The sequence below is a fragment of the Massilia sp. Root133 genome, from assembly GCF_001426525.1.
Lineage (GTDB): Bacteria > Pseudomonadota > Gammaproteobacteria > Burkholderiales > Burkholderiaceae_D > Telluria > Telluria orientalis.
In genome coordinates, this window is record NZ_LMEW01000031.1 from 1 (window position 1) to 55,273 (window position 55,273).

A 55,273-nucleotide genomic window follows, 5' to 3' on the forward strand; every position below is an offset into this window, starting at 1 on the left:
AGAGAGGGCTAACACAGCTATGCATGCACCAGCTTTTTTCACCGGAAGCTAACAGCAACCCCGTCCACCTACAAGAAAAATATGTGGGGAAGGGTCAGGCTCTGACCCCGGTTTTACGCTGCGAAGCCGCCGTCGACCGCCAGGTCCGATCCCGTGACGAAGCTCGCTTCCGGGCTCGCCAGCCAGGCGACCATCGCCGCGACTTCTTCCGGCCGGCCGTGGCGCGGCAGGGCCATGAAGCCGTGCAGCGATTTGCCGAAATCCGTGTCGGCCGGATTCATGTCCGTGTCGACCGGCCCCGGCAGCACGTTGTTGACGGTGATGCCGCGCGGCCCCAGGTCGCGCGCCAGCCCTTTTACGAGGCCGGTGAGGGCCGACTTGCTCATCGCGTAGACCGCGCCGCCGGCGAACGGCATCCGCAGCGCGTTCGTGCTGCCGATGTTGATGATGCGGCCGCCGTCCGGCAGGTGGCGCGCGGCCGCTTGCGCCGCGGCGAACACGGCGCGCACGTTCACGGCGACCGTCTTGTCGAAGTCGGCGAGCGAGAATTCCGTCACGTGGCCGCCGAGGAAGACGCCCGCGTTGTTGACGACGATGTCCAGTCGGCCGAATTTGCGCGCGGCCGTGTCGATGGCGGCGGCGAGCGCCTGCGCATCGGCCACGTCGGCGCGCAGCGCGAGGGCCCGGCCGCCGGCCGCTTCGATGCGGCCGGCCAGCGCCTGCGCGGCGGCGTCCGATGACTGGTAGGTGAAGGCGACCGCCGCGCCGTCGCGCGCAAGACGCTCCACGATGGCGGCGCCGATGCCGCGCGATCCGCCGGTGACGAAGGCGACTTTGTCGTTCAGGTTCGTGTTTGCCATGATGCTCTCCATTCGGTTGGGGTGGTTGATGTCTGCAGTATCATTCCAACTCCCGGTTCAAACTAGCCGGTCAATAAGCACAAGACTTTCAACCCTCAGTTAAAGGTCGACCATGGAGCATCTGGATTCCTTCATCTACAGCGCCGAGGACGGCGGCTTTTCGGCGGCTGCGCGCCGCCTCGGCCTGACGCCGGCCGGTGTCAGCAAGAACGTGGCCCGGCTCGAGGCGAACCTGGGCGTGCGCCTGTTCCGGCGCAGCACGCGCAAGCTGAACCTGACGGAGGAGGGCGAGCAGTTGCTGCGCGAGGTGGCCGAGCCCTGGCACCGCATCCAGGACGCGATGGCCGTCGTGCGCCAGGGCGCCAACCGCGCCGCGGGGCCGCTGAAGGTGGCGATGGCGCCGGCCGTCGGGCGCATGCATTTCGTGCCGATGCTGGCGGAATTCCGCCGCCGCTATCCCGAGGTGCTGCCCGACCTGCACTTCGATAACCGCCAGGTCGACCTGATCGCGGAAGGGTTCGACGTCGCGATCGGTGGCGGCGTCGAGCTGCCGCAGGGTGTCGTCGCGCGCGAGCTGGCGCGGGTGCGCATCGTGCTCGCGGCGTCGCCCGACTACCTGGCCCGACGCGGCACGCCCATGCATCCGGACGACCTGGCCGCGCACGACGGCATCGCGCGCCGCTCGATCCGCACGGGCCGGCTGCAGGTACTCACGCTGCGCGATGACGCGGGCCGCGTGGCGCCTTACGATCCGCGGCCCGTGGCCGTGCTGGACGATCCGGAAGCGATGGCGCATGCGGCCGCCGCCGGTCTCGGCATCGCGCTGCTGCCCGCGCCGCACGCTGGGCCGCTGCTGGCGGACGGGCGCCTCGTGCGCATCCTGCCGGACTGGTATGCGGAGACGGGGCCGTTGTTCCTCTACTATTCGAACCGGCGGCTGCTGCCCGCCAAGACGCGGGTGTTCGTCGATTTCGTCCTCGAGCGTTTTCGGGCGCTGGGGTTGGCGGCGCACTTCGCCGGGTGACCTGCCTGTCACGGAACTGACATCTGGCCTTAATACAATGTACGATTGCCAACACCAGCAACCCGACAGAAAGACCGACCGCATGAGACCGTCCTGGCTGAAGACTTCGCTCACCCTGATCACCTGTTCCGCGCTGTGGCTGCCCGCATTGGCCCCCGCCGCGGGCGCCGACAGGCCGGCGGCGTCCGGCCAGGCCGCCGCGCAGGTGAAGCCGCCGAAGCTCGTGGTCGTGATGGTCATCGACGGCCTGCCGGCCGAGCAGGTCCAGCGCTACCGCGACCAGTTCGGCCCCGGCGGCCTGCGCCGGCTGCTGGAGCAGGGCGCGTCGTTCACGGATGCGCACCAGGCGCACGGCATCACCGTGACGGCCATCGGCCACTCGGCCGTGCTGACCGGCGCGTATCCTTACCGGCACGGCATCATCGGCAACAACTGGATCGCTGCGGACGGCAAGCAGGTCTATTGCACCGAGGACACCCGTTACCACTACATCGACGAAGAGACGGACCCGCACGACGGCACGTCGCCCGCGAACCTGCGCGTGGACACGCTCGGCGACCAGCTGCGCTACGCCACCGGCAACCGCAGCAAGGTCGTGACCGTGTCCGGCAAGGACCGCGGCGCGATCCTGCTCGCGGGCAAGACGGGCACCGCGTACATGTTCATGGACAAGACGGGTGACTTTGCCAGCAGCACCTATTACATGGACAAGCATCCGGCCTGGGTCGAACGCTTCCGCGCTTCGAAACCGCAGGACCGCTACTATGCGAAGTCGTGGAAGCCGCTGCTGGACGACAAGGCCTACGCGGACGACGCCCCGTACCCGGAAGCGACGACGTCCAGGCCGGGCCGTTTTCCTTTCATGTTCTACAGCGAGAGCGGCAAGCCGGCCGCCGACTATTATGGCCGCTTGAAGGTGAGCCCGGCCGTGGATGAACTGACCCTCGAGTTCGCGGAGGCCGCCGTCGACGGCGAGCAGCTGGGCCGCAATCCGACCGGCGCGCCGGACCTGCTGGGCGTGAGCCTCTCCGGCCACGATTATGTGAACCACGCGTACGGCCCGGAAAGCCGCATGTCGCACGACCACCTGCAGCAGATCGACCGCAAGATCGGCGAATTCTTCGCGTTCCTCGACAAGCGCGTGGGCCTGGACAACGTGCTCGTCGTGCTGACGGCCGACCACGGCTTCGCCAACACGGCCGAGTTCGCGCGCGCGCAGCATGCGGACGCGCTGCGCGTGAATCCGAAGACGCTGCTCGAGAACCTGAACGCCGCGCTGGCCGAACGCTTCGGCGGCGCGAAACTGGTCAAGACGTCGCTGCTGCCCGACATCCACCTGGACGACGACGCCATCGTCAGTAGGGGCCTCGTCCGCGCCGACGTGGAAAACGCCGCCGCCAGGTTCCTGCTGACGCAGCCGGGCATCTCGGAAGTCTTCACGCGCACGCAGCTGGAGCAGGGCGTCGCCGCGACATCGCGCCTCGGCACGCTGATGCAGCGGGCGTGGAACAGCCAGCTGTCCGGCGACCTGCTGGTGGTCACGACGCCGTACACGATCTTCAGCAGCGGATCGTCGGGCGCGAGCCATGGCACGCCGTGGCAGTACGACACCTCGGTGCCGTTATTGATCATGGGCAGGCGCTGGATCCGCCCGGGCGAGCAGGCCGGCTATGCGGAAGTCGTCGACATCGCCCCGACGCTGGCGCAGATCCTGCACGTACGCCGTCCGGCGGGCGCGGAAGGCCGTGTGCTGAAGGAGGCGCTGCGTTGATGGCGTTCCCTGAAGACGTAACGGGAGACGCGGGAGCGCCGGGGGCCGCTATACTGCCGTCAACGCCACTCAACGCGAGCCCATCCATGTACGCAGCAGTCGACCTCGGCTCCAACTCCTTCCGCCTGCACATCGGTGAGCCGATCGCGGGCCAGATCCACATCGTGCGCACGGCGCGCGACCCGATCCGCCTCGCGGCCGGCCTCGGCCCGGACAATGCGCTGTCCGAAGCAGCGGTCGAGACGGCGCTGCGCACCCTGCGCGACTTCAGCGGCATCCTGCGCCAGTTCCGGCTGGACGCGGTGCGCGTCGTCGCGACCAACACGATGCGCGTGGCCACCAATGCACAGGCCGTGCTGCCGCGCATGGAAGAGGCGATCGGCCATCCGATCGAGATCATCTCCGGCGAGGAAGAAGGGCGCCTGATCTACATGGGCGTCGCACGCGCACTGGGCCGGCGCACCGGGCGGCGGCTCGTGATCGACATCGGCGGCGGCTCGACGGAAGTGATCGCGGCGCACGGCGACGACATCCATATCGTCGAATCGTTCAGCACCGGCACGCATCCGCAGAGCGCCACGTATTTCCGCGGTGGCCACATCAGCGCGGACGCGTTCGAGACGGCCGTCAACGCGGCGCGCGCCCAGTTCGAGGACCTGGCCGACCAGTACCGCCAGCATGGCTGGGATGCGGTCTACGGCTCGTCGGGCACGATGCGCGCGATTAACGAGGTCATCTCGCGCAACCGGATCGGCGACGGCACGATGTCGCTGGCGAGCCTGCTCGCGCTGCGCGACAAGCTGGTCGAACTCGGTCACGTCGACGCGTTCGACCTGTCGGGCGTGAAACGCGAGCGCGTGATCGTGATGACGGGCGGCCTGTCGATCCTGATCGGCGTGATGCAGGAGCTGGGGGTTGCCGCCATGACAGCGATTAACGCCGGCCTGCGCCTCGGGGTGCTGTCCGACCTGGAACTGCGCGCCAACCGCCACGACCGCCGCGACCTGGCCATCCAGGACTGCATGCGCCGCTTCGGCGTCGACGCGCAGCGCGCCGCGCGCACGGCGGCTATCGCGAAGACCCTGTTCGACAAGCTGGCGCCGCAGGACGAAGCCGTCGTCCACCACCTGCTGCGCAGCGCCATGCTGCACGAGGTGGGGCAGGCAGTCTCGCACACGGGCGCGCACAAGCACGCGGCCTACATCGTCGAACACGCCGACCTGCCCGGATTCACGGCGCGCGAGCAGCGGCTGATGAGCCTCATCGTGCTGGGCCAGAAGGGCAACCTGCGCAAGGTGCGGGAGGTATTGGGCGTGCCCGACCTGGCCAAGGCGGTGCTCGCATTGCGCCTTGCCGCCGTGTTCATGCACGCGCGCGTGGATGGCGACGTGGACGCCGTCCGCCTGCGCATGAAGGGCCGGATCGACATCGAGACGCCGCGCGGCTGGCTGCGCCAGCACCCGACGGTCGCCGCCTGGTTCGAAAAAGAGGCGGAGGCGTGGAACGACGTGGGCGTGCCGTTCAGCGTGACCACCTGATCACCCTTGAAATCCCCGGCGCGGAAGCGATACTGGAAGTCCGATCATCGACTTTCAGGAAGAGGATCATGAACGAGCAAGCCAACATCAGCCTGATCAAGCAGGCGTACGACGCGTACGGCAGGGGCGACATTCCAACGCTGCTTGGCCTGGCCGCGCAGGACATCGACTGGGAACTGCCCGAGGTGGAAGGCATTCCGTTCAGCGGCAAACGCCATGGCGTGAGCGAGATGGCCGATTTCTTCCGCATCCTGGCCGAGTGCCAGGAACCGCGCGAATTCCAGCCGGACCGCTTCATCGCCCAGGATGACCAGGTGGTCGTGCAGGGCCACGGCACGTTCGCCGTCAAGGCCACCGGCGCCGAGTTCAGCGGCGACTGGTGCCATGTCTTCCGCGTCGCCGGCGGCAAGATCGCCAGCTTCAAGGAATACGACGATACCCACCAGGCCGCGCAGGCCTACCGGCCGCGGGGTGCCGGCGCGGGCATCACCACGCCGCAGCCGTCTGTTCATTAACGCTCTGCTATCATGGGGGGACATGAACCCCGTCCCCCTCGCAGGCCGCCACGTGCGGCTCGAACCTTTTGACGAGACGCTCCGTGCACCCGTGCGCAGCGCGCTCGATTGCGACCCCGACGCGTGGCGGCTGTTCGCGATCAACGGGCAGGGCGACGGCTTCGACGGCTTCTGGGACAGTCTCAACGCGCAGGTGGCGCAAGGCGGCTGGATCGCCTACGCCATCCGCGCCGTCGCGACCGGCGCCGTCGTCGGCACCACCAGCTTCCTGAACATCAAGCCCACGCGCCAGACCGTGGAAATCGGCGGCACGTTCATCCATCCGGACGTGCGCTCCACGTCCGTCAACGCGGAAGCGAAATACCTGATGCTGGCGCACGCGTTCGGGAGCGGCATGCGCCGCGTCGAGCTGCTGACGGATGCGCGCAACGTGCGCAGCCAGGCCGCCATCGCGAAACTGGGCGCCGCGCGCGAAGGCGTGCTGCGGCGCGAAAGAGTCACCTGGACCGGGCACGTGCGCGACAGCGTGCTGTTCGCGATCACCGACCTCGACTGGCCGGACGTCCGGACGGGTCTGGCGCGCCGGCTCGGCGTCACCGCTCCGGCAGGCCCATGCGGGTTCCGTGACGCCGGAACGCCCCGGGCGTGCAGCCATATTCTTCCTTGAACAGCTTGTTGAAGTACGAGACGTTCGCATAACCGACCGCGAACGCGATGTCCGCGATGGGCATGCCGGCCTGGTCGGTCAGCAGCCGCGCCGCTGCCGTCAGCCGCAATTGATTGACGTAGGCCGTGAAGGTCATGCCGAGCTCCTGCTTCAGGATCTCGTTGATCTTGTCGCGGTCCGCGCCGATCCGCGCCGTCACCGTGCCCATGTCCAGGTCGGGGTTCATGTAATGGGTGCCGATGTAGTGCAGGATGGCGGCCTTTTCCTTGTCCCTGAACGGTTCCAGGGTCAGCTGCCGGTAGGCGACGAACTGCCTGTCGTTGTTCAGTTGCGACTGCAGGCTGGCGACGAGCGCCCGCGCGTGTCCGTGCAGGAACCAGGCGGCGAACGCGCCCCAGCCGATCACCGAGATGACCGCCAGCGCGACGGCGTAGCGCTCGTCGTGGCCGTGCAGCGTGAATTCGCTGATCTCGACCCTGGAATCGGTGTCGCGCGGACTCTTCTGGGTGACGCCGAACACGAATCTGCCGACCTGCCCCAGATCGTAGGACTGGCGCGCCGGGTCGACCTTCGCCGTCTGGAACCACCATGGAGGAATCGTCAGGCGGGTCAGGTCCAGCGATACCGGCGTTCCCTGCTCGCTGCAGGAGAAGTAGGTGAGCGGCGACGGGTAGGTATGAAACAGGCCCGGCGTCGAGATGCCCGGGGCGAACGTGGACAGGCTGAACAGCAGTGAATTGGCGGGCGCGCATCGGGCGACGAACGTGACGGTGGTGTACGTCGACAGGTCCGCCGGTCCCGCCTTGGCCTGGCCATCTTCCAGCAGCATTTCGGCCGCCACGTAGGGATAACTGGCGGCGGGCGTGACCCGGAAGTCGAAGCGAAGCGCAGCGCGGCCCGGTTCCAGGATGCGAATGGTCGACGTGCCACCCAGGATGGCGTCCGTGATGACGTCCGGGCGCCAGTGCACGCCGCCTCGTTCCCTGGGAATGAGCGAGGCGGACGGGTGGCTTTGGCGGATGCAGAACCAGGCGACCAGCGCATCGGCCACCAGGACGAGGATGAGCGCAACCAGCGCTTTCTTGTAGAACTCTTGCATGGGCCTATGTAGTGATTCCCCGCGCGGGGGAATCATTTTATACGCGTCACTGCGTCCAGCTCAGCGACTGCGTATCCAGCGACACCTCGTAGTAGCCGCGGCGATCCCAGGCCAGGGGCTTGCCGTTCTGCGACAGCGTGCCGCCGTTCACCACGACGCGCAGCTTGCGGCCCGACGGGAAGTTGGCCGGCAGCGTCCAGCGCCAGGTCGTCACGCCGGCACTCGCCGTGGGCGTGGCCGCCTGCAGCAACTGCTGGCCGCGCCAGTAGGCGCCGACGTTGACCACGCTGTCGATCCATACCGTGCCCAGCGCCTTCGCATGGGCCATGTTGCCGGTGACCGCGCCGATGTCCACGCCGCCGCCCCAGTCCTGCGTGGTGGGCAGCAGCGTGTGGAACAGATAGATCATCCAGCGGCCCTGGTTCGCGGCGCTGTCGAATTTGGACGGGTCGCCCGGGAACTCGGCGAGCGGCAGGTTCTGCGCGTCGCTGCCCGTGCCGGGCGCCACCATGCCCGGCCACACGCCGCGCGAGACGAGGAAGCGCGATGCGGCCGCGGCCTTGTAGTCCGTGTCGCCGAACGGGTAGGCGGACGTCCAGACGGCGGACTGTCCGAGCTTCGTGCGGATGTAGACGCCGGTGTCGTCGAACTCGGCCCCGGCGCTGCCCAGGCTTGCCGGGCAGGTATTGGGATCGTTGTCGGTCAGTTCCGCGGCCCGGCAGTGGTGCGTCGTGTGGTTGCCGATTTCCGAACCCTGCGCGACCGCGTCCTTCCACGTGGCGTCGTAGTTGGGATACCAGTTGGCGACCGGATTGACGTAATAGGTGACGCGGACGCGCTGCGCCTTCAGGTCCGGATAGTGATCGATCTGCGACGGCTGCGAGTCGTCGAAGGTATAGGACAGGGCGGCCTTGAAGCCGGCCCAGTCGAGCACGCGCAGCCCGGGCTGCCCCGTGGTGCCGCCGGGGCGGACCACGTCGCTCGCCGCCAGCGGCAGCGGCAGGCCGGCCGCGCCGCCGTCGTTCCACGGAAGCACTTGTATCTTCAGCGGGGCCTGGCTGGTGCGCTGGCCGTCGCTGACCTGTACGCTGAGGTCGTAGTCGTTGTGGCCATCGGCATCGCCGGGGTGCGCGGTGTCCGGCGCCTGGCGGAACGAGAGGGCGCCGGTCGCGGGATCGATCTTGAAGCGCGCCGCATCGCTGCCGGCGATGGACCACGTGGCGGTGCGCCCGCCGGCCAGGGTCGCCGTCGGGATCAGGAAGGTCGCGGTCAGGCCTTCGTGGACGCTCAAGCTGGCCGGCATCGACAGGACGGGTGCCGCTGCGGCCGCGCCGCCGGCGCCCGCCTGGACGTCGGGCGCGTTGATGACACCGCTGCCCCCGCTGCAACCGGACAGACATGCCGCGAGCAGGGCAGGGATGGCGGCTCGGATGTGGTATTTCCTGTTCAAGATGGGCTCCTCCAATCGTTGTTCTTGGCCCTCGATCGTAGGCATCCGCCCGGCGGCTCTCTAACGCTTATTGCGGAAATTCCCGGTGTGTGCAGAAATTTGCATGAATTTCCTCAGATTGTTTTAATGGCCTGAAGGCATTTCCAGCCGGCGCGCCAGGCTCTTGAATTCCCTGGGAGAACAACCGTATTCTTCCTTGAACACCTTGTTGAAATACGAACCATTGGCATAGCCGACCGAATACGCGATTTCCGCCACGGTTGCACCGGCCTGGTCGGTCAGTAATCTGGCGGCCTCGGTCAGCCTCAGCTTCTTCAGATAGCCGGCGAACGACATGCCGAGTTCCGTCTTGAGCACGTCATTGACCTTGCCGCGGGTCGCGCCCGTGCCGGCGGCGACAGCGTCCAGGTCCAGTCCGGCCTGCGCGTAATGGGTGGCGATGAAGCGCAGGATGTCGGCCTTTGCCTTGTCCTCGAACCGTTCGACGGTCAACTGGCGGTATGCCACGAACGACAGATCCTTCCTGAGCCGGGCTGCCACCGTCGCCCCGAGGGCGCGCGACTGCGCCCGGAAGAACCCGATGCCGAAGGCGGTCCAGCCGGCCACCAGGACCGTCGCCAGCGCGACGAGGTAGCGGTCGTCGCGGCCATGCAGCGTGAGATCGCTGATCTCGACCTGCGCATCGAGCCCGTGCGGGCTGTACCGGCTGGCGCCGAATTCCAGCTTGATGACACGGTCCAGCGCATACGACCGGCGTGCGATGTCGACGTGTTCGGCGTCGTACCACCAGTCCGGAATGGACAAACGGGTGAGATCCAGCGAGACCGGCATGCCTTTCTCGTTATAGGAAAAGAAAGTCATGGCGGGCTTGGCGACACCTTCGTCGACCACGGTGATATTGAGGATCAGCGAATTGGCGGGCGTGCATTTCGCGAGGAAAGAAACGGTCGAGTACCTCGACAGATCCGCCGTCCCGTCGAACTGCAACGCCGCCCACGCCCAGGGATGCGGGATGGCGTCCGCTACCCGGAAGTCGAAGCGGAGCGATTGCCGCGTGGCGTCCTGGATGCGTACCGTCGACGCGCCGCCGAACGGGGCGTCCGTGATGGCGGCGGCGTGCCAGTGCGGCGCCGTGCGATCCCGCGGCAGGAGCGACGCGGATGGCGCGCTGCGATGGATGCAGAAACCCGCGATCAGCGCGTCGGCGGCCAGCAGCAGCACGAACGCGCCGAGGGCCTTCCTGTAGAAGTGCTGCATGTCAGCGCTGCGCGAAAAACGCCGACGGCGAACAGCCGAACGTCTTCCTGAACATGTGCGAAAACGCGGATTGGCTCGTATAGCCCAGTTCTTCCGCCACGCGCGCCAACGGCATCCCGCGCGCGATCAGCGGCGCCGCGTGCGCGAGGCGCACCTGCTGGCGCCATTCGGTGAAACTCATGCCCAGTTCCCGTTCGAACAACCGCGCCAGCGTGCGTTCGGACGCGCCCACCTGGCGCGCCCAGTCGGCCAGCGTGTGCGTGGCGCCGGGTTCATCGAGCAGGCGTTCGCACAGGCTTTGCAGCCGCTTGTCGCGCGGCAGCGGCACGCGGATCGGCAGCGCGGGCGAGAGCGCCAGTTCGTCCAGCATCAGTTCGGACAGGAGCGTCGCGCGCGGCGACGGTTCCAGCTGCGGCAGTTGTTCCAGTGCGAGGATCAGTTCGCGCAGCAAGGTCGACACTTCCAGCACGCGGCATTCCTCACCGGGGAAGGGCGAGCGTGCGGCGTGGATGCGCACGGGACGCAGGCGCACGGGTTCGAGCACGGTGACCTCATGCACGACGCCGGGCGCCGTCCAGATCGCGCGCGACGGCGGCACGATCCAGCTGCTGCCGGCGGCCGTCAGGCGGATCACGCCTTCGCGCGCATAGGTCAGCTGGCCGAACGTGTGCGTGTGCGGCGCAACATTATCCAGCGCCACCAGGTCGCGCGCCGTCAAGGTGACGGGCCGCGCCGGCGTGGGATCGAAGCAGTCGGGCAACGGCTGCGTATGGTGGACGACGGGGATGCTCACGGATGTCCGATTCTCGATAGAAGTTGTCCTGCTATCGTAATTCAGCCGTGGTCCATTTGCCTACACTGGCGTTTTCCCCTGGAGTAAATATGTCACAAGACAGCACCCTGCGCGCCGACGCGCGCGTGATCGCCCTGGTGGGCCTCGCCCACGGCACGTCGCACTTCTACCACCTGATCCTGGCCGCACTGTTCCCCTGGCTGAAGCCCGCGTTCGGCCTCAGTTACGCGGAACTGGGCCTGCTGCTGACGGCGTTCTTCGTCGTGTCGGGCGTCGGCCAGGCGCTGGCCGGCTTCGTCGTCGACAAGGTCGGCGCGCGCAGCGTCCTGTTCTTCGGCATGACGATGCTGGGCGTCTCGGTCCTCGTGCTGTCGGTGGCGGGCAGCTATGCGGCGCTGATGGGGGGCGCGCTGCTGGCCGGCGTCGGCAACAGCATTTTTCATCCTGCCGACTACACGCTGCTGAACCAGCGCGTCTCGCGCGCCCGGCTCGCGCACGGCTTTTCCGTGCACGGCATCAGCGGTAACATCGGCTGGGCCGCGGCGCCGCTGTTCATGACGACGGTCGCCGCGTTCTCCAGCTGGCGCATGGCGCTCGCCAGCGCGGCGATCCTGCCGTTCGCGGTGCTGGCCATCCTGGTCCTGAACCGGGCGCGCCTGGCCCCCGAACGCAAGCCGACCGTTGCCGCGGCACCTGTGACCGGCGAGGGCACCTTGTCGTTCCTGCGCCTGCGTGCCGTGTGGATGTGCTTCGCGTTCTTCTTTCTGACGGCCGTGGCGCTGGGCGGCATCCAGGCCTTTGCCTCGATCGGCCTGATGCAGCTGTACGGCATCTCGCGCGAGCTGGCGACGGGATCGTACACGGCCTACATGCTGGCGTCGGCGGGCGGGATGCTGCTCGGCGGCTTCATCGGTGCGGGCCGGCAGGACCACGACCGCACGGTCGCCATCGCGTTCGCCGTGGCCGCCGCGCTGGCGCTGCTGCTGGGCGTCGCCGTCGTGCCGGGCTGGCTCGCGTTGCCGCTGATGGCGCTCGTCGGCTTCTTCTCGGGCATCGCGGGACCGTCGCGCGACCTGATGATCCGCGCGGCGGCGCCGAAGAATGCGACGGGGCGGGTGTACGGGATCGTCTATTCCGGGCTGGATGCGGGGCTGTCCGTGGGGCCGGCGCTGTTCGGGTTCGTCATGGATGCGGGGCATCCGGGGTGGCTGTTTGCGGGGATCGCGCTGTTCCAGGCGCTGGCCATTGTCACGGCGGTGGGTGTCGGCGGCGGGACGAGGGGGGCGCGGCTGCAGAATGCGTGAGGCGTTCACGCGCCATCGAGCCCTTCGATCCGGATGGTGGCGCGCCGTCGCCGCGATCTATAAATCCATGCCGAGAAACCGGGTTCCGGCAACGGGATTGAAGGTCACGGGCGGGGCCGGCACGAAGCCCAGCGACGCGTACAGCCGCCGGGCGGCTTCGAACTCCGGCAGGACATCGAGGCAGATACGGCGGTAGCCGGCCGCGCGGCCTTCGTCCAGGATGCGCTCGACCAGCCGGCGCCCCAGGTCCTGCCCCCGCGCGACGGGGCGGACATACACGCGTTTCATCTCGCAAGTCTCGTCGTCCACTGCGCGGAAGCCGGCGCAACCAACGACGGCACCGGCGTGAACGGCGAGGAACAGTCCGCCTGTCGGCGCATCGTATTTGCCGGGCAGGTCGGCCAGTTCCGCTTCGTAGTCCTGGAAATCGAGGCTGACGCTGGTGCTGCCGATGTATTCGCGAAAAATGGCGACGACGGCATCGAGATCGTCGGGAAAACGGGCGCGTCGGATATCGGTCATGTGTGCCATGGGAATGGGATCGGGCGTCTGGTTTTTGCTTTCAGCAATATTATGCCCGAAACGACCGCGTCGTCAGCGTAGCTTCCCGACGATATCCGGCCCCACCGCCAGCCTGACGAACGGCGCCGGCTCCTCCTCGCCCTTGCTGGCGATCCAGAACACGCTGGCCTTGCGGATCTTCCAGTCCTGTGCGGTCCCGGCAAAGATCAGCGACGCGACCTGGCCGAGCAGCGGCTGGTGTCCGACCACGACGACCGGATTCTTGTTGTCCGGCCAGCCGGCCGCTTCCAGGATGCGCTCCGCCGACGAATCCGTGTTCAGTGCTTCCACGGTGATGAACTTGCGGCCCAGCGCCTGCGCCGTCTGGACGCAGCGCGCGGCGGGGCTGGAGAGGATGCGGCAGTGCGACGGCAACTGGCGGTCGAGCCACGCGCCCACGCGCGACGCGTGGCGCGCACCCTTGGCCGTCAGCTCGCGCAACTGATCGCCCTGGCGGTCGGGCACGTGCGGCTCAGCCTCGGCGTGGCGCCACAGGATCAGTTCCATGGTCGTTCTCCTTGTTATGTCCGTGGGCGGTGCTTTGCGCGCCCAGCGTCTCCATCAGGAATTGCTGGGCGCTGAAGGCCGCCTGGCTGCCGCGTGCCTTGCGGCGCTTGTAGCGGCCGTCGCTGCCCAGTTCCCAGGCATTGACGTTGTCCTTCAAATAGACTTGCAGGCCCTCGCGCAGCACGCGCTTCTTGAGCGCCGGCGAGCGGACGGGGAAAGCCACTTCGACCCGGCGGAACAGGTTGCGGTTCATCCAGTCCGCGCTGCCCAGGTAGATGTCGTTCTTGAGATTGTTGCGGAAGTAGTAGACGCGCGTGTGTTCGAGGAAGCGGCCGACGATCGAGCGCACGCGGATGTTCTCCGACAGCCCCGGCACGCCAGGCCGCAGCGAGCACGCGCCGCGCACGATCAGGTCGATGCGCACGCCGTCCGCGGACGCTTCGTACAGCGCGCGGATGACGGATTCGTCGGTCAGCGAATTCATCTTGGCGATGATGCGCGCCGGCTTGCCTTCGCGCGCGATCGCCGCTTCCTGGCGGATCGCCTTGACGATTTCCTTCTGCAGCGTGAACGGCGCCAGCCACATCGCCGACAGCTGCGTGGGCCGCGTCATGCTCGTGAGGTGGATGAACACTTCGTTGACGTCGGCCGTGAGCTCGTCGTCCGACGTGAGGAGGCCGAAGTCCGTGTAGAAGCGCGCCGTCGTCGGGTTGTAGTTGCCCGTGCCGAGGTGGGCGTAGCGGCGCAGGCCGTCCGGTTCGCGGCGCAGCACGAGCGCCATCTTCGCGTGCGTCTTGAGGCCGACGACGCCGTACACGACCTGCGCGCCGGCTTCTTCCAGCCGCTCGGCCCAGTTGATGTTCGCCTCTTCGTCGAAGCGCGCCATCAGTTCGACGATGACGGTGACTTCCTTGCCGCGCAACGCCGCGTTGATCAGCGAATCCATCAACTCGGAGTTCGAGCCGGCGCGGTAGATCGTCTGCTTGATCGCGACGACGTTCGGATCGGCCGCGGCGCAGCGCACGAATTCGATCACGGGCTGGAACGACTGGTACGGATGGTGCAGCAGGATGTCCTGCTTGCGCAGCACGGAGAACGTGTCGTGCGCGTTCACGAGCTTGGCCGGGAAGCCCGGCGAATAGGGCGTGAACTTCAGGTCCGGCCGGGCATTGCTGTTGGCGATTTCCAGCAGGCGCCCCATATTGACCGGGCCATCCACCGTGAACAGGCGCGAGCGGTCGATCGAGAACTGGTCGAGCAGGAAGTCGGCCAGGTGCTTCGGGCAGCCGCGCGCGACTTCCAGGCGCACGGCGAAACCGTAGTTGCGGCTATGGAGTTCGCTCTGCAGCGCCTGGCGCAGGTTTTTCACTTCTTCCTCGTCCACCCACAGATCGCTGTTGCGCGTGACGCGGAACTGCGAGTACGACACCACCTCGCGCCCCGTGAACAGGTCCGCCATGTGGGCCTGGATCACGGAGGTGAGCAGGCAGTAGGACGCGCCCGGCTTGTCCGACAGTTCGTCCGGCAGGCGGATCAGGCGCGGCAGCACGCGCGGCGCCTTCATGATCGCGATGCCGGTGCCGCGCCCGAACGCATCCTTGCCGGCCAGTTCGATGATGAAGTTCAGGCTCTTGTTGATCACGCGCGGGAACGGGTGCGCGGGGTCGAGGCCGACCGGCGTGAGCAGCGGGCGCACCTCCTTGTCGAAGTACTGCTTGACCCACGCCTTCTGCGCCGGGTTGCGGTCCGAGCGGCGCAGCAGGTGGATGCCGTTCGCGGACAGCTGCGGCAGGATCTGGTCGTTCAGGAGGGCGTACTGGCGCGCGATGATCTGGCGGCATTCGTCGGCGGCGCCGTCCAGGTCGGCCTGGCCGGGCTCCGGGCCGCCGTGCGCCTGGTGCTGGGCGAGCAGGCTGGCGACGCGGACCTCGAAGAATTCGTCCAGGTTGCTGGACACGATCGTCAGGAAGCGCAGGCGTTCGAGCAGCGGGACGGATGGATCTTCCGCGTTTTCGAGCACGCGCCGATTGAATTCGAGCAGCGACAGTTCGCGGTTGAGGAACAGGTGTGGGCTATCGGGCGGAAGCGCGGCAGGTGCCTCGTCCGTTTTTAACTTCATATCCATTTTTCGGGAATATTTCACTCGTGACAACGGAGTGTAGAAGCCGATTATGACAACATTGTGACAGAGAACGCTCGACAGCGTCGCCCTGTCACAACCATTAGATCGAACGCATTCTCGCAGAGAAGATGATTGGCGTTTCCGTCCTCTCATAAAAATTTCTTGGCGGGAATTTTAGTTCCATTAAGTTGTGCATTGCAAGCCCGCGTCGGTGTAGGTCTTCTTCGCATGTTTTTTTAAGTGCGTAAATCCAGGTAGGCGCATGGTGTCTGTTATTTCTCAATGGGCGCCGTACTGTTTATGCCACGATAGCAAGCCGTCTCGACTGTATCTCCACGTTGCAAAAAGCGTCTTTGCTTTCGCTTTTGTCTCTCATTGCCTGTATTACTTCCCGGACAAATAAATAGAGATGAGGTAGCCCTTCCAATGGCCGATCTGCAAACTGCTCAAACCCGTCATCAGGCTCTCATCGGACAGCAAGACAGACTCTTAAAGCTCACTGTCGGTCTTGGTAAAGACATCCTTCTCCCGCAACGTGTCGTTGCCCATGAACGGTTAGGCAGAAGTTACGAGTATGCGATTGATGTTATATCCATACGTGATGATATCGACCTGAAAAATCTTATTGCTCATCCTGTTACTCTTTGGGTAAAGCAGGTCAATAGGAGCTATTTGCCGATCAGCGGCTATGTGCATACAGCGATGCGCCTTGGAAGCGACGGTGAGTTAACGTTTTACCAAATAAAGTTCGCACCTTGGCTTCATTTTCTTAAATTCCGCAAGGATACGCGAATTTGGCAAGACAAGAAAGCAACCGACATTCTCGCCGAGGTGTTCTCTGTACACCCACAAGCGCGTGGGAATTTTCGCTTTGATCTGACCGAGCCGATCTCACCGCGTTCCTATTGCACTCAATACGAAACTGACTGGAATTTTGCACATCGTTTAATGGAAGAGGAAGGCTGGTACAGTTATCACGAGCAAAAAGCCGATGGTACCGGTCACGTGCTCGTTGTTACGGACACGACACATTGCCTCAAGCCCGTCGAGCCAAAGCAGGTTTACTTCCATCGAGGAAGCACCGTGGACGAATTGCATAAAATTGTCCATTGGAGCACAAACCTTAGTTTGAAGTCGACTCAGGTGACTACCAGAACTAGCGACTACAAAGCTCCAGGCTACCAAAAGCAGAGCAACATGGCTGTACTTCCAGAGCACGGTAGACTCCCCAGTCAACTGGAGATCTACGAATATACCGGTGCTTATACCTATTCGAAGCAAGAACAGGGGGACAAACAGTCACGTATTCGCGTCGAAGAATGGGAGTCCAGCATAAACCGGTTCTAAGGGGTCTCTGGGATACGTTCTCTGCCGGTGGGTAGCTGGTTTACGCTGGAAGGTCATCCCGCACATCGGGACAGTAGAGAGGAAGACCGTCAGTTTCTTGTCGTCGCGGTCGAGTGGAGTATTGAAAACAACCTTCCGCTAGCAAGTAATGGCAGAGAGTTTCCAGGCAGCCTTTTCGAACAAACTGAGGCGTTTAAATCTGCAATCGGGCTTGACATCCGGCGAACTCAGTCAAGCAGAGAGGAACTGATAAGAGACGGATACACTGGCCATTGTTTTAATCGGTTTGAAGTCCAGCGTCGCATCGTTCCTTTTCGCAGTCCGGGAGAACATTCTAAGCCAGGACTACATCCGCAGACTGCCATCGTCGTTGGACCCTCGGGAGAAGAAGTCCATACTGATTATCTCAACCGGGTAAAGGTTCGGTTCCATCGGGATCGGCTAAACCCAAGTGATGAGAGGGCTTCCTGCTGGGTGCGTGTCAGTTACTCCAACGCCGGTCAAGGATGGGGCGGTCTCAACGTGCCCCGCATTGGTCAGGAGGTCATTGTTACGTTCTTGGGCGGTGATGCCGACCGTCCCGTTATTACCGGTAGGCTATATAACCAGGAGCAGATCCCGCAATGGCATACCAATGGCAGGCTTTCAGGCTACAAAACTAAGGAATTTAATGGCAATGGGTTCAACCAACTTGTTCTAGACGACACGACCAGTCAAAACAGAATTCAGCTCTATAGTACGAATAGCCATGCGCAACTAAACCTAGGTTATCTGATCACTCAACGCGGCAATGAGCGAACCCGGTTTTTCGGATCAGGGTTTGCGCTGAGTACTGACGATTTCGGCGCTATCGTAACGTACAAGGGCTTATATATCAGCACCTTTGGCCGTCCCGGAGCGCAAGGCACACAACTCGATGCAACGGAAGCCTCCAGCCAGCTGAAGAACGGTGCATCGCTAGCTAAAAATCTATCCGAGAGCGCATCGAAGGCCGGAGCCGAGCCTCTTGCCGGGCAGGAGGCACTTGGGAATTTCATTGACGCGACACATGACCGTTACGAAGGTCCGGGACAGAGCGATGCAAATCGTTTCAAAGAACCGATCCTGCTGGCAGCATCCCCTTCCGGAATCGGGCTCGCGAGCGCCAAGGGAGCACATGTTCATGCCAGTGATCAGGTGACTCTGTCGTCTGGTAAGGACACTAATATCGCTGCGGGGAAAAGCCTCCTTGTTAGCGTCGCAGAAAAGATTAGTTTGTTTGCTTCGAATGCCGGTATCAAATTGTTTGCGGCGAAGGGTAAAGTCGAAGTGCAAGCGCAAGCGAACGACCTCGACCTTATCGCAGAAAAAGTCGTGCGTTTGTTATCGACGACATCCCGCATCGAAGTTCACGCAAAAGAAGAGGTGGTCATATCGGCGGGTGACTCCTTCATAAAAATCAACGCCTCGGGCATCACCAATGGAACGTCTGGCAAGTGGATTTCACATGCGTCAACGCACAGCTTCCAACGACCCGCGACGAATTCTTATGTCATGCCGCATTTGCTGAAGGCCGATCTTCAAAAAACGGACCTTGAGTTTCGCCATTTGACTGATTGGGGTGCGCCCCTAGCCGGGGCCGCTTATAAAGCGACGTTGAGCGATGGCAGCGTTCGCAAAGGGACACTCGATGCCTTGGGTATCGCACGCATAAGCGACGTACCTGCGGGTACTACTGCGAAGGTCGAATACGACTACAAGCCGTTGCAGGTCAGCGCATTTGTAGCAACGGAATTACACGAGGATATCCGTCAATTGCTGAACTGGGCTACAGGCAGCAAAACCCATCAAGGTGGTGCATGAGCCAAGATCGTTCGTCACCGGAGCAACATACCGTCCTCGCGGATGCTTGGGGACATGTCGTCGGGGGCATGGAATGGCTTCAATCAGTGCTCTTTGGCGAATTCGCCGACCATCGACCACTGTCTGCCGTCGTCGCCGATATGCTGGTCAGCTTTATTCCAGGTGTAGTCATCGTCACAAGCGCGCGGGACGCGGTCGCCGTGATTTTGCGCTTGGCGACCCATCCAGAAAGGCGCGAAGAACTCATGGAGTGGGTGCTCCTGTGTGCGTGTTTGATCGTCATTGCCCTACCGATCGCGATGGCTGCGGGTAGTGCCGTAGCGCTAGGGGTAGGTGCGGTTGTCGGCGGAGTGGCTGGCTCGGAACTCGGCGCTGCGTTACGGGCCGTAATGCTTTTGCTGATCAAAGAGGCCTCGAAACTCGTGGAGCTTTTGCGCTTCATGCAAAAGTTCATGAAGGGGGACATCCTGAAATTTTTGCGAGCCATTCAGTTCGCTAAATATGAAAAACCTCTAATCCAGGCAATTAGCAAGATAACTGGGAAACTCGTCGAGCTCGTAAAGGCGCTGCGCGCGCATCTGGAGAGTCTAAGCTATTTTGAAAGAGTCAAAGACACAATCATCAATCTGGCAGAGTGGGAGAAGAAGTTCTACAATGTCCAGCAGGACGCGCTTAAACAGGTACCGAAAGCATTGGCAGAGCTCGACGCTAGGCTCGCGAAAGTGCTGACGCAGACCGCCCTGAAAGAAGGCCATACAGTCGCCGCCGGTGTGCTGACAGAAAAAAGCCTCGTAGCACTACCGACGAAACAAAGAGTGAAAGACACTCTCGGGAAGGTGCTTGAAAAGGGTGGGCGGAAAATACCTGAAACAAGGGGCAAAGCAGCGTCTCATGATGGCGCCGTACGGACGTCTAATCCTGATTCAAAATTAAGCGGGCAACTCAAAAACAACCCCGAGCCAATCAAGTCGCCCGGAGAATCACCGAATACGAAGAAGCAGGCGGTGTCCGACGCTACTCTAGCGGTAGAACGCGAACGGATTGCCCAGTTGTCCAAGGAAGGGAAGATTGATGAGGCACGGACCATTTTGCAGCCCCATTTGGACGCGGCAAAGAATGCAGAAACCGTGGCAGAGAAGGAAGTTGCCATGAAGGCTATAATTGCAAGATTGGACGTAACGTCGGATAAAGAAAAGATGTTCTGGTCAGGTAATAAGGAGCTGGCAGCAAAGATCGCAACCGAAAAAGGTAAAATTATTTTGGAGCAAACTTCGGGCGGGAAAGTAATTGACGATTGGGAGGATCTGAACAAAACCTTTTCCTGGGATCCAAAGGATATAGGGCCTCATGGTTGGAATTTTTGGGGTGACGTCTCTGCGGAGTATGCCAAGGATGCAGCTGGGGAAATTGAAATTATCCAGGACATTGGAAAATTTCCGGCTGGTGGTCCCACATGGAGAACGAGGGAGTGGACGACGATTATTGACGAGGGTAAGGTCACGTCAATGAAGATTTATGGAATGGATAAATCGGGTAATATCTTAAAAGCGATGACAATCGAGCCTGATAGCACGATTGCTAAAGAATTATTCGGAGGAGTACTATGACGCTGGCGTTTGAAAAATTTATCAAACAATATGAGATGACGGGCAGAGAAAAGGCCGACGGCTATAGTCAGGATGTATTTGTGGGGTTGGACGAAAGTGAGAAAAAAAAGGTGTTCGAATTATTGATGGCGGAGATGCCGTGGGGGATTGAGTGGCTATTTTTTCTTGAGCCAAAAAAAGCGCTGACGGTAGCAAAGCAGCGGGAGGGTGAATTGCGCGGGAAGCCTTATGGCGATGCATATATGTTTCAACAGCAAATTGTCAAATACTCTGGTGACTTGCTTTATCAGAAACACATGATTGACGATTATGCTGGTTATTCGGAAAGTGTAAGGCCACTTGTCGTGGATGCTATATATCGCACGCCACAAAACGAAGATACCATTTCGTTTTTCAAACATGTTGTTCTGACAGAAGTCAGTGGAAGCGCAATTGCTAGGGCAAGTCGGCACTTGCTAGACGCCTTAAAAGTTCCCCAGGCTAGCGAAACCGAAAAGGGGAATTACAGGGCGATGGTTGCTGAACTGCGCAGCGACGACACGCCAACGAAGCTGAGGGCGCTTGCCAAACTTGAGAAATATAGGTCACTTAGCAGTCAACCGTAATTTGCTAACTCGCGAATTCGAAGTCCGACGGATAGCGATGGTAGCCATCGAAGTCGGCTTTCCCGACCGGCACGCCGCCCTGGCGCGCGATCGCATACACCATCGAATAGTGAAAAAAGAAGTTGGGCACGGCATACATCTGATAGTACTCGGCGGCCGGCAGGTCCAGCTCCGCGAAGCCGGCCGTCGTGCGCACGCGCCGCGCGTCCATGCCGGCGAAATCCGCATCGGGGATCGCCGCCAGGTACGCCATCGTCCGTTCGAGCTCGCCGAAGACGCTGGGAAACGTCGACTCGTCGGCGCGGAACGAGACGATCTCGCGTCCCGCCAGCGGGCAGGTGGCGCGTAAGGTTAACCCGATCGCGACCCGGGCCTGCTGCAGCAGCGGGAACATGTCCGGGTGCAGGCGGCGGTCCGCGACGGCCACGTCGAACGCCTCGACCTGCTTCAGGATGGCGTCCAGTTGTCCCAGGTAGTGCAGGAAGAGCCGGGTCGGCGTGACCGTCATACGACGGTCTCCCGAACGCGCCGCAGATCGTCGCGCGGCGGCCGTCCGAACATCCGGCTGTACTCGCGCGTAAACTGCGACGGGCTTTCGTAGCCCACCTGGTAGGCGACGGCGGCCACGTCGCAGCTGGCCGCCGCGAGGCGGGCGCGTGCCTCGTGCAGGCGGATCTGCTTCTGGTATTGCAGGGGGCTCAGCGACGTGAAGTCCTTGAAGTGGCGGAACAGCGACGACGCGCTCATGCCGCTCACCGCTTCCAGCTGCTGCGTCGAGACGGGTTCGGCGTAATGCTGCTGCAGCCAGCGGATCGCACGGCCGATGCGCGATGCGCGGCTGTCGGCCAGGCCCACCTCGCGCAGCATCGGGCCGTGCGGGCCGGAGAGCAGGCGCCACAGGATTTCCTTCTCCAGCAGCGGCCGCAGGATGCGCACGTCGTCCGGATGGTCGAGCAGGGTCACCAGGCGCCCGACGGCATCCAGCAGCTGGCTCGACGCCGCATGCACGGCCATCGGCGCCGCGGCCGGCGGCGCCTCGGCTTCCGCTTCGACGATCAGGCCCGCGATCTCGGCCGGGCGCAGCGTGAGCGCGACGCCGAGATACGGCTCGTCCTCGCTGGCGTGGGTCACCTGGCCCGTCGACGGCATCGTCAGCGACACGATCACGCAGTCGCCGGGACCATATTCGTAGGTGCGCCCGCCGATCGTCGAGCGCTTGCGGCCCTGCAGGATCAGCGCGAACATCGGCTCTTCGATGCCGCTCATCGGCAAGGTCGGCGTCGTGACCGAACGCACCCGCAGCCCGGGCACGATGCAGTCCGGGCCCGTGCCGGCGTGGCGCATGGCGAGGTGGCGAAGGTCGTGGAGAGTCATCATGATGTCGTTCGTTCGTAAAGGCAGCAGATGTCATTACGGGACAGTGATCGTAACATGATCGACGCTACCAAGACACATATGCATCTCTATGGCTGGCCGGCCGGGACGCCGCCGGCGAGGCGGCGCCACCACGGCCGCCGCGCTGGACGCTCGTACGCCTGGCCGGCGGGCACCGTGAGCGCGACGACCGTCCCACGTTCGGCGCCCGGTCCGATGTCGAGCCGCGCGCCGATCGCCGCCGCGCGCTCGCGCATGCCCGCGAGGCCCCAGTGGCCGGGCCGGGCGGCCGCGCGGATGCCGCGGCCGTCGTCGCGCACCCGCAGTTCGAACGCCTGCTCGCCGTAGGCCACCTCCAGCACGACCTCGTTCGCATGCGCGTGCCGGAACGCGTTCTGCAGCGCTTCGCGGGCGATGAAGCACGTCTCCTGGGCCACGTCGCGGCACAGGGTGCGGCGCTGTCCCTCCACGCGCACGTCGAAGCGTACGCCGAACTGCTCGCCGAGGATGTGACCCAGCGGGACGACGGCGCCAACGAGGTCCTCGGCCGGCGCCGCCGCGCCGCGCAGCGCCGTCAGTTCGTCGCGGCCTTCGCGCAGCGCGTCGCGCGCCTGTTCGAGCGTGCGGTCGATCAGCGGACGGTCGGGGCAGTCCTGCGGCAGCCGGTCGCGCGCGTGCTCGAACAGCATCAGCAGGGCCTGCACGGATTGCATCAGCGTGTCGTGCAAGGTGCGCGCGATGCGTTCGCGTTCGCTCGCGCGCTCCTGCAGCAGGCGGCGCAGTTGCAGCGTGACCCGGCGCAGGCGCAGCCGGTACAGCAGCCACGCGCCCAGCGCGAACAGCGCGGCGCACAGCGCCTTGAACGGCGCGCCCTGCACGAACGTGGGCGCGATCGTGACGTCGAGCGCGGCGCCCGTCGGGTTCCACACGCCGTCCTCGTTGGCGGCGCTGACGGCGAAGCGGTAGCGGCCCGGCCCCAGGCGCGTGTAATAGGCCGTGCGGCGCGGGCCGGCGTCGCGCCAATCGTCGTCGACGTCTTCCAGTTTGTAGCGGAAACGGACCCGTTCCGGCATCGTGAAGCTGGGGGCCGTGTAGGCGATCTGCAGGTCGCGCGTGCCGGCCGGCAGGATCAAGCCGCCCGCCGCGTCGAGCGTGCGTCCGCCGGCGGACACGCTCGTGATGTGCACGGGCGGCGCCAGCCGGTTGCGGGGCAGGCGGGCCGGGTCGATCCACGCGGCGCCGTCGGTGCCGTACAGCCACAGGCGGCCGTCGGGCGTCTCCAGCAGGCTCGATTGCCCCGAACGGAACTGGGCGATGCCGGGATAACCGTCGATGGCGTCGAACAGGTCGTACGTGGCAATGGTGCGGGCCGGCGCGCCCAGGAATGCGCGCCACTGCGCGGCCGGGATGCGTACGAGGCCGCGGCTGCCGTTCAGCCACAGGTCGCCGTCGGCGCGCAGCAGCATGCCCGTGATGCCGGCGAGCGCCTGCGGGTCGGCCAGGCGCACCGGAACGAAGCGGCCGCCGGCGAGCATGGACAAGCCTTTGTCGCCGGCGGCCAGCAGCACGCCGCCGGCGTCCATCACGCGTCCCACGACGCCGACGTCGAGGCCGTCCGCCATGCCGTAGCGCCTGGTCTTCCCGTCGCGCAGGGCGACCACGGTGCTGTCGCGGTAGCCGAACCACAAGGTACCGTGCGCGTCACGCGCCATGCTCACCGGGAGCTCGTCGGACAGGCCGAATGCACGCGCCGGCGCCCAGCGGCTGCCGTCCCAGCGGTACAGCCGGTCGTAGGCGAACCCGGCCCACAGTCCCGTGCCGTCGTCGAGCATCGTGCGCACGCCGCCGTCCATGGCGGCCTGCGGCACGCTGTCCGGGAACGGGATGCGGATCGTCGTGCCGCCCTTGCGCCGCTCGATGACGCCGCGGCGTGCCACCAGCAGGGCGCCGTCGGCGGCGGTGGCCAGCACCTGCACGTCCCGTTCGGGCCGTTCGACGAGGCGGATGCCGTCGTGCATCCACAGGCGGGGCTGGCGGATGAACTCGGCGCTCGCCCACAAGCGGCCGGCATCGTCCAGGGCCAGCGAGACGTTGGCATACCCCGGCGGCAGCCCCGCCGGAACGACCCGGTCGCGCCGGAAGCGGTCGACGCCGCGCCGCGTGCCGAGCCAGACGTTGCCCTCGCGGTCCTCGAACATGGTCATCGCATCGCCGCTGGTCAGGCTCGCGGGCGCACGTTCGCCGGGATCGGTGCGCGGGTGCACGACGTCGGTGCGCGCCAGCGCGGCCGGTCCCAGCCGGTAGAGTCCGACCCCCGCATGCCACAGGTTGCCGTCGCGGTCGAAGATGGCGTCGAACGAATACGACGTCGTCCACCAGTCGCGCGGGTGCGGCGGGGTGGCCAGGCGCTCGGGCAGGCGCGTGATCTTGTCCAGGTACCACAGCCACAGGTGTCCATCCGGGGCGGACATGATGTTGAAATGCTGGCCCGTGAGGCCGGTCGGCACGAAGCGGTCGACGCCGGGGTCGCGATAGAACAGCGCGTTCTCGGTATTCACCCACAGGCGCCCGGAAGGATCGCGCCGCAGGCCTTCCGAGGTGCCGTCGAGTCCCCAGTCCGCGCCGATCTTGCGCCAGCGGCTGCCGTCGAGCATGAACAACCCCTTGCTCGTCGCGGCCCACGTGCGTCCGCGCTCATCCGCCACGACGGAGTAGACGCCGCCGGGCTCGTAACCGTCGGCCTCGGCATAATGGCGCAGGCGGCCGTCGCGAAACACCGACAGGCCGTTGAAGCGGTACCCGATCCACAGCGACCCGTCGGGAAACGCGCGCACCGTCGCGATCACGTTGGACAGCAGGGGCACGCCGCCCAGCGACCGGATGTGCTCGAAGCGGACGCCGTCGAAGCGGTACAGGCCGGACGGCGTGGCGAACCACATGAAGCCGTCCCGGTCCTGCGTCATCTCCCACACGTCGCCCGGCATGCCGTCCTTGCTCGTCCAGGCGTCGTGGTGCAGCTGGGCGATGGAAAGCGTGGGGTCGAGCGCGTGCGCGCTGCCAGACAACAGCGCGAGGAGGAGGACGATGGCGGAACGGAACATTGACCGGATTGTAAAGCACGCCGTGCCTGTGCGCCTATACGAACGGATACTGGCAATGGAGGAGGGGCGGGACTACCATGGCCTGGCCGGTGCACCACCAACCATCTTTTCATCCCTCCCAGAGGATCATCCCATGAGCAATCCAAAACTCGAAGTGCTGACGCCGCAGAACAGCCAGATCATCTTCATCGATCACCAGCCGCAGATGGCTTTCGGCGTGCAGTCCATCGACCGCCAGGTCCTGAAGAACAACACCGTCGGCCTCGCCAAGGCGGCCCGCACGTTCAACATCCCGACGACGATCACCACCGTCGAGACGCAAGGCTTCTCGGGCTATACCTACCCGGAACTGCTGGACGTGTTCCCGAACCAGCCCATCCTCGAGCGCACCTCGATGAACTCGTGGGACGACCAGAAAGTGCGCGACGCGCTGGCCGCCAACGGCCGCAAGAAGATCGTCGTCGCCGGCCTGTGGACGGAAGTCTGCAACACCACCTTCGCCCTGTGCGCGATGCTGGAAGGCGGCTACGAGATCTACATGGTGGCGGACGCCTCGGGCGGCACGAGCAAGGAAGCCCACGACTACGCCATGCAGCGCATGATCCAGGCCGGCGTCGTGCCGGTGACCTGGCAGCAGGTGCTGCTGGAGTGGCAGCGCGACTGGGCGCACAAGGACACCTATGACGCCGTGACCGGCATCGCCAAGGAGCATTCGGGCGCGTACGGCATGGGCATCGACTACGCGTACACGATGGTGCACAAGGCACCGCAACGCGGCACCACCAGCCACGAAACGCTGGCGCCGGTACCGGCACGCTGATTTTTCGCGCGCGCCGGCCATCCCGGTGCGTGCGTCCGCGGCTCCGGCGCCTATCCGCGCCGGGGCCGCTCCCGCCATTCATCCACAGGGGGATGCATGAAGTTCTACCTGGTTTCCTTGGCAGTCGGCCTGCTGGTCGGCTGCATCTATGCATTGCTGGGGGTCCGTTCCCCCGCGCCGCCGGCGATCGCGCTGATCGGCCTGTTCGGCATGCTCGTGGGCGAGCAGGCCGTGCCCATCGCCAAGCGCCTGATCTCGGGCGAGCCCGTCACCGTGTCCTGGTTCCGCAGCGAGTGCGTGACCCGCATCAGCGGCGTGACGCCGCCCCCGCCCGCACCGACGGACAACAAGGCCGGCCATGATCGCGCAGCCTGACGGCAGCCAGCCGGTGCTCGTGGTGGACGACGACGACACCGTCCGCACCGGCATGCTCGGCCTGCTGCGCGCGGCCGGCTACGCGGCCGAGGGCTATCCGAGCGCCGCCGCCGCGCTGGACGCCTGCGACCCCGTGCGCGCCCACTGCGCCGTGCTCGACATCCACATCGGCGAGCCGGACGGCTTCGCGCTCGGACAAAGCCTGCGCGCGCTGGCGCCGAGCCTGCCCGTCATCTTCATCACGGGCGACGACGACCCCGCACTCGTGCACCGCGCGGGCGTGGTCGGCGCGCTGACGCTGCTGCTCAAGCCGGTCGACGCCGACTGCCTGCTGGCGCTGATCGATTCGATCCCGGTGCCGCCGGACGCCGTCCGGTGACGGCGGCCCCTCCGCACAACCCGGTGTTTTCCGCTATGCTTGCGTCTGCAACAGACGAGGAGGCAGGCATGGGCGAGCGGATGGTGATGGTGGTGGACGACGATGCGAACGTGCGTTCCGGCCTCGAGGACCTGCTCGAGGCGGAGGGGTACGACGTACGCGCGTTCGCCGACGCGGCCGACTTCCTCGTGCAGCCGGCGCCGCCGGTGCCGGCCTGCCTGATCCTCGACATGCAGATGCCGCAGCTGGACGGCATGAGCGTACTGCAGCACATGGCCGAGCGCCACCTGGCGCTGCCCGTCATCTTCCTGACCGGCCACGGCACCATCCCGCTGTCCGTGGCCGCGATGAAGGCCGGCGCCAACGAATTCCTCACCAAGCCCGTCGATCCGGACGCGCTGCTGGCCGCCGTCGACGAGGCGCTGGCCAGCGATGCGAGCCGTATTGCGCAGCGGAGCGAAGTCGACGAACTGGCGCGCCGCCACGCCCAGCTCACGCCGCGCGAGCGCGAAGTGTTCGGCCTCGCCATCGGCGGGTTGTTGAACAAGCAGATCGCGGACGAAATGGGTATCAGCGAGATCATGGCCAAGGTCCACAAGCGCAACCTGATGCAGAAGATGCAGACGCGCACCCTGGCCGAACTGGTGCGCATGGCCGAGAAGCTCGGCATCGCGAGCGTGCGCAGCCGCTGAGCCTACCTGTCGACCGGCGTCGCGACCACCGCGCCGTCCGGGCCGAGCTCGAACGTCACGCGGGCGTTCTTGAACAACATCCTCCGGAAGATCGACCTGTTCAGGTACGCCGGGGTGCCGTAATCCGGGGGCGCTTCAATATCCTCAAGTCCGTATTTTTCCATGACGCCGACCGTGGCAGTCCACCATTCGGTATCGTAGTGGAGGGGCTGGGCCCCGAGCAGGACGAGCGCGCCGTCGAATCCGATTTCCTTGAAATACGCTGTCTCCAGGTCGCGCACGTCCGCGACCGTCGAGTAGCGCCTGAGGGCCGCGACGGCGAACCTTGCGTAGGGATCGGGGTCGGGCCGCATCGCCAGCGCGACCTGTCTGCGGTACTCGTCCAGCGCTTCGGTGAATTCCCATGCCTGCACGCCGCCATGCCACATCACGACACTGTCGGGCGCGATGATCTTGTGCCTGCCGGCGGCGAATACGTAATTGGCGCAGGCGGATGCGCAGAAGAAATTGACCCGCACGTCCGCATGTTTCTGTCGCACCCACCTGCCCAGCTTGATGCCGGCGTCGAGAATGCCACCAAGCGAGGAAATGGACAGCTGCGTCACCGGCTTGTCGTCGTTCGAGCGGATGAATTCGTCGACCGCCTTGACCGTCAACGGGCCACTGTAGCGGACCTCGTCGGCGGCTGCCGGCAGGGATGCGAGACACGACGCGGCGGCGCAGATCGCGACGCGCCGGAACAGGGAAAGAGGGACCATGCCGGTGTTGGATATCGATAACATATCTGATTGTACCGGCAGTGGCGGCCTGGAGGCTCACACAATGTCACGTGATCCGGCGCGGGGCCGGACCACGTTCACACGTCAACCCTTGATAAAGGCGAGGATGTCGGCGTTGATCACGTCCGCATGCGTCGTCGGCATCCCGTGCGGGAAACCTTTATAGGTCTTCAGCGTACCTTTCTGCAGCAGCTTGGCGGACAGCACGCCGGAGTCGGCGTACGGCACGATCTGGTCGTCGTCGCCGTGCTGGACCAGCACCGGCAGCGTGATCTTCTTGAGGTCCGCCGTGAAGTCGGTCTGCGAGAACGCGACGACGCCGTCGTAATGGGCCTTGGCGCCGCCCATCATGCCCTGGCGCCACCAGTTCTGGATGATGCCTTCCTGCGGCTTCACGCCCGGGCGGTTGAAGCCGTAGAACGGGCCGGACGGCAGGTCGCGGTAGAACTGCGCGCGGTTCGTCGCGACCTGCTGCTGGATGCCGTCGAACACGTCCTTCGGCAGGCCGCCCGGGTTCGCCGCGGTCTTGACCATGATCGGCGGCACGGCCGCGATCAGCACGGCTTTCGACGCGCGCGACTGGCCGTGGCGGGCCAGGTAGCGCACGACTTCGCCGCCGCCCGTCGAGTGGCCGACGTGGATCGCACCCTTCAGGTCCAGGTGTTCGACGACGGCCGCGAGGTCGTCCGCGTAGTGGTCCATGTCGTGACCGGAGCCGACCTGTGTGGAGCGGCCGTGGCCGCGGCGGTCGTGCGCGATCACGCGGAAGCCGCGCTGCACGAAGTACATCATCTGCGAATCCCAGTCGTCGGAGCTCAGCGGCCAGCCGTGCGAGAACACGATCGGCGTGCCGCTGCCCCAGTCCTTATAGAAGATGTCCACGCCGTCCTTCGTGCGTACGTAGCTCGACGTCATGCGGGCAGCGCCGCCTTTCGCCTCGGTCGCGGCCTGGGCCGGGCCGGCGGCGGCCAGCATGGCCAGGGGCAGCGCGGCGGCGCCGCCCAGCATGCTGCGGCGCTTGGCGTTCATATCGTTCATATCGTTCATATCGTTTTCCCTTTCGTTTGGTGTTGTTGTGATGAACCGATGTTCCGTCGCTACGATGCCCGATGCGAGCGCTAAAAACCACTCGCCGGAATGCAGGGATTACGCTGTCGCCGATGCCGCTTCCAGTGCCGGCCAGTCCAGCAGCACGAGCCACGCGAGCAGCACGAGCGCCGGCATGAAGCACCAGAATCCGAACGCCATCCACGCCATGCCGCCCGCGACGCAGCCGAGCGCGAATGCGAGCACGGGCCAGAAGAACTTCACGAAGCGCGCCTTGACGGCCGGCGTGGCGCGGCCCGTGGCCAGGTCCGTCATGTCGATCAGGAGTTCCGTCACGTTGCCGGTCATGACCGTGGTGGGCGCGATGCGGCCCAGCTGCAGCTTGCCGACGGCGTTCTGCACGCCCATCGCCGCGGCGCCCAGCATGCCGGTCACGAGGACCAGCGGCGCTTCCGGACCGGCCAGCGGCGACGCCGCCAGGCCCGCGATCGTGAACAGCGCCAGCAGCACGAACTGCATGCCCAGCAGCGGGCGGGCCGGATTGTCGCCCAGGCGCGCGCAGCGCACGTCCATCAGGCGCGCCACGACGACGCCGGCCGCGAACGCGGGAATCGCGAGGAATTTCAACGGCAGCACGCCGGCGTGCGACGGCCGCGCGAGTTCGCTGCCGATGAGGACGAAGTTGCCCGTCACGTGCGCCGTGAACAGGCCGAACAGGCCGACGAACGCGGACGTGTCGATGTAGCCGGCCAGCAGGCCGAGGCCGACGCCGAGCGTCAGGTCACTGGGTTTCATGGACATGGTCTCTCCTCAGAACGCAAAACAGCTGCAGCCGAACGCGCCCCAGAACGCGCTGAAATCCGACACCGGCACGTCCGACTTGCGCGCGCGGTCGTGCGCATGCGCGTGGACGGAGCACGCGCCGCGGCACTGGTGCGGCAGTGTCGCGGCGACCGGTTGCTGGACGGGGCGGTAGTGGCCCGGCACCTTCGCCACGGGCGACCACTCGGGCAGCACGGGAATCGTGGGCGGCGCGAGCTTGTCGAACGCGCCCTGGCCGAACACGATGTGGCCGCCCACGACGGTCAGCACGGATTCGATGGCCTTGATCGCGTCCTCGTCCACGCGGAAGTAGTCGGCGGACAGCACGGCCAGGTCGGCCAGCATGCCTGCCTGGATGCGGCCCTTCTGCCCCTGCTCGCTGGAGAACCAGGCACTGCCCGCGGTCCACAGTTCCAGTGCGGTGTGGCGGTCGAGGCGCGACCCCGTATCGTACAGGCGCAGGCCGCCGACGGTGCGGCCGGAGACGAGCCAGTACAGCGCCGTCCATGGGTTGTAGCTGGCCACGCGGGTGGCATCCGTGCCGGCGCCGACGGGCACGCCGGCGTCCAGCATGCGCTTGATCGGCGGCGTCGATTCGGCCGCCTTCGCACCGTAGCGGTCGACGAAGTATTCGCCCTGGAAGGCCATCCGGTGCTGGATCGCGATGCCGCCGCCCAGCGCTTTCACGCGCTCGATGTTGCGCGGGGTGATGGTCTCGGCGTGGTCGAACATCCAGCGCAGGCCGTTGAACGGGATCTCGCGGTCGACTTTTTCGAACACGTCCAGCATGCGCGAGATGGATTCGTCGTACGTCGCGTGCAGGCGGAACGGCCAGCGGCTCGACACGAGGTGGCGCACCACTTGCTCGAGTTCATCCTCCATGCCGGCCGGCAGGTCCGGGCGCGGTTCCAGGAAGTCTTCGAAGTCGGCGGCGGAAAACACGAGCATCTCGCCGGCGCCGTTGTGGCGGTACCAGTCGGTGCCCTGGCCCGGCGTCACCATCTCCGTCCACGTCTTGAAGTCGTCGAGTTCCTTGCCCTTGTTCTGCGTGAACAGGTTGTAGGCGATGCGGATGGTCAGCTGGTCTTGCGCGGCCAGCTGTTCGACGACCTGGTAATCCTCGGGATAATTCTGGAAACCGCCGCCCGCGTCGATCGCGCTCGTGAGGCCGAGGCGGTTCAGTTCGCGCATGAAGTGGCGGGTCGAATTGATCTGCTGCTCCAGCGGCAGCTTCGGGCCTTTCGCCAAGGTCGCGTACAGGATCATCGCGTTCGGGCGCGCGATGAGCATGCCGGTCGGGTTGCCGGCGGCGTCGCGCACGATTTCTCCGCCCGGCGGGTTCGGCGTCGTCTTGTCGTAGCCGACGGCGCGCAGCGCGGCGCGGTTGAGCAGGGCGCGGTCGTACAGGTGCAATACGAACACGGGCGTGTCGGGCGCCGCCGCGTTGAGTTCTTCCAGGGTCGGCATGCGCCGTTCCGCGAACTGGAATTCGTTCCAGCCGCCGACCACGCGCACCCACTGCGGGTTCGGGGTGCGGTCGGCCTGCTCCTTCAGCATGCGCAGCGCGTCGGCCAGCGACGGCACGCCTTCCCAGCGCAGCTCGAGGTTGTAATTCAGGCCGCCGCGGATCAGGTGCAGGTGCGAGTCGTTCAGGCCCGGGATGACGGTGTGGCCGTCCAGGTCGATCACGCGGGTCGTGTCGCCGCGGTGGCGCATGACGTCGGCGGCGTCACCCACGGCGACGAAGCGGCCGTCGGCGATGGCGACGGCGTCCGCCTGCGGGTTGGACCGGTCCAGCGTGTGGAAGCGGCCGTTGGTGAGGATCAGGTCGGCGATGGCGGGTAGGTTCATGGTTTCCTCCAGAATGTCAATATATTACTGCGCGCGGCTGTACTGCAACGGCGACAGGCCCGTGCTGCGGCGGAAGCTGCGGCAGAAATGGCTCTGGTCGGCGAAATGCAGCAGCATGGCGATTTCGCACACGCTGTGGCGGCGGTCCAGCAGCAGCCGGCGCGCGTGCTCGATGCGGCGCCGCATCAGGTAGCGCATGGGCGGGTCGCCCGTCGTGGCGCGGAACAGGCGCGAAAAATAATGGCGCGACAGGCCCGCGTGGCCGGCCAGGTCCGCCAGGGTGAGCGGCTCGGTCAGGTGGTCGTCGATGTAGCGGCAGACACGTATCACGGGGGCGGGATTCTCAGGCATGGTCGCGGCTTTCCGAGGGTGGCACGACACTGGCGATGCTGCGCACGGGCAGCACGACGCGGAACAGCGCGCCGTGCGGCTCGGCGGCCGTGTATTCGATGCGGCCGCCGTGCGCCTCGACGATGGCGCGGCTGATCGACAGCCCGACGCCCGTGCCGTGCGGCTTGGTCGAATACAGGGCGTCGAAGATGCGCTCGCGGTCGGCCGGCGCGATGCCGGGGCCGTTGTCGCGCACGCGCAGCTCGACCAGCGCGGGGCCGGCCGGCACGGATTCCAGCACGATGCGGCGCGGCCGGTCGCTGACACAAGCCAGCGCCTCGATCGCGTTCAGCAGCAGGTTGATGAGCACCTGCTGGATCTGGGCGCGGCTGGCGTGGATCTGGCGTTCCGGCAGCAGCAGGCGCGTCTCCAGCTGCACGTTCTGGCGCACCATCAGTGCGCGCAGCAGTTGCGCCACTTCGCCGACCGCCGTGTCGAGTGCGAACATGCTGGCGGCTTCGCCCTCGCGCCGCGCGAGGCCGCGCACGCTGCGCACGATGTCGCCGGCCTGGCGGCCGCAGGCCGTGATCTGTTCCAGCGCTTCCAGCGCGCGCGTCGTGTCGGGCTGGCCGCGGCGCAGCCAGCGCCGGGCGGCCGCCGCGTGCAGCAGGATCGCGGCCAGCGGCTGGTTGACTTCGTGCGCGATCGTGATGCCGAGTTCGCCGACCGTGCCGGCACGGGCGGCGCGCGTCTGCTGGTCGTGGTCGGGCGCGGCGGGCGTCGCGTCCCAGGCCTGCATCAGGTCGCGCACGCGGCCGTGCGCGCCCCAGTCGCGCCAGGCGTTCAGCGCGAGCTTGCGGTAGCCCGGCAGCGCGCCAGCAAGGCCGTTGCGGGCGCACAGGCCGGCGGCGCCTTCCCAGGCCAGTGCGGCAATCCACGCCTGGCCGGCCGACTGGGCCTGCGCGGCGGCGCGTTCGTAGGCGGTGAGCGCCCGGCCGGCCCCCACGGCATCCTGTTCGACCGCGAGCGCGAGCAGCGCCATCGCGCCGGCGACGTCGGACGCGCGCCGGGCCCAGGCCTGCAGGGCGCGGCGATGGACGCGCAGCGCGGCCGTGGCGCCCGGCACATGGTCGAGCCGCGCCAGCGTCAGCGCACCGAACAGGTGATACGGCAGCAGCTCGCACGGGGGCGTGAGCGGCGTGACGAGCTGGCGGGCGGCGGCCAGCGCCGCACGCGCGGCGCCCGTGTCGCCGCGCAACCAGGCGGCCTGCAGGCTGCCGAGCCAGCACCCGAACTGCATTGCGTCGGCGGGCACCGTCGGCAGGTATGGCGTGCGCGGGCCGTCCGCGAGCGCGCGGAACAGGGCGATGCGACTGTCCAGCTGGCTGGTGGCGACGGAAACGTTGCCAAACGGGACCGACTGACGGATGGCGTCGGCGTAATGGAGCAGCTCGGCCAGCGGCGCGCCGCACAGCAGGCGCACGCCCGTCCACAGCACGGCGTTGCGGGCCAGCGTGTCCGGGCGGCCGGCTTCCAGGCGGCAGGCCTCGGCCTGCAGCAGCGCCGCTTCGCGCAGCGGTGCGCAGCGGGACAGGATGAGCGTGGCGTGGGCGCGCAGCACGGCGCCGGCGACGGCGCGCGCATCGTCATGGCGGGCGCGCACGGCGCAGGCGTCGGCCAGCAGCATGGCGCGGCGGCCGCCCCGGAAGCGGTCGAGCGCGACGGCCGCCAGCAGCACGGCGGCCAGCAAGGTCGCATCGCGCGGGCCGTCCAGCAGCGCGCGCCGGATCTCCGCTTCGATCAGTGCGCCGGGCAGGCGGCCGGCGTTGAAGGCATCCTGCAGCGCGTCGGCGAGCAGCGGGTCGGCGGCCAGCACGGGAGCGTCGGCCAGCGTGGGCATGCCGGCGGCGCACAGCAGCTGCCAGGCGCGCCGGCAGGCGGCGATATGGGGCTCGGACGCCGCGGCGCCGGCGTCGAGCGGGGCGGGCGGGGCACAAGCAGGTTCGTTAGGTACGGTGGTTCGATTCATCTGCGCGCTCAAGAGTGCCGCCGGCGGGAATTGGGCCGGAGCTGAACCAGTATCGCGGCCTTGTAGGACAATCCCCTCATACGAAAGGATGATCGATGCGGGTCTTGAATGCATGGCGAGCATCTCGGCCTCAGGCGGGGAAGGGCCGCCCGAGCAGCGGCAGGTCGTGGCGGCGCGCGCCGGTCGCGTTGGCCAGGCCGTTCGCGAGCGCGGCCGCCATCGGGCCCTGAGCGGCTTCCGCCACACCCAGGAAGGGTAGGCCGGGCTGGTCCAGCAGGTCGACGTCGATCCGCTCCGGCACTCCGGAAAAGCGCAGGATCGGGTACGTGCTCCAGTCCATGCTGGCGATGCCGTCCGGGCCGTAGCGCAGCTGTTCGTGCAGGGTCCAGCTCGCGGACTGGATGATGCCGCCTTCGAGCTGGTTGCGCGCGCCGTCCGGATTCACGACCTGGCCGCAGTCGGCGGCGCACGCCACGCGGACGATGCGCACGGTGTTCTTGTCCTTGTCGACGGCCAGTTCCAGGGCGATCGCGACGTAGGCCATGATGTTCTTGTACTGGCCGAAGCCGAAGCCGTAGCCGTGCCCCGGCGCCGGCTTTGACTTGCCCCAGCCGAAGCGCGCGGCCGCCTTTTCGATGACGGCGCGGGCGCGCGGCTCGCTCCCCAGGTGGTCGAGGCGCAGGCGCACGGGGTCGACGCCCGCCAGCTGCGCCAGCTGGTCCATCGTCCCTTCGATCGCCGTGATGTTGATGTGCGCCCCGAGCGAGCGCATGGCGGAGCTGCGCAGCGGCGTCACCGGCAGAAAATGGTTCACGACGCGGGCGTTCGGGATGGCGTACAGCGGCAGGGCATTGCGGTCGCCGCCGCCTTCGGGCATCGGCATCGGCTGCGACGGCGACGGCGCGATCGGCTGCGCCAGCAGCCACGCGGGGACCAGCTTGCCCGCATTCCCGGGCCGTTCGTTGTGCGAACCGCTCCACAGCGCGTAATCCCAGTGCGAGATGCGGCCCTGGCCGTCGAGCGCCGCGCGCACGGTCGTCACCATCGCGGGGGCGTACGGCTCCCACAGGTTTTCCTGGTCGCGCATCAGCTGCACGCGCACGGGCGCGCCGGGCACGGCGCGCGCGAGCAGCGCGGCATCGGCCGCCACGTCGTCGGCGCCGTTCTGGCCATAGCAGCCCGACCCCTCCGTGTGGATGCAGCGGACTTTATCGAGCGGCATGCCGGTCAGCTCCGCCAGCGCGGCCCGGAGGGGATACACGCCCTGCGTGTGCGTCCAAACGGTCAGCATGTCGCCGTCCAGCCGGGCGACGGCGCACGATGGCCCGATCGAGCCGTGCATCACGTACTGCTTCGTGTAGCGGGCGGAGACGCCGGGGCCGGCCGCCGGCGAGTTCACCTTGCCGCGGTCGAGGATCGTGATGCTCTGCGCGGGCAGTCCCTGCAGGGTCGCGTGGATGGCGTCCGCCTGCGGCAGCGGCGCGCCGCCCTGCCACTGCGCGTTCGCGGCCAGCGCGTTCATCGCCTGCACGGCGCGCCATTCGCCGTCCGCCAGCACGGCCAGGTAGTCGCCGTCGCGCACGACGTGGCGCACGCCCGGCAGGCGCCGGACGCCATCGAGGTCGGCGCGCACGAGCTTCGCGCCCGGACGCGGCGGCCGCACGACGCGGGCGTGCAGCATGCCGGGCAGGCGCATGTCCTGCACATAGGCCACGCCGCCCGTGACTTTCGCCGGGATGTCGAAGCGGGCGAGCGGCTTGCCGATCAGGCGGTAGCGCGCGGGCGGCCGCAATGGCGACGTCTCGCTGGCCGCGCGGTGCAACCCGGCCGCGTCGAGACCGCGCAACGCCTCGCCGTAGTGCATGCTGCGGCCGTCGGGGCCGACGGCGCGGCCGGCGCGCAGGAAGACCGTCTCCGGCCCCACGCGCCATTGCGCCGCCGCGCCCTGGCGCAGCAGTGCCGCCACCTGGCTCGACGCATGCAGCAGTGCGCTGCCGCTGTCGGCCATCGTGTGGCTGCCGGCCGTGAACCCTTCGTTCGGCGTGCGCGCCGTGTCGCCCTGCACGAACTCGATGTCGCCCGGCTGCAGTTCCAGCTGTTCGAGCGCGACCTGCGCGAGCGCCGTGCGCACGCCGGTGCCCAGTTCGACCTTGCCGCTGAAGACCGTCACCTTGCCGTCAGGCGCCACGCGGATCCACGCGTCCAGGAACGGCGTGCGCTGCAGGCTGCCGGCCAGTTTGGCATTGGCGACCGGCGGCACGCCCATCCCATTGAATTCGGCGCGCGCGGCACGGGGCAGCAGCGCGAAGGCGAGGACGAGGGCGCCCCCTTCGAGGAAGGCGCGGCGGCCTTGATTGACTTCATTCATGCGGGTTCTCCCGCCGCGGCGCGGATGGCCGCAAGGATGCGGTGGTGGGTGCCGCAGCGGCACAGGTTCGGTTCCATGTGGCGGCGGATTTGCTCGTCGGTCGGATGCGGCACCTTGTCGAGCAAGGCCTGCGCCCGCACGATCATGCCGGCGATGCAGTAGCCGCACTGCGCGGCCTGGTGCTCGATGAACGCTGCCTGCAGCTTGCCGGGCCGGGCGGCGCTGCCGAGCCCCTCCACGGTGCGTACCTTGCGCCCCGCACAGGCGGCCAGCGGCGTCACGCAGGAAAACACGGGCTTGCCGTCCAGCTGGACGGTGCAGGCGCCGCACTGGCCCATGCCGCAGCCGAACTTGGCGCCGTTCAGGTTCAATTCATTGCGCAGCACGTACAGCAGCGGCGTGGCGGGATCCGCGCGCAGCTCGTGCGCGCGGCCGTTGACTTCGATCTTGGTCATGGTTGCATCTCCTTGCGCAGCTTCGCGCTGGCGGCGGCCACGCCGGGCCAGGCGGGACGGCCGGCGCCGGTGCGGACCCACGCGGCCAGCTCGGCGACCTGGGCGTCGGACAGCACGTCGGCGAACGGCGGCATGTAGGCGGCAGCCGCGCCACCGGGCGCGGGGCGTTCCCACGGGATCCCGTGCAGCACGGTCTGGATGAAATTGGATGGATCGTCGCCCAGCACGGCGCTGCTGCGGTCGAGACCCGGCCGTCCGCCCAGGCGCATCATCGGTGCGGCCGGCGTGTGGCAGCCGGCGCAGGCGGCCGCGAACAGGGCGGCGCCCGACGTCCCGGTTTGTGCCGCGGCGGGGACGGCCGCCGCGGCGGCAGGCTGCTGGATCGTCATCAGGTAGGCGGCCATCGCCTCGACGTCCGCGCGCGGAACGCCGGCGAGGCGCTCGGTCACGGGCCGCATCGGCCCCTTCGCGGCTCCGTGTGCGAGCGCCAGGCCGCCCTGCAGATAATCGGCGAGTTCGGCGCGCGTCCACGGCGCGCTGCCTTGCGCGAGGCGAGTGAGCGCGGGCGCATGCCAGCCGTCGACGGTGCCGCCCTGGAACGCGGGACTGCGCTCCCCGCCCAGCACATTCATGCCGCTGTGGCAGGACGCGCAATGGCCGAGCGTATCGACGAGGTAACGGCCCCGCTCGACCTGGCCCGTGCCGGGCGCGGCACCGTCGCCGGGACGCAGATACAAGGCATTCCAGAACGCGAGCAGGGGCCGGAAATTCAGCGGGAACGCGAGGTCGTTGTCCGGCTGTTTGACGCGCACCGGCGGGCGCGACATCAGCCAGGCGTAGGCCAGTTCGATATCCTCGTCGGACATCCTCGTGTAATGGATGTAGGGGAAGGCGGGATACAGCAGGTGGCCGTCGCGCGCCACGCCTTCGCGCAGGGCGCGCTTGAACGCGGCGCTGGTCCAGCGGCCGATGCCCGTCTCGGGATCGGGCGTGATGTTGGTGCTGTAGATGATGCCGAACGGCGTCTTCAAACCGAGGCCGCCGGCATAGGCGGGACCATCGGGTGCGGTATGGCAGACCATGCAGTCGCCCAGCGCCACGACGCGCGCGCCGGCCGCGAGGACGGCGGGAGAGAGTGGTGGCGGAGGAGCGGCGGCGGGCGCGATGGCTTCCGGGCGGGTCCAGGCATACAGGCCGCCCAGAACGACGGCCACGAAGGCCGTGCCGGCGGCGGCGAGGGTGCGCAGTCTCATCGTGGGTTCCTTGATTCAGTTGCGGCGATTGTCGATTCCTGCCGCCCCATCGTCTAGTTATACAAAGGGATACGCGAAGGGCTAGCGGCAGGCCGTCACTGTAGCGCCGGACCGCCCGGTCGATTGATGCTTTTGGCGCAAGAGTGTCTTGCGCGGCAGGCGCCGGCGCGCGCGCCGCCGACGCGGTATGCTGGGCGTTCGCAGGAGATATCCATGACCGATACCGCTTACAACCACGCCTGGCACCGCGTGCTGGGCGCGCGCCACCTCACGCTGGGCCTGATGACGCCTCTCGCACGCGCGTCCGGCGCGCCGGCCGACATCGCGCGCGAGACGGCGCTTGCCGCCCGTGCCGATGCGCTCGGCATCGCCGCGCTGTGGACCCGCGACGTGCCGCTGATCGTCCCGCAGGGCAGCACGCGGGAAGCCGCGGTGCTGGACGATCCGTTCATCTGGCTGACGCTGCTGGCAGGCGCGACGGCGTCCGCCGCATTGGGCACAGCCGCCGCGGTGCTGCCGCTGCGCCATCCGCTGCACGTGGCCAAGTCCGCGTGGTCGCTGGACCGGCTGAGCGGCGGCCGCTTCATCCTCGGCCTCGGCTCGGGCGACCGGCCGGAGGAACTGGCGCCGTTCGGTGTCGACAGCGCGCCGGAAGTCCTGTTCCGCGAGCGCTGGCAGACGCTCGCCGCCGCGCTGTCGACGGATGCGCGGGTGCGTGCGGACCTGCTCGAGGACACGGGCGGCTACGCGCCGACACCGCTGCCCACCGCGCGCATCCCGCTGCTCGCGGTGGGCACCGCGCGCCAGTCGCTGCAATGGATCGCGGCGCACGCGGACGGCTGGGCCACGTACCACCGCGAGGAAGCGCGCCAGCAGGGCCGCATCGCGCTGTGGCAGCGGGCGCTGGAAGAGCGCGCCGGCAGCGTGGCGAAACCGTTCGTGCAGTCGCTGCAACTGGAACTGCTGGCCGACCCGGACGCGCCCGCGGAAGCGCTGGAACTGGGCCTGCGCGCCGGCCGCCGCGCGCTGCTGGGCTATTTCGAGCGGATGGCGGCGCTGGGCGTGGCGCACATGCTCGTCAACCTGCAGGGACCGCGGCCCGTCGAGGAGCAGGTCGAGGAACTGGGGCGCGAGATCGTGCCGCGGCTGCCTACGCTGGCGGTGCGCTAGGGTGGTCGCCCAGGTCCTGCGCCGCGAGATGTTCGGCCAGCAGGTCGACGAAGGCACGGATCTTCGTCGAGTTGCGCCGGCTCGCGGGATACAGCGCGTACAGCCCGACGTCCATCGGGCCCGGATTGACGCGGTAGCCGGGCAGCACCTGTACGAGCGTGCCTGCGCGCAGGTCGCGCTGCACGAGCCAGCGCGCGAGCATGGCGATGCCGAGGCCGCCCAGCGCAGCCTGGCGCAGTACTTCCGAATTATTCGCGTGAACGACGCCGCGCACCTCGACGTCTTCCGCGTCGGCGTTCGAATCGTCGGCCTGCAGGCGCCATGTGCGGCGGCCCGCGCCGAACGCGAACTGCAGGCAGTCGTGCGCCGCGAGGGCGATCGGCGTCTCCGGTGCGCCATGCGCGGCCAGGTAGGCCGGGCTCGCGCACAGCACGCGGTCGTGGGCGGCGAGCTTGCGGGCGACGAGGTTCGATTGCGGATCGAGGCTGCCGATGCGGATGGCCACGTCGATCGCTTCGTCGACGAGGTTGGCGGGCGCGTCGTCCAGGCGCAGGTCGAGCGTCAGGCGCGGGTGGCGCGCGCGCAGCGCGGGCAGGATCGGTGCGACGTACAGGGTGCTGAAGGTGACGGGGGCCGCCACGCGCAGCACGCCGGCCGCGCCGTCCGCCGCCGCTTCGTCGGCCGCGTCCAGGCGTTCCAGGATGCGCAGGGCTTCCTCGTAGTACGTGCGGCCCGCGTCCGTCAAGGTGACGCTGCGCGTGGAACGGTTGAGCAGCACGGCGCCGAGGCGGCCTTCGAGGGCGTCGACGAGGCGGGCGACGGACGACGTGACGAGGCCGAGCCGGCGCGCGGCGGGCGAGAAGCCGCCGGTGGCGGCGACGGTGCAAAAGGCTTTCAGTTCGGCGAAGCGGTCCATCTTATCCTCGGCGTGTGTGTTTTTCGGTACTCATACCAAAGGATACTGTCCCGTGCGCGAATATGCGCCTACCATGATTTCATGATCGATGTGGCGGCTTGAGGAGGCGATGATGCGTTACTACCTGACGTTCGCGATGCTGGGCCTCCTGATGGGCGGCCTGTGTATCGTGCTGGAAGTGCATACGGCGGCGCCGGCCGTCGCGATGATGGGGTTGTTCGGCGCCAGCGACGCGCCGGCGCCCGCGCCCTGCGCGGACGCGGCGCTGCCGGCGTGATTGCATCAGGAGCGCAGGAACGCGAGCAGGTCGGCGTTCAGGCGGTCCTTGTGGGTGAAGGCCAGGCCGTGCGGGCCGCCTTCGTAGACGACCAGGCGGCCCTGCGGCAGGATCTCGACGGCGCGGCGCGCGGTGGTGTCGATCGGGACGATCTGGTCGTCGCTGCCGTGGATGACGAGGGTCGGGATCGTCATCTTCTCGAGGTCTTCCGTGAAGTCCGTTTCCGAGAACTGCTTGATGCATTCATACGCGGCGCGCACGCTGCACTGCATGCCCTGCAGCCAGAACGTGTCGCGCGCGCCCTGCGAATCCTTGGCGCCTTCGCGGTTGAAGCCGTAGAACGGGATGCTCAGGTCCTTGAAGAACTGGGCGCGGTCGGCCTGCACGCCGGCGCGGATGCCGTCGAACACGGACATCGGCACGCCGTTCGGGTTCGCGTCCGACTTGGCCATCTGCGGCGTCACGGCGCCCACCAGCACGGCGCGCTTGACGCGGCCGGTGCCGTGGCGGCCGATGTAGCGCGCGACTTCGCCGCCGCCGGTCGAGTGGCCGACGTGCGTCACGTCGGTCAGGTCCAGCGCTTCGACCAGCTGCGCCAGGTCGTCCGCGTAGTCGTTCATGTGGTTGCCGTGCCAGGGCTTGCTCGACAGGCCGTGGCCGCGGCGGTCGTGGGCGATGACGCGGTAGCCGTGGTTCGCCAGGAACATCATCTGGTCTTCCCAGGCGTCGCCCTGCAGCGGCCAGCCGTGGCTGAACACGACGGCGGGACCGTGGCCCCAGTCCGTGAAGTGGATGATGGTCCCGTCGCGGGTCGTGATGGTATTGGCGGTGCGGGTGATGGTCATGGCGTGTCCCTTCAGGTTGGTGGCTGGAAGCCGGAAGGGACAGCGCGCGCCGCCGCATCCGGACCCGGACATTGTCGGGAGCGGCGCGCGGGCGGTCTAGTCATACGAACGTATAGGTTTTGCTTACCCGGCGGTATCGGGTGTTGCCTTCTCGACCGGGCAGTTGAGGGCCAGCATGCGCTCTACCGGCGACGACGTCCGCATGCGCTCGCGCCACCACTTCAGCGCGGCGCCTTCCTCGCCCGTGCGCCACGCCATGTACAGCGTCTCGTCCGGCTTCGGTTCCTCGACGTCCTTCTGCACGAGGCGGCCGGCCGCGATGTCGGCGCGGGCCCAGGCCTCGGGCAGGAAGCCGAAGCCGAGGCCCGCCAGCTGGAATTCGTACTTCGTCTGCATGTCGGGCACGGTCAGGGTGTCCTGGCCGAACAGCAGGCCTACCGTGCGCGCCTGCAGCAGCCGGACGGAGTCGGCGACGGACACCGCGCGGTGCGCCGTCAGCTCCGCCTTGCCCAGCCGATGCCGGACCCTGGCCAGCGGGTGGGACGGCGCGACGACGAACACGAACGACATCGTCCCGAGCGGTTCGGCCGTGTAGCCGCCGCCGGACGGCCCTTCGCCGGCCGCGCCCACGAGCAGGTCGACGCGGCGGTCGAGCAGGCTTTCCCACGTGCCGGACAAGGCTTCGCGCACGATGCGCAGCCGGGTCTGGTCGGCCACTTCATAGAAGGCGCGGATGTCGTCCTGCAGGCCGAGCGGGGCGAGGGCGGAGTCCATGCCGACGGTGAATTCGGTCTCCCAGCCGGAGGCCACGCGGCGCACGCGGCTCTCCAGATCGCCCGCGGCCTTGAGCAGGTAGCGGCCTTCCTTCAGCAGCTCTTCGCCGGCCGGCGTGAGGACGACGCGCGGGCCGAAGCGTTCGAACAGCTGCACGCCCAGGTCGTCCTCCAGCTTGGAGACGGTGTACGAGATCGTCGACGGCACGCGATACAGTTCCTTCGCGGCGGCCGAGAAGCTGCCGCGGCGGGCGATGGTGTCGACGGTGAGGAGGGCGTCCAGGCTGAGTCTGAGCATGTGCGGGCAATCGAGGGCGAAGGGCGCATCGTATCAGGCGCGCGCCCACTTCGACAACGTCCTTCCGATCCGGGCGCGGAACGCGTGCACCTGATCCGGCGCGAGCGACTCGGCCCGGTACAGCGACAGCATCCCGAACCGGCACTGCGGCGCGCACGTGCCCAGCAGCGCCGTCTTCAGCACGCGTTTCACGGGCTGGCGCAGGACGAAGCGGTCGACCCACCACGGCGAGCCGAGCGACGTGATCGCGAGCGCATGGCGCAGCTTGTCCAGGCGCGGCCGGATCGGCCCCAGGTCGCCGGCGTGGTCGTAGGCGACGCCCGGCGCCCACACGCGGTCGAACCAGCCTTTCAACATGGCCGGGAAACCGAACCACCAGGTCGGGAACACGAGCACGAGGGCCTCGGCGGCCTGCAGGCGCGCGATGTGCGTTGCGGCGGCGTTCGTGTCGAACACGGGCGCGTAGTAGCTCGCGCGTTCCGTCGCCGTCAATGCGGGCGCGAAGCCGGCGCCGTACAGGTCGTCGACGACCACGTCGTGGCCATGGGCGGTGAGGGTGGAGATGGCGTGCTGCGCCAGCGCGCGGCACAAGCTGTCATGGACGGGGTGGGCGATCACGACGAGACACTTCATGAATGACTTCCTGAGGAGTAAGAGCTGTCGCCCCCGCGGAGGCGGGGGCCTGATTTTGCGAGCGGCAACGCAGCGCGTGCAAACTTGGGTTCCCGCCTGCGCGGGGACGACGTGCTAAGTGTGCAGGCCCAATTCATCGGCTGCTTCCTTGCGCAGCATGAACTTCTGGATCTTGCCGGTCACCGTCATCGGAAACCCGTCCACGAACCGGATATAGCGCGGGATCTTGTAGTGCGCGATCTGCCCCTGGCAAAAGGCCCGGATCTCGTCCGCATCCGCGTGCTCGCCCGGCCGCAGCACGATACACGCGCACAGCTCCTCGCCGTATTTCGGATCGGGCACGCCCACGCACTGCACGTCCAGCACCTTCGGGTGGCGGTATAAAAACTCCTCGACCTCGCGCGGGTAGATGTTCTCGCCGCCGCGGATCACCATGTCCTTGGCGCGGCCCACGATGCGGCAATAGCCGTCCGCGTCCAGCGTGGCGAGGTCGCCCGTGTGCATCCAGCCGGCCGCATCGATCGCTTCGCGCGTGCGTTCGTCGTCGCCCCAGTAGCCGAGCATCACCGAGTAGCCGCGCGTGAGCAGCTCGCCGGTGTCCCCGCGCGGGACCACGCGGCCGTCCGCGTCGACGATCTTGACTTCCAGGTGCGGGTGGATCCGCCCGACCGTGCCGACGCGGCACGCGAGCGGGTCGTCGACCGACGTCTGGAAGCTGACGGGCGACGTCTCCGTCATGCCGTAGGCGATCGTGATCTCGTCCATGTGCATCTGCCGGATCACGCGCTGCATGACTTCCATCGGGCAGGGCGAGCCGGCCATGATCCCCGTGCGCAGGCTGCCCAGGTCGAACGATGCGAACTCGGGATGGTCCAGCAACGCGATGAACATCGTCGGCACCCCGTGCAGCGCCGTGCAGCGCTCGGCCTGCACGGTCGCCAGCACCGCGCCTGCATCGAAACCTTCGCCGGGATAGACCATCGCGGCGCCGTGCGTCATGCACGCGAGGTTCCCCAGCACCATGCCGAAGCAGTGGTACAGCGGGACGGGGATGCACAGGCGGTCGCGTTCCGTCAGGCGCATCGCCTCGCCGATGAAGAAGCCGTTGTTCAGGATGTTGTGGTGCGTGAGCGTGGCGCCCTTCGGCGCGCCCGTCGTGCCGGACGTGAACTGGATGTTGACCGGATCGTCGAACTGCAGGGTGCGCGCCACGTCGTGCAGGCGCGCCATGTCGGCCGGGGTCGCGCATTGCGCCACGGTGTCGAAGTCCAGCATGCCCGGTGTCGATTCGTGACCGAGCCGGATCACGTGGCGCAGCTCGGGCAGCTTCGCGCTGCGCAGTTCGCCGGGTGCGGCGCCATCGAGTTCGGGCACGAGGTCGCGCAGCATGCCGAGGTAGTCGCTCGACTTGAAGCCGGGGGCGAGGATCAGCGCGCGGCAGCCGACCTTGGCCAGCGCGTATTCCAGCTCGGCGCGGCGGTAGGCCGGATTGATGTTGACCATGACGAGGCCGGCCTTGGCGGTGGCGAACTGCGTGAGCACCCATTCCGCGCGGTTCTGCGACCAGATGCCGATGCGGTCGCCGGGGTCCAGGCCGAGGCCCAGCAGACCGGCCGCGAGCCGGTCCGCGCGTTCGCGCAGCTGGCGCCAGCTCCAGCGCACGCACTGGTGCGGGATGACGAGCGCATCGCGGTCGGGATAGCGCTCGGCGATGCGGTCGAGGTGGACCCCGACCGTGTCGCCGATGAGGGGGAGCGAATGCGCTCCGTGGACGTAGCTGGCTTGCATCTGTGTCTCCTGTTTATCCCTTGCGACACAGTGTAGCGTCCCGCATTGCGGGTGACTATCGAAAAAATCGATCATAGACCATAAAACAACTCGTTTTTCTTCTTGCCCGGCACCGCCCATAATGCTTTCCATGGCAACGCGCTTTCGACGGCAGCGAGTCGACAAGGAAGCGCAGTGTGTTCGAAGAGTTCGAACACGGAACTTTACAATCACAAGGAGAACATCATGCTGAAAGTACGTAAAAGCTCGGACCGCGGTGTCGCCAGTTTCGGTTGGCTGCGCTCGCAGCACACCTTCTCGTTCGGTCACTACCACGACCCGGCGCACATGAATGTCGGCCCGCTGCGGGTGATCAACGAAGACCGCGTGGCCGCGGGCCGCGGCTTCGATCCGCACAGCCACAAGAACATGGAGATCATTTCCTACGTGCTGGACGGTGCGCTGGAGCACAAGGACAGCATGGGCAACGGTTCGGTCCTGCGCTACGGCGACGTGCAGCGCATGAGCGCCGGCACGGGCGTCACCCACAGCGAGTACAACCACTCGGCGACCGAACCGGCGCACTTCCTGCAGATCTGGGTGATCCCGGCCGAGGCGGGCGGCGAGCCGGGCTACGAAGAGAAGCACTTCGACACCGACAGCAAACGCGGCACGCTGCGCCTGATCGCGTCGAACGACGGCCGTGACGGTTCCGTCTCGCTGCGCCAGGACGCCGCCATCTACGCGACGATCCTCGACGGCGGCGAGCGCGCCGACCATGCGCTGCTGCCGGGCCGCCAGGCCTACGTGCAAGTGGCGCGGGGCAGCCTGACCGTGAACGGCTGCGCCCTGGAAGCCGGCGACGCCGTCCAGGTCAGCGAAGAGGCCGTCGTGGCGCTGTCGGACGCGAAGGATGCCGAAGTGCTGCTGTTCGACCTGCCGGTCTGAACCTGGTGAACATTGACGAGTCAAACGCAACGATATTCAAGGAGAAGATCATGGAAACCACTAAACTGTATCCCGTCGGCCGCGCCCTGGTGGGCGCCCTGTTCCTCGCATCGGGCATCAACAAGATCATCGGCTTCGGCTACGTGGCCGGATGGATGAACAGCCTGGGCATCCCGGCGGCCGGGTTGCTGCTGGCGGGCGCGATCCTGCTCGAGGTCGGCGGCGGACTCGCGCTGGTTACCGGGATCCAGGCGAAATATGCGGCGCTGGCGCTCGCGCTGTTCACGGTGCCCGTCACCCTGATCTTCCACGGCTTCTGGCATGTGGACGCGGCCGAGTTCCAGAACCAGCTGAACCACTTCCTGAAGAACGTGGCGATCTTCGGCGGCCTGCTGGCCCTGTTCGACGTCGAACGCCAGCGTGAGACGAGCGCCGCACGAGTGAATGTCCTGCGCAGCCGCGCTGCCTGACACGAGTACAATCAGTCCGCGACCTGGCGCACACGGGTGGCGGACATCCACGCAAACGAAAGAGACGAGGAGAACGAGCCATGGAAGTGACGACGCATCGCGGCACGGGGCCGCTGCAGCAGGTGATCGAGATCGGCCCACACCGCATCCTGACGGACGTGAAGCCGGAATTCGGCGGCGAGGACAGTGGCCCGGAACCGCACGACATCCTGGCCGCAGCGCTGGCGGCCTGCACGACGCTCACCGTGAGCCTGTACGCCAAGCGCAAGGGCTACCCGCTGGACGAAATCAAGGTCTCGATCAAGCATGGCCAGGAGGGCGCGGCCTATGGCCTGCACCGCACGATCGAATACATCGGCGCGCTGGACGACGAGACGAAGGCGCGGCTGACCGACATCGCCAACAAATGCCCGGTGCACAAGACGCTGTCGGGCACCATCCAGATCACCACGGAGGCTATCTAGCATGGACGCGTTCGAACACGAAAGCCTGGAAACCATCGTCGTTCCCCGCACGCACGACCTGGGCGGCGGCTTCGAAGTGCGGCGCGCGCTGCCGCACAAGGACCGGCGCATGGTGGGCCCGTTCGTCTTCCTCGACCAGATGGGGCCGCACGTCTTCCACGCGGGCGAGGGCATCGACGTGCGGCCGCATCCACACATCGGCCTGGCCACCGTCACGTACCTGCTGGACGGCCAGATCCGCCACCGTGACAGCCTCGGTACCGTGCAGGACATCAAGCCGGGTGAGGTGAACTGGATGACGGCCGGGAAGGGCATCGTCCACTCCGAGCGCACCGGCCCGGACGTGCGCGCCGCCGGCTCCAACCTGTTCGGCCTGCAGTGCTGGGTGGCGCTGCCGAAAGACAAGGAAGAGTGTGATCCCGCCTTCGCGCACGTCGGCTCGCAGGAGCTGCCGATCCTCGACGGCGACGGCGCCACCGCCCGCATCATCGCCGGCAGCTATTTCGGCAAGCGCTCGCCCGTGTCCGTGCAATCGCCGCTGTTCTACGTCGACCTGGCGCTGCAGCCGGGCGCGCGCCTGACGCTGCCGGCCGAATATCCGGAACAGGCGCTGTACGTGGTCGACGGCACGCTCGACCTGGGCCGCGATGGCCGCTTCGAACAGGGCCAGCTGCTCGTGCTGAAACCGGGTGCGACGGTCACGCTGGCGGCGACCGAGAACCGGGGCGCACGCGTGATGCTGCTGGGCGGCGAGCCGATGGATGGCCCGCGCTACCTGACGTGGAATTTTGTGTCGAGTTCGTCCGACCGCATCGAGCAGGCCAAGGAAGACTGGAAAGCCCAGCGCTTCCCGCAGGTACCGGGCGAGACGGAATTCATTCCCTTGCCCGATCTGCCGGGCCGGCCGGTCCGCTATCCCTGAGCTTAGCCCTGGGCGTCCGCGCTGCGCGGCGGCGGCACCGCATGGCGCCGCTCGTCCGGGCGCGTGAGCACCCGCATCGCAATCTCGAACGGCACGCCCAGCGACGCCAGTGCGCGCGCGGGCGAGCGGTTCTGTTCCTGGGCCTCGTGGATCGTTGATTCGATCATGAGGGCGGTCTTGTAGTCGCTTCGTCGTTCCATCGTTCGATGCTAACACGAAGGCTGCGTGCCCGGTCGTAAGACAGTGGTGGCGCGCATGACGATCCGCTAACCTGCCCCCGTTGAAAAACCGAAGAAAGACATCATGAATACGATTCGTATCCCCGCGCTGCGCGCCGCCCTGGCCGCAGCGGGCTTCCTCACGGCCGGCGCCGCCTTCGCGCAGGCCGACCTGATCCTCAAGAACGGCAAGATCGCCACGATGGCGAAAGAAGGCGAGTTCGTGCAGGCCATCGCTGTCAAGGACGGCAAGGTGCTCGCCACCGGCAGCAACGCGAAGGTGCTGAAACTGAAGCGCGCGAACACGCAGGTGATCGACGCGCACGGCCGCACCGTGATCCCGGGCCTGAACGACTCGCACCTGCACGTGATCCGCGAGGGCCTGAATTACAACATGGAGCTGCGCTGGGACGGCGTGACGTCGCTGAAGCGCGCGCTGGAGATGCTGAAGGAGCAGGCCGCGCGTACGCCGGACGGCCAGTGGGTGAAGGTCGTGGGCGGCTGGAACGAATGGCAGTTCGAGGAAAAACGCCTGCCCACGCTGGAAGAAATCAACGCCGCCGTGCCGGACAAGCCCGTGTTCATCCTGTACCTGTACGGCCTCGGCTTCCTCAACAAGAAGGGCATCGACACGCTCGGCTACGACCGCAACACCAGGTACAAGGATGGCGAAGTGGAGCTGGACGCGAACGGCCAGCCGACCGGCAAGCTGATCGCCAAGCCGAACGCGCTGATCCTGTATTCGACGCTCGCGAAGACGAACAAGCTGGGGCACGACGACCAGGTCAACTCCACCTTGCAGTTCTACCGCGAACTGAACCGCCTGGGCGTGACGAGCGCCATCGACGCGGGCGGCGGTTTCCAGAACTACCCGGACGACTACGGCGTGTCGCTGGAACTGGCGAAGCAGGGCAAGCTGACGGTGCGCACGGCCTACTACCTGTTCGCGCAAAAGGCCGGCAAGGAACTGGAAGACTTCCAGCGCTGGCTCACCATGACGCATCCGAAGCAGAACGACCACATGCTGTACCCGAACGGCTTCTCGGCGGAAGGCGCGGGCGAAAACCTCGTCGCCAGCGCGGCCGACTTCGAGAACTTCCTGGAGCCGCGTCCGGACCTGCCGGCCACGATGGAACACGACCTGGAACCCGTCGTGTCGCTGCTCGTGAAGAACCGCTGGCCGTTCCGCCTGCACGCGACGTACGGCGAGAGCATCGCGCGCGATCTCGACGTCATCGAGAAGGTCGATGCGCAGACGCCGCTGAACGGCCTGCGCTTCATCATCGACCACGGCGAGACCGTGACCGACGCCGACCTCGCGCGCATCAGGAAGCTGGGCGGCGGCATCGCCGTGCAGGACCGCATGCACTTCCAGGGCGAATCGTACTGGAAGCGCTACGGCGAACAGACGCGCCAGATGCCGCCGATCCGCAAGATGCTCGCGCAGGGCATCCCCGTCGGCCTGGGCACGGACGGCACGCGCGTGTCCAGCTACAACCCGTGGCCGTCCGTGTACTGGGCCGTCACCGGCAAGACCGCCGGCGGCCTGCAGATCTGGCAGGACGGCGACCGCCTGTCGCGCTTCGAAGCGCTGAAGCTGATCACGACGGGGTCCGCGTGGATGAGCGGCGAGGAGAACGTGAAGGGCACCCTGAAACGCGGCCAGTACGCCGACTTCGTCGTGCTGCCGCAGGATTACTTCGGCATGTACGCGGAGGGCATCAAGCGCCTCGAAAGCGTGCTTACCGTCGTCAACGGCAAGGTCGTGTACGGCGCGGGCGACTATGCACCGCTCGCACCGAAGGCGCTGCCGGTGTCGCCGGCGTGGAGCCCCGTCGCGGCGTACGGCGGCTACCAGAACCGCTAAGCCTCGCCCGCCAGCGCGGCGCGCGCCGCGTCGACCGTCTCCGCGAGGAAGTCAGCGACGGCGCGCACCCGGCTCGACGCGGCGAGGTCGGCATGCAGCACGAGCCAGACGCCGTCGCTGAACACGTCGCCCGGCGCCAGCACGCGTACGAGATCGGGATCGGTGACGAGGAAGTCGGGGATGATGGCCAGGCCGAGCCCCGCGCGCGCGGCCGCGATCTGCGCGCGCAGCGTGGACACGGCCAGCACCACGTGCGCTTCCGGCGCGCGCTTCACGAGCCACTGCGCGGCCGGCAGGTGCGCGTGCGCTTCGTCCCACGTGATCATGGCGCGGCCCGCGAGCGGATCGTCGGCGGGTGCCGGATGGCGCGCGAGATAGTCGCGGTGCCCGTACACGCCATACGACATCGCACCGAGCCGGCGCGCCTTCAGGTTGCCGTGGCTGGGGCGCACGAGACGCAGCGCGAGATCGGCGTCGCGCCGGCCCAGTTCCACGGCGGCCGTCGTCGTGACGATCTCCAGGCGCAGCTGCGGATGGCGCGCGACGAAACGGGGCAGGGCGGGGATCACGAGGTCGGATGCGAGGTTGTCCGACGTGGCCAGGCGCACGAGGCCCGACACGCCCGGACTCAGGCCGGACGCGCCCCGTTCGAAGGCGAGCATATTGTCCTCGACCGCCTCCGCGCGCCCGAGCAGTTCGCGGCCTTCGTCCGTCAGGTGGTAGCCCGTCTGGTGGCGGGCGAACAGGCGCGTGGACAAACGTGCCTCCAGCTCGGCGATGCGCCGGCTGACGGTCGACTGGCTCACGCGCAGCACGTCCGCCGCGCGCGTCAGGCTGCCGCCGCGCGCGACTTCCAGAAAGTATTTAAGATCGTTCCAGTCCAAGCGCAGTTACCCCTATCTTCCATTTTTGGAAAATGATCCGCCGATTATTGGTGTTTTCTTTGCAAGGCGCAACGACTACATTGTCATCAAGCCGCCGCGGGCGGCATTTTGCAAAAAAGGATGAAGAACATGCTGACGACTCGACAACTGGGATCCCAAGGACTGCAAGTCTCCGCCATCGGCCTGGGCTGCATGGGCATGAGCCACGCCTACGGCACGCCGGACGACGCGGAATCGATCGCGACGATCCACCGCGCCATCGACCTGGGCTGCACTTTCTTCGACACGGCGGAAGTGTACGGCCCGTTCACGAACGAGGAATTGCTGGGCCGCGCGCTGGAAGGCCGGCGCGACCGGGTGCAGATCGCGACCAAGTTCGGCTTCGTCATCGGCAAGGGCCATTTCGCCGGCGCCGACAGCCGCCCGGAACACATCCGCGAGGTCGTCGAGGCCTCGCTGAAGCGCCTGCGCACGGACCGCATCGACCTGCTGTACCAGCACCGTGTGGACCCGAATGTGCCGATCGAGGACGTGGCGGGCACCGTCAAGGACCTGATCCGCGAAGGCAAGGTGCTGCACTTCGGGCTGTCGGAAGCGGGGGTCGCCACGATCCGCCGCGCGCACGCCGTGCAGCCCGTGTCGGCGCTGCAGAGCGAGTACTCGATCTGGGAGCGCAACCTCGACGCCGACGTGCTGCCCGCGCTGCGCGAACTGGGCATCGGCCTCGTGCCGTTCAGCCCCCTCGGCCGCGGCTTCCTGACGGGCACCGCGAAGCGCGCCGAGGACTATCCGGCCGACGACTTCCGCGCCCAGAACGACCCACGCCTGCAGGGCGGGAACTTCGACCGCAATCTCGCGATCGCCGACCTGGTGAAGGAGATCGCGGCGCGGCATGGCGCGCTGCCGGGGCAGGTGGCGCTGGCGTGGCTGCTGGCGCAGGGCGACGATATCGTGCCGATTCCGGGGACCAAGCGGCGCACGTACCTGGAGCAGAACCTCGCCGCGGCCGAACTCAGGTTGGATGACGACGACCTGCGCCGGCTGGATGGGGCGTTGACGCAGATCGGCGTGGCGGGGGCGCGCTATAACGAGAAGGCGATGGCGATGGTGGATCGTTGACGGGAGGCGCGGCCTCGCGCATGTCAAGCGTTCCCCGTGGCGTAGCGCAGGTTCTCGACCGGCACCCCGGCGCGCTGGCTCGCATAGATGACTTTGGCGACGCCGGCGTAGTACTCGGCCTTCACCGGTTCGATCACGAGCGCCACGTTCGGGTTGTCCCGCAAGGCCGACCTGAGCGCGTCGACCAGTTCGGCATTCCCTGCCATGACGCGTCCATCGATGCTGATCGTCTCGTCATCGGTCACGCGCACGTGTAGTGAGTCATCCATGGCGCGCGGCCCGGTTCGCGCCATCCGTCGGCTCCAGCCGGCAGTTGTCGAGCGAAGGATCGATGACGTCGACCGGCCCAAACCACTGGTAGACGCCCACGAAGCCGCCGGTGCGGAGAATCCAGGCTTTCTTCGTGCTGCGGTCCATGACGATGGTGTGGTGGAAGCCATCCAGCACATTGCTTGCGTCCGGCATGCGTACGCGGACGAACGAGCCGCCGTGGGCGGTGTCGGGCGCGGCGGATTCCGGGACTGCGGTGCTGAAACCCGAGAACGAGATGCCATAGCGCTTCGCCAGCGAGTCGGACAGAGGGCAGGCAAGCGCCTGCACCGAAGACAGGCCGATGGCGGTGGCCAGCACCAGGTGTTTCATCGTGATTTCCAGTCGTGTGTTCATGTCGTTTCGAATCGGCCCCGCGTAACGATAGCACCTCGGCCGCGCTACAGGCTCACACATTTTCACGCACACGCGTATGCGTCATGGATGGGCGCGCACGCTTGCGCCAGGCTGTGGACATGAGCTTGAGTACTGAATAGTATCGCTACCGCTCCAGCCTGCCCGCACAGGGCCTTCTCAACTCAACGTCAACGTCTATCCGATGAAAAAACTGTTTTGCTCGCTGTTCCTGTCGGCCTGCGGCCTTGCCGCCATGCCCGCTTTCGCAAGCCCTGTCCTCATCGATTTCGAACACGTCCCCGGCACGGACGGCGTGCTGGGTACCGCCGACGACGTGCCGACCGCCTCCACCTTCCTGCAACCGCTGGACCAGCTGTACGCCGCGCTCGGCCTGAGTTTTATCCAGGGGACGCTGCTCCAGGCCGACTTCTACGATGGGAATCCATCGAATCACTTCATCAGCTCGACCTATCCGATTGCGCTGCTGAGCAAGCCCGTGACTGCCATCGGCATCGACAGTTTTTCGTCGTGGGACGTGAACCTGGTCGCGTACGACAAGAATGGCCAGACTATCGCCAGCGCATTGCTGGCCAACCCGAACCCGGGCGGGGTCAACCTGCGCGGACATGTGACGCTGACCAGTGCGCAGGACATTTATGGATTCGCGATCCATGCGGATGATCCCAACCACATCCTCAACCTCGATAACCTGGAACTGACTTTCGCCGATCCGGCGGCCGCCGTTCCGGAGCCGTCCAGCCTCGCACTGATCGGGCTCGGCGTGTCGCTGGCGGGGCTGATGCGGCGTGCGAAGACGCAGGGCAAAGTGGCCGGGAAGGCCTGAGCCGGCGCGCGGCCCGGCGTGCCGGAAAGCGCCGGGCTGGCGTCGCTCAACGCGCGCTCATTGTCTCTCGACGCGGATGAGATCGTCGTATTGTCCGAATTCGGGCCTCATGTCGTAAAGCGGCGCTGGATCGAACGACGACGTTGCGGTTTCCGCGCGATGCGGGCGGAAATACTCTCGCCGGATCCGCATCGTGCCGCTTCGATCGAATATGTACGTCACGCCACCCGTCACGTTGTCGGTATCGGCCTCGAACTCGCGGTGAACCGCCATCGTCATGAACAGCTTCCCGGCCTCGACTTCCTTGAATGCATACGTCAGCGATTCGCGCAGCAGGCTGTCGAGAAAACCGACGACAACGACCTTGGCGGCGACGTCCACGAAACAATATGGCCGTTCGGCGCTGCCGACGAGCGCCGTATAGGGTTGCCGCTGCAAATGCGCCGCCTCGGCCTTCTCGGCAGGCCAAAGCTCGGTCGTCCTTTTCTTCGCACGGAACCAGCTTTTGCAGTAATGGACAGGGTGTTTCACAGCGAGATTCTTGTCTCGAGAAACGCCAGGTATCTGGCGTCGTCTTCCATGAAGAGATCGATCCCGCCACCCATGTATGCACGCGTCAGTTCATCGGCTGCCTTGTCGAAGAGACGCTGTTCGAAGTAGATCTGCCCAAGACGCAGGTGAATGTAGGCGTTGCCGAGTCCTTTTGGACAGTGGACCGCGTTATAAAAACACTTGAATGCCTTGTCGAAGTCCTGCGCGTGGAAGTGCACGTCGCCCAGCGCCACATAAATCCATGTCGTCGCTTCCCAGTGCCCAGGCTCCCCGGGCAGCAATTTCAGCGCCGCGATGTATTTCTGTTTGGCGTCGTCGGGTCGACCGGCCGACGCCAGTGCATCGCCTTCCTTGCACAGGGCGGCGATCCGCTCATGCACCGTGGCGGTCCGCTTCTTCCAGAAAAATGCCGACCCAGGCATCCAGCACGCCCCAGAAATCGACCTGCTCGGGATTCTCCGGATCTTCGTGCCACCAGATGACTCCCGTCGCTTCACCGTTGCCCACGCAATTCAGGCACAGGTAATCGCCGGCGCCGTTGTGAAACACGGCGACGGTACGCGAGATATCGATGGGCAGCCGGCGTGCGGTGTCGTCGTCGATGTCGAACTTGTCGTCGGACAGGAATGCCCAATCCTCGACCGGCAGCGGTCCCATCGAATTTGCCGGCAGGAAGGTCCAGCCGTCGTGCAACTGCGTATAAAAATCGCGGAATTTGGCGGGCACCCAATCCCAGATCGGACGCAGGCGCTCCGGCACGTTGGTCATCGGCGCGCGGCCGCGGAAAAAGTTCAGGTCCTTGCCGCCGACGGTGTAGAGATACAGCAGCGACAGTGTGTCGTCCTGTTCGCGCATCACGTACAGGCGCTTCAGCATCGTCCGCAGGAAATCCTGCACGCTGGGCCACTCCGCGGCGAAGTCGCTCCATTCCGTGAGCAGCGCGAGCCTGCGGCCGTGTTCCTGCTCGTCGAGGAAGCGCAGCCACTGCACGGGCACGGCTGGATCCGCTTCCGCTTCGGCCGGCGTGGCCATCAATGCGGCCGGCTGCACGAACTGCTGCAATTCATTCAGTACCGCGTTCTTGTCGGGTGTTGTT

The 55,273-nt window shown here is 66.6% G+C and carries 54 protein-coding genes and 1 pseudogene (1 of these 55 cut by a window edge); 23 read left to right on the forward strand and 32 right to left on the reverse strand.

Features of this window, described 5'->3' with window-relative positions:
* Window positions 1-113: 113 nt before the first annotated feature.
* Window positions 114-860, reverse strand: a complete 747-nt coding sequence (locus ASD28_RS18120) for an SDR family oxidoreductase (protein ID WP_082577322.1) — start codon at window positions 858-860, stop codon at window positions 114-116.
* A gap of 112 nt (window positions 861-972) precedes the next feature.
* Between ASD28_RS18120 and ASD28_RS18125 the strand changes: the two genes are divergently transcribed.
* The 5 genes from ASD28_RS18125 (at window position 973) to ASD28_RS18145 (ending at window position 6,375) form a co-directional block, all read left to right on the forward strand.
* Entirely contained in the window at window positions 973-1,884 is a 912-nt protein-coding gene (locus tag ASD28_RS18125) for a LysR family transcriptional regulator (RefSeq protein ID WP_056131111.1), read from the forward strand.
* Between the two features lie 82 nt (window positions 1,885-1,966).
* A complete protein-coding gene (locus ASD28_RS18130) occupies window positions 1,967-3,655 on the forward strand; it encodes an alkaline phosphatase family protein (RefSeq protein ID WP_082577321.1) in 1,689 nt (562 codons plus the stop codon).
* A gap of 86 nt (window positions 3,656-3,741) precedes the next feature.
* Window positions 3,742-5,193, forward strand: coding sequence for a Ppx/GppA phosphatase family protein (locus tag ASD28_RS18135; RefSeq protein ID WP_056131116.1), 1,452 nt, complete (start codon window positions 3,742-3,744; stop codon window positions 5,191-5,193).
* 68 nt (window positions 5,194-5,261) lie between these two features.
* Window positions 5,262-5,708 carry a nuclear transport factor 2 family protein gene (locus ASD28_RS18140; protein WP_056131120.1) on the forward strand — a complete coding sequence of 149 codons (447 nt, stop codon included), beginning with the start codon at window positions 5,262-5,264 and terminating at the stop codon, window positions 5,706-5,708.
* Window positions 5,709-5,730: 22 nt separating this feature from the next.
* The gene (locus ASD28_RS18145) at window positions 5,731-6,375 is read left to right on the forward strand and encodes a GNAT family N-acetyltransferase (protein WP_082577303.1); all 645 of its coding nucleotides are present in this window, start codon (window positions 5,731-5,733) and stop codon (window positions 6,373-6,375) included.
* Here the strand turns inward: ASD28_RS18145 and ASD28_RS18150 are convergent.
* From ASD28_RS18150 to ASD28_RS18165, 4 genes are all read right to left on the reverse strand, one after another.
* On the reverse strand, window positions 6,302-7,474 hold the full coding sequence (locus tag ASD28_RS18150) for a helix-turn-helix domain-containing protein (RefSeq protein WP_056131122.1): 1,173 nt from the start codon (window positions 7,472-7,474) through the stop codon (window positions 6,302-6,304). The two genes, ASD28_RS18145 and ASD28_RS18150, sit on opposite strands and share 74 nt — an antisense overlap.
* 46 nt (window positions 7,475-7,520) lie before the next feature.
* Window positions 7,521-8,924, reverse strand: coding sequence for a polysaccharide deacetylase family protein (locus ASD28_RS18155; protein ID WP_056131125.1), 1,404 nt, complete (start codon window positions 8,922-8,924; stop codon window positions 7,521-7,523).
* A gap of 123 nt (window positions 8,925-9,047) precedes the next feature.
* Complete coding sequence (locus tag ASD28_RS18160; protein WP_056131127.1) at window positions 9,048-10,181, reverse strand: AraC family transcriptional regulator; 1,134 nt, start codon at window positions 10,179-10,181, stop codon at window positions 9,048-9,050.
* A 1-nt stretch (window position 10,182) separates the two neighbouring features.
* Window positions 10,183-10,974, reverse strand: coding sequence for a helix-turn-helix domain-containing protein (locus ASD28_RS18165; protein WP_056131130.1), 792 nt, complete (start codon window positions 10,972-10,974; stop codon window positions 10,183-10,185).
* Between the two features lie 89 nt (window positions 10,975-11,063).
* Here ASD28_RS18165 and ASD28_RS18170 point away from each other — a divergent pair, with 89 nt between their 5' ends.
* Window positions 11,064-12,278: an MFS transporter gene (locus ASD28_RS18170; protein WP_056131133.1), complete on the forward strand. Its 1,215-nt coding sequence runs from the start codon at window positions 11,064-11,066 to the stop codon at window positions 12,276-12,278.
* A gap of 57 nt (window positions 12,279-12,335) precedes the next feature.
* Here the strand turns inward: ASD28_RS18170 and ASD28_RS18175 are convergent, their stop codons facing one another.
* From ASD28_RS18175 to ppk1, 3 genes are all read right to left on the reverse strand, one after another.
* Window positions 12,336-12,800 carry a GNAT family N-acetyltransferase gene (locus ASD28_RS18175; protein ID WP_056131136.1) on the reverse strand — a complete coding sequence of 155 codons (465 nt, stop codon included), beginning with the start codon at window positions 12,798-12,800 and terminating at the stop codon, window positions 12,336-12,338.
* Between the two features lie 72 nt (window positions 12,801-12,872).
* Window positions 12,873-13,346 carry a histidine phosphatase family protein gene (locus tag ASD28_RS18180; RefSeq protein ID WP_056131138.1) on the reverse strand — a complete coding sequence of 158 codons (474 nt, stop codon included), beginning with the start codon at window positions 13,344-13,346 and terminating at the stop codon, window positions 12,873-12,875.
* On the reverse strand, window positions 13,312-15,465 hold the full coding sequence (gene ppk1, locus ASD28_RS18185; RefSeq protein WP_371831815.1) for a polyphosphate kinase 1: 2,154 nt from the start codon (window positions 15,463-15,465) through the stop codon (window positions 13,312-13,314). Before ppk1 ends, ASD28_RS18180 begins: the two co-directional genes overlap by 35 nt.
* A gap of 429 nt (window positions 15,466-15,894) precedes the next feature.
* Between ppk1 and ASD28_RS32860 the strand changes: the two are divergent.
* The 4 genes and pseudogenes from ASD28_RS32860 to ASD28_RS18195 all read left to right on the forward strand — a co-directional run.
* Window positions 15,895-17,787 (forward strand): annotated as a pseudogene (locus tag ASD28_RS32860) (type VI secretion system Vgr family protein); the annotation flags it as partial.
* Window positions 17,788-17,850: 63 nt separating this feature from the next.
* Window positions 17,851-18,657 (forward strand): DUF2345 domain-containing protein, encoded by an 807-nt coding sequence (locus tag ASD28_RS33210; RefSeq protein WP_307168816.1) that lies wholly within the window; start codon window positions 17,851-17,853, stop codon window positions 18,655-18,657.
* Window positions 18,654-20,264 (forward strand): hypothetical protein, encoded by a 1,611-nt coding sequence (locus tag ASD28_RS18190; protein ID WP_156403806.1) that lies wholly within the window; start codon window positions 18,654-18,656, stop codon window positions 20,262-20,264. Before ASD28_RS33210 ends, ASD28_RS18190 begins: the two co-directional genes overlap by 4 nt.
* Window positions 20,261-20,869 carry a hypothetical protein gene (locus ASD28_RS18195; RefSeq protein ID WP_056131146.1) on the forward strand — a complete coding sequence of 203 codons (609 nt, stop codon included), beginning with the start codon at window positions 20,261-20,263 and terminating at the stop codon, window positions 20,867-20,869. Before ASD28_RS18190 ends, ASD28_RS18195 begins: the two co-directional genes overlap by 4 nt.
* 4 nt (window positions 20,870-20,873) lie before the next feature.
* On the opposite strand, the gene ASD28_RS18200 is transcribed toward ASD28_RS18195, so the two are convergent.
* The 3 genes from ASD28_RS18200 to ASD28_RS18210 all read right to left on the reverse strand — a co-directional run bounded on the left by ASD28_RS18200 (window position 20,874) and on the right by ASD28_RS18210 (window position 25,344).
* Window positions 20,874-21,377, reverse strand: coding sequence for a DUF1993 domain-containing protein (locus ASD28_RS18200; RefSeq protein ID WP_056131149.1), 504 nt, complete (start codon window positions 21,375-21,377; stop codon window positions 20,874-20,876).
* Complete coding sequence (locus ASD28_RS18205) at window positions 21,374-22,246, reverse strand: AraC family transcriptional regulator (RefSeq protein ID WP_056131153.1); 873 nt, start codon at window positions 22,244-22,246, stop codon at window positions 21,374-21,376. The genes ASD28_RS18200 and ASD28_RS18205 overlap by 4 nt, the downstream gene beginning before the upstream one ends.
* Window positions 22,247-22,332: 86 nt before the next feature.
* A complete protein-coding gene (locus ASD28_RS18210; RefSeq protein WP_056131156.1) occupies window positions 22,333-25,344 on the reverse strand; it encodes a sensor histidine kinase in 3,012 nt (1,003 codons plus the stop codon).
* A gap of 133 nt (window positions 25,345-25,477) precedes the next feature.
* Here ASD28_RS18210 and ASD28_RS18215 point away from each other — a divergent pair, with 133 nt between their 5' ends.
* The 4 genes from ASD28_RS18215 to ASD28_RS18230 all read left to right on the forward strand — a co-directional run bounded on the left by ASD28_RS18215 (window position 25,478) and on the right by ASD28_RS18230 (window position 27,610).
* Entirely contained in the window at window positions 25,478-26,164 is a 687-nt protein-coding gene (locus ASD28_RS18215; protein ID WP_056131159.1) for a hydrolase, read from the forward strand.
* 96 nt (window positions 26,165-26,260) lie between these two features.
* Entirely contained in the window at window positions 26,261-26,539 is a 279-nt protein-coding gene (locus ASD28_RS18220) for a XapX domain-containing protein (protein ID WP_056131161.1), read from the forward strand.
* Window positions 26,523-26,918 (forward strand): response regulator, encoded by a 396-nt coding sequence (locus ASD28_RS18225; RefSeq protein ID WP_056131165.1) that lies wholly within the window; start codon window positions 26,523-26,525, stop codon window positions 26,916-26,918. Before ASD28_RS18220 ends, ASD28_RS18225 begins: the two co-directional genes overlap by 17 nt.
* A 68-nt stretch (window positions 26,919-26,986) precedes the next feature.
* Window positions 26,987-27,610 carry a response regulator transcription factor gene (locus ASD28_RS18230; protein WP_056131168.1) on the forward strand — a complete coding sequence of 208 codons (624 nt, stop codon included), beginning with the start codon at window positions 26,987-26,989 and terminating at the stop codon, window positions 27,608-27,610.
* 2 nt (window positions 27,611-27,612) lie between these two features.
* Here ASD28_RS18230 and ASD28_RS18235 read toward each other — a convergent pair whose 3' ends face one another.
* The 9 genes from ASD28_RS18235 to ASD28_RS18275 all read right to left on the reverse strand — a co-directional run bounded on the left by ASD28_RS18235 (window position 27,613) and on the right by ASD28_RS18275 (window position 38,544).
* Complete coding sequence (locus ASD28_RS18235; protein WP_056131170.1) at window positions 27,613-28,368, reverse strand: hypothetical protein; 756 nt, start codon at window positions 28,366-28,368, stop codon at window positions 27,613-27,615.
* Between the two features lie 105 nt (window positions 28,369-28,473).
* Window positions 28,474-29,304, reverse strand: a complete 831-nt coding sequence (locus tag ASD28_RS18240; RefSeq protein ID WP_056132435.1) for an alpha/beta fold hydrolase — start codon at window positions 29,302-29,304, stop codon at window positions 28,474-28,476.
* A 231-nt stretch (window positions 29,305-29,535) separates the two neighbouring features.
* Complete coding sequence (locus tag ASD28_RS18245; protein WP_229412141.1) at window positions 29,536-30,237, reverse strand: YoaK family protein; 702 nt, start codon at window positions 30,235-30,237, stop codon at window positions 29,536-29,538.
* A gap of 9 nt (window positions 30,238-30,246) precedes the next feature.
* A complete protein-coding gene (locus tag ASD28_RS18250; protein ID WP_056131173.1) occupies window positions 30,247-32,109 on the reverse strand; it encodes an amidohydrolase in 1,863 nt (620 codons plus the stop codon).
* A gap of 24 nt (window positions 32,110-32,133) precedes the next feature.
* Window positions 32,134-32,460 (reverse strand): helix-turn-helix domain-containing protein, encoded by a 327-nt coding sequence (locus ASD28_RS18255; RefSeq protein ID WP_056131176.1) that lies wholly within the window; start codon window positions 32,458-32,460, stop codon window positions 32,134-32,136.
* Complete coding sequence (locus ASD28_RS18260; RefSeq protein WP_156403805.1) at window positions 32,453-34,468, reverse strand: sensor histidine kinase; 2,016 nt, start codon at window positions 34,466-34,468, stop codon at window positions 32,453-32,455. The genes ASD28_RS18255 and ASD28_RS18260 overlap by 8 nt, the downstream gene beginning before the upstream one ends.
* Before the next feature lie 130 nt (window positions 34,469-34,598).
* Window positions 34,599-36,836, reverse strand: a complete 2,238-nt coding sequence (locus ASD28_RS18265; RefSeq protein ID WP_056131182.1) for a molybdopterin cofactor-binding domain-containing protein — start codon at window positions 36,834-36,836, stop codon at window positions 34,599-34,601.
* Window positions 36,833-37,291 carry a (2Fe-2S)-binding protein gene (locus ASD28_RS18270; protein WP_056131184.1) on the reverse strand — a complete coding sequence of 153 codons (459 nt, stop codon included), beginning with the start codon at window positions 37,289-37,291 and terminating at the stop codon, window positions 36,833-36,835. Before ASD28_RS18270 ends, ASD28_RS18265 begins: the two co-directional genes overlap by 4 nt.
* Complete coding sequence (locus tag ASD28_RS18275; RefSeq protein ID WP_056131188.1) at window positions 37,288-38,544, reverse strand: cytochrome c; 1,257 nt, start codon at window positions 38,542-38,544, stop codon at window positions 37,288-37,290. Before ASD28_RS18275 ends, ASD28_RS18270 begins: the two co-directional genes overlap by 4 nt.
* A 213-nt stretch (window positions 38,545-38,757) precedes the next feature.
* Between ASD28_RS18275 and ASD28_RS18280 the strand changes: the two genes are divergently transcribed.
* Window positions 38,758-39,714 (forward strand): TIGR03571 family LLM class oxidoreductase, encoded by a 957-nt coding sequence (locus ASD28_RS18280; RefSeq protein WP_056131189.1) that lies wholly within the window; start codon window positions 38,758-38,760, stop codon window positions 39,712-39,714.
* Here ASD28_RS18280 and ASD28_RS18285 read toward each other — a convergent pair.
* On the reverse strand, window positions 39,695-40,630 hold the full coding sequence (locus ASD28_RS18285; RefSeq protein ID WP_056131193.1) for a LysR family transcriptional regulator: 936 nt from the start codon (window positions 40,628-40,630) through the stop codon (window positions 39,695-39,697). The genes ASD28_RS18280 and ASD28_RS18285 overlap by 20 nt on opposite strands.
* A gap of 112 nt (window positions 40,631-40,742) precedes the next feature.
* On the opposite strand from ASD28_RS18285, the gene ASD28_RS31915 reads away from it, so the two are divergent.
* Window positions 40,743-40,907 (forward strand): hypothetical protein, encoded by a 165-nt coding sequence (locus ASD28_RS31915; RefSeq protein ID WP_162252945.1) that lies wholly within the window; start codon window positions 40,743-40,745, stop codon window positions 40,905-40,907.
* A gap of 5 nt (window positions 40,908-40,912) precedes the next feature.
* Here ASD28_RS31915 and ASD28_RS18290 read toward each other — a convergent pair whose 3' ends face one another.
* The 4 genes from ASD28_RS18290 to ASD28_RS18305 all read right to left on the reverse strand — a co-directional run bounded on the left by ASD28_RS18290 (window position 40,913) and on the right by ASD28_RS18305 (window position 45,244).
* Window positions 40,913-41,752 (reverse strand): alpha/beta fold hydrolase, encoded by an 840-nt coding sequence (locus ASD28_RS18290; protein WP_056131196.1) that lies wholly within the window; start codon window positions 41,750-41,752, stop codon window positions 40,913-40,915.
* Window positions 41,753-41,875: 123 nt separating this feature from the next.
* Window positions 41,876-42,823, reverse strand: a complete 948-nt coding sequence (locus ASD28_RS18295) for a LysR substrate-binding domain-containing protein (protein ID WP_056131198.1) — start codon at window positions 42,821-42,823, stop codon at window positions 41,876-41,878.
* 33 nt (window positions 42,824-42,856) lie between these two features.
* Window positions 42,857-43,456, reverse strand: a complete 600-nt coding sequence (locus tag ASD28_RS18300; protein ID WP_056131203.1) for an NAD(P)H-dependent oxidoreductase — start codon at window positions 43,454-43,456, stop codon at window positions 42,857-42,859.
* A 114-nt stretch (window positions 43,457-43,570) separates the two neighbouring features.
* Complete coding sequence (locus ASD28_RS18305; RefSeq protein WP_056131205.1) at window positions 43,571-45,244, reverse strand: AMP-binding protein; 1,674 nt, start codon at window positions 45,242-45,244, stop codon at window positions 43,571-43,573.
* Between the two features lie 225 nt (window positions 45,245-45,469).
* Between ASD28_RS18305 and ASD28_RS18310 the strand changes: the two genes are divergently transcribed.
* From ASD28_RS18310 to ASD28_RS18325, 4 genes are all read left to right on the forward strand, one after another.
* A complete protein-coding gene (locus ASD28_RS18310; RefSeq protein WP_056132441.1) occupies window positions 45,470-46,171 on the forward strand; it encodes a pirin family protein in 702 nt (233 codons plus the stop codon).
* Between the two features lie 50 nt (window positions 46,172-46,221).
* Window positions 46,222-46,641 (forward strand): DoxX family protein, encoded by a 420-nt coding sequence (locus ASD28_RS18315; RefSeq protein ID WP_056131209.1) that lies wholly within the window; start codon window positions 46,222-46,224, stop codon window positions 46,639-46,641.
* Window positions 46,642-46,721: 80 nt separating this feature from the next.
* Window positions 46,722-47,105, forward strand: coding sequence for an OsmC family protein (locus tag ASD28_RS18320; RefSeq protein ID WP_056131212.1), 384 nt, complete (start codon window positions 46,722-46,724; stop codon window positions 47,103-47,105).
* Window position 47,106: 1 nt separating this feature from the next.
* Entirely contained in the window at window positions 47,107-48,027 is a 921-nt protein-coding gene (locus ASD28_RS18325; RefSeq protein ID WP_056131215.1) for a pirin family protein, read from the forward strand.
* A 2-nt stretch (window positions 48,028-48,029) separates the two neighbouring features.
* Here the strand turns inward: ASD28_RS18325 and ASD28_RS18330 are convergent, their stop codons facing one another.
* Entirely contained in the window at window positions 48,030-48,227 is a 198-nt protein-coding gene (locus ASD28_RS18330) for a hypothetical protein (RefSeq protein WP_056131219.1), read from the reverse strand.
* Window positions 48,228-48,330: 103 nt separating this feature from the next.
* Between ASD28_RS18330 and ASD28_RS18335 the strand changes: the two genes are divergently transcribed.
* Complete coding sequence (locus ASD28_RS18335) at window positions 48,331-50,112, forward strand: amidohydrolase (protein WP_056131225.1); 1,782 nt, start codon at window positions 48,331-48,333, stop codon at window positions 50,110-50,112.
* Here the strand turns inward: ASD28_RS18335 and ASD28_RS18340 are convergent.
* Entirely contained in the window at window positions 50,109-50,996 is an 888-nt protein-coding gene (locus ASD28_RS18340) for a LysR family transcriptional regulator (RefSeq protein ID WP_056131229.1), read from the reverse strand. The genes ASD28_RS18335 and ASD28_RS18340 overlap by 4 nt on opposite strands.
* Before the next feature lie 129 nt (window positions 50,997-51,125).
* Here ASD28_RS18340 and ASD28_RS18345 point away from each other — a divergent pair, with 129 nt between their 5' ends.
* A complete protein-coding gene (locus ASD28_RS18345; protein ID WP_056132445.1) occupies window positions 51,126-52,115 on the forward strand; it encodes an aldo/keto reductase in 990 nt (329 codons plus the stop codon).
* A gap of 23 nt (window positions 52,116-52,138) precedes the next feature.
* Here ASD28_RS18345 and ASD28_RS18350 read toward each other — a convergent pair whose 3' ends face one another.
* Both ASD28_RS18350 and ASD28_RS18355 read right to left on the reverse strand, forming a co-directional pair.
* A complete protein-coding gene (locus ASD28_RS18350; protein WP_156403803.1) occupies window positions 52,139-52,384 on the reverse strand; it encodes a hypothetical protein in 246 nt (81 codons plus the stop codon).
* On the reverse strand, window positions 52,377-52,781 hold the full coding sequence (locus ASD28_RS18355; protein ID WP_056328980.1) for a hypothetical protein: 405 nt from the start codon (window positions 52,779-52,781) through the stop codon (window positions 52,377-52,379). The genes ASD28_RS18350 and ASD28_RS18355 overlap by 8 nt, the downstream gene beginning before the upstream one ends.
* A 202-nt stretch (window positions 52,782-52,983) precedes the next feature.
* Here ASD28_RS18355 and ASD28_RS18360 point away from each other — a divergent pair, with 202 nt between their 5' ends.
* Entirely contained in the window at window positions 52,984-53,625 is a 642-nt protein-coding gene (locus ASD28_RS18360; RefSeq protein ID WP_056131238.1) for a PEP-CTERM sorting domain-containing protein, read from the forward strand.
* 57 nt (window positions 53,626-53,682) lie between these two features.
* Here ASD28_RS18360 and ASD28_RS18365 read toward each other — a convergent pair whose 3' ends face one another.
* The 3 genes in view from ASD28_RS18365 to ASD28_RS18375 are tightly spaced (each overlapping or abutting the next) and all read right to left on the reverse strand, a layout consistent with a single transcriptional unit that may run on beyond the window.
* Window positions 53,683-54,156, reverse strand: a complete 474-nt coding sequence (locus ASD28_RS18365; RefSeq protein WP_156403802.1) for a lytic transglycosylase — start codon at window positions 54,154-54,156, stop codon at window positions 53,683-53,685.
* Window positions 54,153-54,557 carry a tetratricopeptide repeat protein gene (locus tag ASD28_RS18370; protein WP_229412140.1) on the reverse strand — a complete coding sequence of 135 codons (405 nt, stop codon included), beginning with the start codon at window positions 54,555-54,557 and terminating at the stop codon, window positions 54,153-54,155. The genes ASD28_RS18365 and ASD28_RS18370 overlap by 4 nt, the downstream gene beginning before the upstream one ends.
* Window positions 54,550-55,273, reverse strand: the 3' portion of a protein-coding gene (locus tag ASD28_RS18375; protein ID WP_156403801.1) for an SMI1/KNR4 family protein. 5 nt of this gene lie beyond the right edge of the window; only the last 724 of its 729 coding nucleotides appear in the window; its start codon lies beyond the right edge, outside the window; it ends in the stop codon at window positions 54,550-54,552. The genes ASD28_RS18370 and ASD28_RS18375 overlap by 8 nt, the downstream gene beginning before the upstream one ends.

What these genes read in the sequence shown, in the direction of transcription:
- ASD28_RS18275 (WP_056131188.1), bottom strand. Translation starts at nt 38,544, where the DNA reads ATGAGACTGCGCACCCTCGCCGCCGCCGGCACGGCCTTCGTGGCCGTC.
- ASD28_RS18230 (WP_056131168.1), top strand. Translation starts at nt 26,987, where the DNA reads ATGGGCGAGCGGATGGTGATGGTGGTGGACGACGATGCGAACGTGCGT.
- ASD28_RS18175 (WP_056131136.1), bottom strand. Translation starts at nt 12,800, where the DNA reads ATGACCGATATCCGACGCGCCCGTTTTCCCGACGATCTCGATGCCGTC.
- ASD28_RS18215 (WP_056131159.1), top strand. Translation starts at nt 25,478, where the DNA reads ATGAGCAATCCAAAACTCGAAGTGCTGACGCCGCAGAACAGCCAGATC.
- ASD28_RS18290 (WP_056131196.1), bottom strand. Translation starts at nt 41,752, where the DNA reads ATGACCATCACCCGCACCGCCAATACCATCACGACCCGCGACGGGACC.
- ASD28_RS18280 (WP_056131189.1), top strand. Translation starts at nt 38,758, where the DNA reads ATGACCGATACCGCTTACAACCACGCCTGGCACCGCGTGCTGGGCGCG.
- ASD28_RS18270 (WP_056131184.1), bottom strand. Translation starts at nt 37,291, where the DNA reads ATGACCAAGATCGAAGTCAACGGCCGCGCGCACGAGCTGCGCGCGGAT.
- ASD28_RS18355 (WP_056328980.1), bottom strand. Translation starts at nt 52,781, where the DNA reads ATGAACACACGACTGGAAATCACGATGAAACACCTGGTGCTGGCCACC.
- ASD28_RS18295 (WP_056131198.1), bottom strand. Translation starts at nt 42,823, where the DNA reads ATGCTCAGACTCAGCCTGGACGCCCTCCTCACCGTCGACACCATCGCC.
- ASD28_RS18220 (WP_056131161.1), top strand. Translation starts at nt 26,261, where the DNA reads ATGAAGTTCTACCTGGTTTCCTTGGCAGTCGGCCTGCTGGTCGGCTGC.
- ASD28_RS18170 (WP_056131133.1), top strand. Translation starts at nt 11,064, where the DNA reads ATGTCACAAGACAGCACCCTGCGCGCCGACGCGCGCGTGATCGCCCTG.
- ASD28_RS18180 (WP_056131138.1), bottom strand. Translation starts at nt 13,346, where the DNA reads ATGGAACTGATCCTGTGGCGCCACGCCGAGGCTGAGCCGCACGTGCCC.
- ASD28_RS18135 (WP_056131116.1), top strand. Translation starts at nt 3,742, where the DNA reads ATGTACGCAGCAGTCGACCTCGGCTCCAACTCCTTCCGCCTGCACATC.
- ASD28_RS18335 (WP_056131225.1), top strand. Translation starts at nt 48,331, where the DNA reads ATGAATACGATTCGTATCCCCGCGCTGCGCGCCGCCCTGGCCGCAGCG.
- ASD28_RS18190 (WP_156403806.1), top strand. Translation starts at nt 18,654, where the DNA reads ATGAGCCAAGATCGTTCGTCACCGGAGCAACATACCGTCCTCGCGGAT.
- ASD28_RS18240 (WP_056132435.1), bottom strand. Translation starts at nt 29,304, where the DNA reads ATGACGTCGAGCTACGTACGCACGAAGGACGGCGTGGACATCTTCTAT.
- ASD28_RS18140 (WP_056131120.1), top strand. Translation starts at nt 5,262, where the DNA reads ATGAACGAGCAAGCCAACATCAGCCTGATCAAGCAGGCGTACGACGCG.
- ASD28_RS18265 (WP_056131182.1), bottom strand. Translation starts at nt 36,836, where the DNA reads ATGAATGAAGTCAATCAAGGCCGCCGCGCCTTCCTCGAAGGGGGCGCC.
- ASD28_RS18345 (WP_056132445.1), top strand. Translation starts at nt 51,126, where the DNA reads ATGCTGACGACTCGACAACTGGGATCCCAAGGACTGCAAGTCTCCGCC.
- ASD28_RS18255 (WP_056131176.1), bottom strand. Translation starts at nt 32,460, where the DNA reads ATGCCTGAGAATCCCGCCCCCGTGATACGTGTCTGCCGCTACATCGAC.
- ASD28_RS18330 (WP_056131219.1), bottom strand. Translation starts at nt 48,227, where the DNA reads ATGGAACGACGAAGCGACTACAAGACCGCCCTCATGATCGAATCAACG.
- ASD28_RS18250 (WP_056131173.1), bottom strand. Translation starts at nt 32,109, where the DNA reads ATGAACCTACCCGCCATCGCCGACCTGATCCTCACCAACGGCCGCTTC.
- ASD28_RS18315 (WP_056131209.1), top strand. Translation starts at nt 46,222, where the DNA reads ATGGAAACCACTAAACTGTATCCCGTCGGCCGCGCCCTGGTGGGCGCC.
- ASD28_RS18160 (WP_056131127.1), bottom strand. Translation starts at nt 10,181, where the DNA reads ATGCAGCACTTCTACAGGAAGGCCCTCGGCGCGTTCGTGCTGCTGCTG.
- ASD28_RS18320 (WP_056131212.1), top strand. Translation starts at nt 46,722, where the DNA reads ATGGAAGTGACGACGCATCGCGGCACGGGGCCGCTGCAGCAGGTGATC.
- ASD28_RS18120 (WP_082577322.1), bottom strand. Translation starts at nt 860, where the DNA reads ATGGCAAACACGAACCTGAACGACAAAGTCGCCTTCGTCACCGGCGGA.
- ASD28_RS18125 (WP_056131111.1), top strand. Translation starts at nt 973, where the DNA reads ATGGAGCATCTGGATTCCTTCATCTACAGCGCCGAGGACGGCGGCTTT.
- ASD28_RS18145 (WP_082577303.1), top strand. Translation starts at nt 5,731, where the DNA reads ATGAACCCCGTCCCCCTCGCAGGCCGCCACGTGCGGCTCGAACCTTTT.
- ASD28_RS18235 (WP_056131170.1), bottom strand. Translation starts at nt 28,368, where the DNA reads ATGGTCCCTCTTTCCCTGTTCCGGCGCGTCGCGATCTGCGCCGCCGCG.
- ASD28_RS18245 (WP_229412141.1), bottom strand. Translation starts at nt 30,237, where the DNA reads ATGTCCATGAAACCCAGTGACCTGACGCTCGGCGTCGGCCTCGGCCTG.
- ASD28_RS18150 (WP_056131122.1), bottom strand. Translation starts at nt 7,474, where the DNA reads ATGCAAGAGTTCTACAAGAAAGCGCTGGTTGCGCTCATCCTCGTCCTG.
- ASD28_RS18225 (WP_056131165.1), top strand. Translation starts at nt 26,523, where the DNA reads ATGATCGCGCAGCCTGACGGCAGCCAGCCGGTGCTCGTGGTGGACGAC.
- ASD28_RS18260 (WP_156403805.1), bottom strand. Translation starts at nt 34,468, where the DNA reads ATGAATCGAACCACCGTACCTAACGAACCTGCTTGTGCCCCGCCCGCC.
- ASD28_RS18210 (WP_056131156.1), bottom strand. Translation starts at nt 25,344, where the DNA reads ATGTTCCGTTCCGCCATCGTCCTCCTCCTCGCGCTGTTGTCTGGCAGC.
- ASD28_RS18200 (WP_056131149.1), bottom strand. Translation starts at nt 21,377, where the DNA reads ATGACGGTCACGCCGACCCGGCTCTTCCTGCACTACCTGGGACAACTG.
- ASD28_RS18195 (WP_056131146.1), top strand. Translation starts at nt 20,261, where the DNA reads ATGACGCTGGCGTTTGAAAAATTTATCAAACAATATGAGATGACGGGC.
- ASD28_RS18300 (WP_056131203.1), bottom strand. Translation starts at nt 43,456, where the DNA reads ATGAAGTGTCTCGTCGTGATCGCCCACCCCGTCCATGACAGCTTGTGC.
- ASD28_RS18130 (WP_082577321.1), top strand. Translation starts at nt 1,967, where the DNA reads ATGAGACCGTCCTGGCTGAAGACTTCGCTCACCCTGATCACCTGTTCC.
- ASD28_RS31915 (WP_162252945.1), top strand. Translation starts at nt 40,743, where the DNA reads ATGCGTTACTACCTGACGTTCGCGATGCTGGGCCTCCTGATGGGCGGC.
- ASD28_RS18350 (WP_156403803.1), bottom strand. Translation starts at nt 52,384, where the DNA reads ATGGATGACTCACTACACGTGCGCGTGACCGATGACGAGACGATCAGC.
- ASD28_RS18305 (WP_056131205.1), bottom strand. Translation starts at nt 45,244, where the DNA reads ATGCAAGCCAGCTACGTCCACGGAGCGCATTCGCTCCCCCTCATCGGC.
- ASD28_RS18310 (WP_056132441.1), top strand. Translation starts at nt 45,470, where the DNA reads ATGCTGAAAGTACGTAAAAGCTCGGACCGCGGTGTCGCCAGTTTCGGT.
- ASD28_RS18205 (WP_056131153.1), bottom strand. Translation starts at nt 22,246, where the DNA reads ATGATGACTCTCCACGACCTTCGCCACCTCGCCATGCGCCACGCCGGC.
- ASD28_RS18360 (WP_056131238.1), top strand. Translation starts at nt 52,984, where the DNA reads ATGAAAAAACTGTTTTGCTCGCTGTTCCTGTCGGCCTGCGGCCTTGCC.
- ppk1 (WP_371831815.1), bottom strand. Translation starts at nt 15,465, where the DNA reads ATGAAGTTAAAAACGGACGAGGCACCTGCCGCGCTTCCGCCCGATAGC.
- ASD28_RS18325 (WP_056131215.1), top strand. Translation starts at nt 47,107, where the DNA reads ATGGACGCGTTCGAACACGAAAGCCTGGAAACCATCGTCGTTCCCCGC.
- ASD28_RS18285 (WP_056131193.1), bottom strand. Translation starts at nt 40,630, where the DNA reads ATGGACCGCTTCGCCGAACTGAAAGCCTTTTGCACCGTCGCCGCCACC.